Annotated in this window: 56 protein-coding genes (2 of these 56 only partly in view); 24 read left to right on the top strand and 32 right to left on the bottom strand. The window is 65.1% G+C overall.

Features of this window, described 5'->3' with window-relative positions; translation table 11 throughout:
* The 4 genes from BM118_RS22830 to BM118_RS22815 all read right to left on the bottom strand — a co-directional run.
* A protein-coding gene (locus tag BM118_RS22830; protein ID WP_092187741.1) for a hypothetical protein crosses the window boundary here: on the bottom strand, positions 1-1,472 show its 5' portion. 592 nt of this gene lie to the left of the window's left edge; the window shows 1,472 of its 2,064 coding nt (coding positions 1-1,472); the start codon lies at positions 1,470-1,472; its stop codon lies beyond the left edge, outside the window.
* 151 nt (positions 1,473-1,623) lie between these two features.
* Positions 1,624-4,437, bottom strand: coding sequence for a DUF4159 domain-containing protein (locus tag BM118_RS22825; RefSeq protein WP_092187740.1), 2,814 nt, complete (start codon positions 4,435-4,437; stop codon positions 1,624-1,626).
* Entirely contained in the window at positions 4,434-5,378 is a 945-nt protein-coding gene (locus BM118_RS22820) for a DUF58 domain-containing protein (RefSeq protein WP_092187739.1), read from the bottom strand. The genes BM118_RS22825 and BM118_RS22820 overlap by 4 nt, the downstream gene beginning before the upstream one ends.
* Positions 5,378-6,376: an AAA family ATPase gene (locus tag BM118_RS22815; protein ID WP_092187738.1), complete on the bottom strand. Its 999-nt coding sequence runs from the start codon at positions 6,374-6,376 to the stop codon at positions 5,378-5,380. Before BM118_RS22815 ends, BM118_RS22820 begins: the two co-directional genes overlap by 1 nt.
* Before the next feature lie 274 nt (positions 6,377-6,650).
* Here BM118_RS22815 and BM118_RS22810 point away from each other — a divergent pair, with 274 nt between their 5' ends.
* Genes BM118_RS22810 through BM118_RS22790 form a run of 5 tightly spaced genes read left to right on the top strand, consistent with a single transcriptional unit; the run spans position 6,651 to position 10,224 of the window.
* Positions 6,651-7,262, top strand: coding sequence for a DUF1285 domain-containing protein (locus BM118_RS22810; RefSeq protein ID WP_092187737.1), 612 nt, complete (start codon positions 6,651-6,653; stop codon positions 7,260-7,262).
* Positions 7,259-7,930: a CoA pyrophosphatase gene (locus BM118_RS22805; protein ID WP_092187736.1), complete on the top strand. Its 672-nt coding sequence runs from the start codon at positions 7,259-7,261 to the stop codon at positions 7,928-7,930. The genes BM118_RS22810 and BM118_RS22805 overlap by 4 nt, the downstream gene beginning before the upstream one ends.
* Positions 7,927-8,190 (top strand): DUF6111 family protein, encoded by a 264-nt coding sequence (locus BM118_RS22800; RefSeq protein ID WP_092187735.1) that lies wholly within the window; start codon positions 7,927-7,929, stop codon positions 8,188-8,190. Before BM118_RS22805 ends, BM118_RS22800 begins: the two co-directional genes overlap by 4 nt.
* 10 nt (positions 8,191-8,200) lie before the next feature.
* On the top strand, positions 8,201-9,457 hold the full coding sequence (locus BM118_RS22795; RefSeq protein ID WP_092187734.1) for a CCA tRNA nucleotidyltransferase: 1,257 nt from the start codon (positions 8,201-8,203) through the stop codon (positions 9,455-9,457).
* Positions 9,454-10,224, top strand: coding sequence for a sulfite exporter TauE/SafE family protein (locus BM118_RS22790; RefSeq protein WP_092187733.1), 771 nt, complete (start codon positions 9,454-9,456; stop codon positions 10,222-10,224). Before BM118_RS22795 ends, BM118_RS22790 begins: the two co-directional genes overlap by 4 nt.
* A 59-nt stretch (positions 10,225-10,283) precedes the next feature.
* Here the strand turns inward: BM118_RS22790 and BM118_RS40635 are convergent, their stop codons facing one another.
* From BM118_RS40635 to BM118_RS22780, 3 genes are all read right to left on the bottom strand, one after another.
* The gene (locus tag BM118_RS40635) at positions 10,284-10,559 is read right to left on the bottom strand and encodes a hypothetical protein (RefSeq protein ID WP_143099506.1); all 276 of its coding nucleotides are present in this window, start codon (positions 10,557-10,559) and stop codon (positions 10,284-10,286) included.
* A 414-nt stretch (positions 10,560-10,973) separates the two neighbouring features.
* Positions 10,974-11,195 (bottom strand): hypothetical protein, encoded by a 222-nt coding sequence (locus BM118_RS22785; RefSeq protein WP_092187732.1) that lies wholly within the window; start codon positions 11,193-11,195, stop codon positions 10,974-10,976.
* A gap of 203 nt (positions 11,196-11,398) precedes the next feature.
* Complete coding sequence (locus BM118_RS22780; RefSeq protein ID WP_092187731.1) at positions 11,399-11,962, bottom strand: hemerythrin domain-containing protein; 564 nt, start codon at positions 11,960-11,962, stop codon at positions 11,399-11,401.
* 140 nt (positions 11,963-12,102) lie between these two features.
* Here BM118_RS22780 and BM118_RS22775 point away from each other — a divergent pair, with 140 nt between their 5' ends.
* Entirely contained in the window at positions 12,103-12,726 is a 624-nt protein-coding gene (locus BM118_RS22775) for a class I SAM-dependent methyltransferase (protein WP_092187730.1), read from the top strand.
* A 111-nt stretch (positions 12,727-12,837) separates the two neighbouring features.
* Here the strand turns inward: BM118_RS22775 and BM118_RS22770 are convergent, their stop codons facing one another.
* The gene (locus BM118_RS22770; protein ID WP_092187729.1) at positions 12,838-13,758 is read right to left on the bottom strand and encodes a LysR family transcriptional regulator; all 921 of its coding nucleotides are present in this window, start codon (positions 13,756-13,758) and stop codon (positions 12,838-12,840) included.
* Positions 13,759-13,918: 160 nt separating this feature from the next.
* Between BM118_RS22770 and BM118_RS22765 the strand changes: the two genes are divergently transcribed.
* From BM118_RS22765 to BM118_RS22750, 3 genes are all read left to right on the top strand, one after another.
* On the top strand, positions 13,919-14,620 hold the full coding sequence (locus BM118_RS22765) for an alpha/beta fold hydrolase (protein WP_092187728.1): 702 nt from the start codon (positions 13,919-13,921) through the stop codon (positions 14,618-14,620).
* A 795-nt stretch (positions 14,621-15,415) separates the two neighbouring features.
* The gene (locus tag BM118_RS42670; RefSeq protein WP_349529016.1) at positions 15,416-15,916 is read left to right on the top strand and encodes an alpha/beta fold hydrolase; all 501 of its coding nucleotides are present in this window, start codon (positions 15,416-15,418) and stop codon (positions 15,914-15,916) included.
* 138 nt (positions 15,917-16,054) lie between these two features.
* Entirely contained in the window at positions 16,055-17,110 is a 1,056-nt protein-coding gene (locus tag BM118_RS22750) for an ABC transporter substrate-binding protein (RefSeq protein WP_092187727.1), read from the top strand.
* Positions 17,111-17,244: 134 nt separating this feature from the next.
* Here BM118_RS22750 and BM118_RS22745 read toward each other — a convergent pair whose 3' ends face one another.
* The 6 genes from BM118_RS22745 to BM118_RS22720 form a co-directional block, all read right to left on the bottom strand.
* Positions 17,245-17,457 (bottom strand): YodC family protein, encoded by a 213-nt coding sequence (locus BM118_RS22745; RefSeq protein ID WP_092187726.1) that lies wholly within the window; start codon positions 17,455-17,457, stop codon positions 17,245-17,247.
* A 349-nt stretch (positions 17,458-17,806) separates the two neighbouring features.
* Entirely contained in the window at positions 17,807-18,559 is a 753-nt protein-coding gene (locus BM118_RS22740; protein WP_441299762.1) for an HAD family hydrolase, read from the bottom strand.
* Positions 18,556-19,443 carry an oxygen-dependent coproporphyrinogen oxidase gene (gene hemF / locus BM118_RS22735; protein WP_092187724.1) on the bottom strand — a complete coding sequence of 296 codons (888 nt, stop codon included), beginning with the start codon at positions 19,441-19,443 and terminating at the stop codon, positions 18,556-18,558. The genes BM118_RS22740 and hemF overlap by 4 nt, the downstream gene beginning before the upstream one ends.
* 128 nt (positions 19,444-19,571) lie before the next feature.
* Complete coding sequence (locus tag BM118_RS22730) at positions 19,572-19,937, bottom strand: 6-pyruvoyl trahydropterin synthase family protein (RefSeq protein WP_092187977.1); 366 nt, start codon at positions 19,935-19,937, stop codon at positions 19,572-19,574.
* A 17-nt stretch (positions 19,938-19,954) separates the two neighbouring features.
* A complete protein-coding gene (gene queE, locus BM118_RS22725) occupies positions 19,955-20,587 on the bottom strand; it encodes a 7-carboxy-7-deazaguanine synthase (protein ID WP_092187723.1) in 633 nt (210 codons plus the stop codon).
* Between the two features lie 18 nt (positions 20,588-20,605).
* A complete protein-coding gene (locus tag BM118_RS22720; protein ID WP_092187722.1) occupies positions 20,606-21,064 on the bottom strand; it encodes a tRNA (cytidine(34)-2'-O)-methyltransferase in 459 nt (152 codons plus the stop codon).
* 277 nt (positions 21,065-21,341) lie between these two features.
* Here BM118_RS22720 and petA point away from each other — a divergent pair, with 277 nt between their 5' ends.
* From petA to BM118_RS22695, 5 genes are all read left to right on the top strand, one after another.
* The gene (gene petA / locus BM118_RS22715) at positions 21,342-21,872 is read left to right on the top strand and encodes a ubiquinol-cytochrome c reductase iron-sulfur subunit (protein ID WP_026232845.1); all 531 of its coding nucleotides are present in this window, start codon (positions 21,342-21,344) and stop codon (positions 21,870-21,872) included.
* 62 nt (positions 21,873-21,934) lie between these two features.
* A complete protein-coding gene (fbcH, locus tag BM118_RS22710) occupies positions 21,935-23,998 on the top strand; it encodes a cytochrome b/c1 (RefSeq protein ID WP_092187721.1) in 2,064 nt (687 codons plus the stop codon).
* Positions 23,999-24,236: 238 nt separating this feature from the next.
* Positions 24,237-24,911, top strand: coding sequence for a dienelactone hydrolase family protein (locus BM118_RS22705; RefSeq protein WP_092187720.1), 675 nt, complete (start codon positions 24,237-24,239; stop codon positions 24,909-24,911).
* Positions 24,912-25,320: 409 nt separating this feature from the next.
* Positions 25,321-27,486, top strand: coding sequence for an anthranilate synthase component I (locus BM118_RS22700; protein WP_092187719.1), 2,166 nt, complete (start codon positions 25,321-25,323; stop codon positions 27,484-27,486).
* Positions 27,487-27,624: 138 nt separating this feature from the next.
* Positions 27,625-28,164 carry an adenine phosphoribosyltransferase gene (locus BM118_RS22695; protein WP_011085277.1) on the top strand — a complete coding sequence of 180 codons (540 nt, stop codon included), beginning with the start codon at positions 27,625-27,627 and terminating at the stop codon, positions 28,162-28,164.
* Positions 28,165-28,169: 5 nt separating this feature from the next.
* Here the strand turns inward: BM118_RS22695 and BM118_RS22690 are convergent, their stop codons facing one another.
* From BM118_RS22690 to BM118_RS22645, 10 genes are all read right to left on the bottom strand, one after another.
* Complete coding sequence (locus BM118_RS22690; protein ID WP_092187718.1) at positions 28,170-28,502, bottom strand: GIY-YIG nuclease family protein; 333 nt, start codon at positions 28,500-28,502, stop codon at positions 28,170-28,172.
* 82 nt (positions 28,503-28,584) lie between these two features.
* Entirely contained in the window at positions 28,585-29,253 is a 669-nt protein-coding gene (locus tag BM118_RS22685; RefSeq protein ID WP_177234583.1) for a hypothetical protein, read from the bottom strand.
* 62 nt (positions 29,254-29,315) lie between these two features.
* Positions 29,316-30,068: a P-loop NTPase family protein gene (locus BM118_RS22680; RefSeq protein ID WP_092187716.1), complete on the bottom strand. Its 753-nt coding sequence runs from the start codon at positions 30,066-30,068 to the stop codon at positions 29,316-29,318.
* A gap of 186 nt (positions 30,069-30,254) precedes the next feature.
* Positions 30,255-31,472: a M48 family metallopeptidase gene (locus tag BM118_RS22675; RefSeq protein ID WP_092187715.1), complete on the bottom strand. Its 1,218-nt coding sequence runs from the start codon at positions 31,470-31,472 to the stop codon at positions 30,255-30,257.
* 145 nt (positions 31,473-31,617) lie between these two features.
* Positions 31,618-32,178, bottom strand: coding sequence for a LemA family protein (locus BM118_RS22670; protein WP_011085281.1), 561 nt, complete (start codon positions 32,176-32,178; stop codon positions 31,618-31,620).
* A gap of 174 nt (positions 32,179-32,352) precedes the next feature.
* Entirely contained in the window at positions 32,353-32,733 is a 381-nt protein-coding gene (locus BM118_RS22665) for a hypothetical protein (RefSeq protein ID WP_143099505.1), read from the bottom strand.
* Between the two features lie 211 nt (positions 32,734-32,944).
* The gene (locus BM118_RS22660) at positions 32,945-33,913 is read right to left on the bottom strand and encodes a small ribosomal subunit Rsm22 family protein (RefSeq protein ID WP_177234582.1); all 969 of its coding nucleotides are present in this window, start codon (positions 33,911-33,913) and stop codon (positions 32,945-32,947) included.
* Between the two features lie 110 nt (positions 33,914-34,023).
* On the bottom strand, positions 34,024-37,488 hold the full coding sequence (gene smc / locus BM118_RS22655; protein WP_092187712.1) for a chromosome segregation protein SMC: 3,465 nt from the start codon (positions 37,486-37,488) through the stop codon (positions 34,024-34,026).
* A gap of 217 nt (positions 37,489-37,705) precedes the next feature.
* Positions 37,706-38,377: a DsbA family protein gene (locus BM118_RS22650; protein WP_092187711.1), complete on the bottom strand. Its 672-nt coding sequence runs from the start codon at positions 38,375-38,377 to the stop codon at positions 37,706-37,708.
* Positions 38,378-38,517: 140 nt separating this feature from the next.
* Positions 38,518-39,009: a DUF721 domain-containing protein gene (locus BM118_RS22645; RefSeq protein ID WP_092187710.1), complete on the bottom strand. Its 492-nt coding sequence runs from the start codon at positions 39,007-39,009 to the stop codon at positions 38,518-38,520.
* 198 nt (positions 39,010-39,207) lie between these two features.
* Here BM118_RS22645 and mutY point away from each other — a divergent pair, with 198 nt between their 5' ends.
* The 3 genes from mutY (at position 39,208) to BM118_RS22630 (ending at position 41,645) form a co-directional block, all read left to right on the top strand.
* A complete protein-coding gene (mutY, locus tag BM118_RS22640) occupies positions 39,208-40,347 on the top strand; it encodes an A/G-specific adenine glycosylase (RefSeq protein WP_092187709.1) in 1,140 nt (379 codons plus the stop codon).
* A 52-nt stretch (positions 40,348-40,399) separates the two neighbouring features.
* A complete protein-coding gene (locus BM118_RS22635; protein WP_092187708.1) occupies positions 40,400-40,819 on the top strand; it encodes a PaaI family thioesterase in 420 nt (139 codons plus the stop codon).
* 388 nt (positions 40,820-41,207) lie between these two features.
* Entirely contained in the window at positions 41,208-41,645 is a 438-nt protein-coding gene (locus tag BM118_RS22630; protein WP_092187707.1) for a cupin domain-containing protein, read from the top strand.
* 41 nt (positions 41,646-41,686) lie between these two features.
* On the opposite strand, the gene BM118_RS22625 is transcribed toward BM118_RS22630, so the two are convergent.
* Complete coding sequence (locus BM118_RS22625) at positions 41,687-42,973, bottom strand: flavin-dependent oxidoreductase (protein WP_092187706.1); 1,287 nt, start codon at positions 42,971-42,973, stop codon at positions 41,687-41,689.
* Positions 42,974-43,101: 128 nt separating this feature from the next.
* Between BM118_RS22625 and BM118_RS22620 the strand changes: the two genes are divergently transcribed.
* Positions 43,102-43,722 carry a glutathione S-transferase family protein gene (locus BM118_RS22620; RefSeq protein ID WP_092187976.1) on the top strand — a complete coding sequence of 207 codons (621 nt, stop codon included), beginning with the start codon at positions 43,102-43,104 and terminating at the stop codon, positions 43,720-43,722.
* A gap of 197 nt (positions 43,723-43,919) precedes the next feature.
* On the opposite strand, the gene BM118_RS22610 is transcribed toward BM118_RS22620, so the two are convergent.
* Positions 43,920-44,837 (bottom strand): LysR family transcriptional regulator, encoded by a 918-nt coding sequence (locus tag BM118_RS22610; RefSeq protein ID WP_092187704.1) that lies wholly within the window; start codon positions 44,835-44,837, stop codon positions 43,920-43,922.
* 91 nt (positions 44,838-44,928) lie between these two features.
* On the opposite strand from BM118_RS22610, the gene BM118_RS22605 reads away from it, so the two are divergent.
* From BM118_RS22605 to BM118_RS22595, 3 genes are all read left to right on the top strand, one after another.
* A complete protein-coding gene (locus tag BM118_RS22605; RefSeq protein WP_177234581.1) occupies positions 44,929-45,372 on the top strand; it encodes a nuclear transport factor 2 family protein in 444 nt (147 codons plus the stop codon).
* A 53-nt stretch (positions 45,373-45,425) separates the two neighbouring features.
* Positions 45,426-45,593: a YjiS-like domain-containing protein gene (locus tag BM118_RS22600; RefSeq protein WP_092187702.1), complete on the top strand. Its 168-nt coding sequence runs from the start codon at positions 45,426-45,428 to the stop codon at positions 45,591-45,593.
* A 349-nt stretch (positions 45,594-45,942) separates the two neighbouring features.
* Positions 45,943-47,952 (top strand): HAMP domain-containing methyl-accepting chemotaxis protein, encoded by a 2,010-nt coding sequence (locus tag BM118_RS22595; RefSeq protein ID WP_177234580.1) that lies wholly within the window; start codon positions 45,943-45,945, stop codon positions 47,950-47,952.
* A 70-nt stretch (positions 47,953-48,022) separates the two neighbouring features.
* Here BM118_RS22595 and BM118_RS22590 read toward each other — a convergent pair whose 3' ends face one another.
* From BM118_RS22590 to BM118_RS22580, 3 genes are all read right to left on the bottom strand, one after another.
* Positions 48,023-48,709: a glutathione S-transferase family protein gene (locus tag BM118_RS22590; protein WP_177234579.1), complete on the bottom strand. Its 687-nt coding sequence runs from the start codon at positions 48,707-48,709 to the stop codon at positions 48,023-48,025.
* A 132-nt stretch (positions 48,710-48,841) separates the two neighbouring features.
* Positions 48,842-49,168: a hypothetical protein gene (locus tag BM118_RS22585; RefSeq protein WP_092187699.1), complete on the bottom strand. Its 327-nt coding sequence runs from the start codon at positions 49,166-49,168 to the stop codon at positions 48,842-48,844.
* Positions 49,169-49,354: 186 nt separating this feature from the next.
* Positions 49,355-50,485 (bottom strand): site-specific DNA-methyltransferase, encoded by a 1,131-nt coding sequence (locus BM118_RS22580; protein WP_092187698.1) that lies wholly within the window; start codon positions 50,483-50,485, stop codon positions 49,355-49,357.
* Positions 50,486-50,898: 413 nt separating this feature from the next.
* Here BM118_RS22580 and ypfJ point away from each other — a divergent pair, with 413 nt between their 5' ends.
* Together ypfJ and moaB are read left to right on the top strand one after the other, a co-directional pair.
* Positions 50,899-51,837, top strand: a complete 939-nt coding sequence (gene ypfJ / locus BM118_RS22575; RefSeq protein WP_092187697.1) for a KPN_02809 family neutral zinc metallopeptidase — start codon at positions 50,899-50,901, stop codon at positions 51,835-51,837.
* Positions 51,838-52,073: 236 nt separating this feature from the next.
* The gene (moaB, locus tag BM118_RS22570) at positions 52,074-52,637 is read left to right on the top strand and encodes a molybdenum cofactor biosynthesis protein B (RefSeq protein ID WP_092187696.1); all 564 of its coding nucleotides are present in this window, start codon (positions 52,074-52,076) and stop codon (positions 52,635-52,637) included.
* A 217-nt stretch (positions 52,638-52,854) separates the two neighbouring features.
* Here moaB and BM118_RS22565 read toward each other — a convergent pair whose 3' ends face one another.
* Complete coding sequence (locus BM118_RS22565; protein WP_092187695.1) at positions 52,855-53,784, bottom strand: bifunctional helix-turn-helix transcriptional regulator/GNAT family N-acetyltransferase; 930 nt, start codon at positions 53,782-53,784, stop codon at positions 52,855-52,857.
* Positions 53,785-53,846: 62 nt separating this feature from the next.
* Positions 53,847-54,422, bottom strand: coding sequence for a glycosyltransferase family protein (locus BM118_RS22560; RefSeq protein ID WP_092187694.1), 576 nt, complete (start codon positions 54,420-54,422; stop codon positions 53,847-53,849).
* Positions 54,423-54,753: 331 nt separating this feature from the next.
* On the opposite strand from BM118_RS22560, the gene BM118_RS22555 reads away from it, so the two are divergent.
* The gene (locus tag BM118_RS22555; protein WP_092187693.1) at positions 54,754-55,593 is read left to right on the top strand and encodes an RMD1 family protein; all 840 of its coding nucleotides are present in this window, start codon (positions 54,754-54,756) and stop codon (positions 55,591-55,593) included.
* Here BM118_RS22555 and BM118_RS22550 read toward each other — a convergent pair.
* Positions 55,587-55,790, bottom strand: the end of a protein-coding gene (locus BM118_RS22550) for a PEP/pyruvate-binding domain-containing protein (protein ID WP_092187692.1). Its footprint extends 1,413 nt past the window's final position; 204 of the gene's 1,617 nt are visible here — the last part of the coding sequence; its start codon lies beyond the right edge, outside the window; it ends in the stop codon at positions 55,587-55,589. The two genes, BM118_RS22555 and BM118_RS22550, sit on opposite strands and share 7 nt — an antisense overlap.

Below are 55,790 nucleotides of genomic sequence, written 5' to 3'. Positions count from 1 at the left end.
TCATAGCCGCGCGCCCACAACCAGATGTGGTCGGACAGCAGCAGCGCGACGCGTCCCTCGCCGAAGCGCGACAGGAACAAGAGCGGCTTGCCGTCGACGCCCGTCATCACAGGCGGGTTGACGGAATTGCGGGTGTCGACGGTGCGGAAGAAGCGGCTCCAGCGCGGCGGCTCGCTTGCCGAGCCCTCCAGCCCGCGCGTGACGGGATGACGTTTGCCGACGTCGGACAGGTGCGCATAGAACGGCTTCTCGGTCACGCCGACCGGCTCGGCCGGCAGCACCGAATCCAGCGGCGTGCGCCAGATGCTGGTGTTGGAGGCGTAGTCGGGGCCGGCCGAGACCAGCACCGCGCCGCCCGCGCGCACATAGCGCGCGATGTTGTCGAAATAGGCGATCGGCAGCACGCCCTGGCGGGCGTAGCGGTCGAAGATGATCAGCTGGAATTCGTTGATCTTCTGCTGGAACAGCTCGCGGGTCGGAAACGCGATCAGCGACAATTCGTTGATCGGCGTGCCGTCCTGTTTCTCCGGCGGGCGCAGAATGGTGAAGTGCACGAGATCGACGCTGGCATCTGACTTCAGGAGGTTGCGCCAGGTGCGCTCGCCGGAATGCGGCTCGCCCGAGACCAGCAGCACGCGCAGCTTGTCGCGCACGCCGTCGATGGCGACGACGGCGCGGTTGTTGACCGGCGTCAGCTCTCGCTCGAGCGGCGAGGCCTCGATCTCGACGATGTTCGGACCGGCATGCTTGATGTCGACGTCGACGCTCGCGCTCTGGCCGCTTCCCAGCGTGCGCTCGTTGATGACTTCGCCGTCGCGGCGAACCGTGACCTTGGCGCGCTCGCCGGAGACGCCCTGGTCGTCGAGGCGGTAGGTGATGGTCTGGACCTGCCCGACGATGCCGAAGCGCGGCGCCGCCGTGATCGCGATGCGGCGGTCGCGCTCGTCCTTCTGCCCGGTGATCAGCGCGTGCACCGGGGCCTGGAAGCCGAGCGCGGCGGCGTTCGCGGGAATGTCGTGGACGCGGCCGTCGGTGATCAGGAACGCGCCGGCAACGCGGTCGACCGGCACGTCCGACAAGGCCGAGGCGAGGGCGCCGAACAGTCTTGTGCCGTCGGTCTCGCCATCGGCCTGTCCGGCGTCGACGACGCGGACCTCGAGGCCCTTGATCTTCTTCAGGCCGTCGACCAGCGCTTCCTGCGCCTGGGCCGCCTCGCGATTGCGGTTGCCGAAATTCTGGCTCGGGCTCTTGTCGACGACGACCGCGGCGACGGAGGTGAGGGGATCGCGGTCCTCGCGGGTGAAGGAGGGATTGGCAAGCGCCAGCAGGAACAGCACCAGCGCGGCCACGCGCACGGCAGCGCCGCGCGCACGCGCCAGCAGCAGCACGAGCGCAATGACGACGATTGCGGCCAGCGCGAGCCACAGGACGATCGCGGGAACAAGCGGTGTGAACGCAATGCCGTAATTCATCAGACAGACCTATCAACGTCATTCCGGGGCGATGCGAAGCATCGAACTCCGGTGCGCAATTGCGCGCCTGAGAATCTCGAGATTCCGGGTCTGGTCCTTCGGACCATCCCGGAATGACGGGGCGTGTGGCTCAAGCTCGTCACGCGCATCTCTATTGCCCCAGCCGTTCGATCAGGGCCGGTGCGTGCACCTGGTCGGCCTTGTAGTTGCCGGTCAGCGTGTACATCACGATGTTGGCGCCGGCGCGGTAGGCGAATTCGCGCTGGCGTGGGTCGCCGCCGGTCACCGGCAGCATGTACTGGCCGTCGGGGCGCACGGCCCAGGCGCCGGCAAGATCGTTCGAGGTGATGATGATCGGCGAGACGCCGTCGCCGCCGCGCGCCGGACGCTGCGCGCTCTCGTCGTCGTCCTCGCGCGGCAGGGTCTCGACCCAGGTCTGGCCGCTGTTGAAGCGGCCGGGGAAGTCGCGCAGCAGGTAGAAGGTCTTGGTCAGCACGTGCTCGCGCGGCACCGGCTCGAGCTCGGGCACGTCGAGCGAGGACAGGATGTCGCGCAACGCCCGCATGCCCGGCGTCTGCGAGGCGCCGTTGTCGCCGGCCGGCGCTTCGATCGCGTCGCGGGTGTCGAACAGCACGGTGCCGCCCTGCTTCATGTAGGCGTCGATCTTGTTGATGGCGTCCTGCGGCGGCTTGGGCGCGCCGGGCACGATCGGCCAGTAGATCAGCGGGAAGAAGGCAAGCTCGTCGCGCGCGGGATCGATGCCGACGGGATCGCCGGCCTCGAGCGCGGTGCGCTGCGCCAGGAACAGCGTCAGTCCCGATAGCCCGGCCTTGACGATGGAATCGACGTCGGCATTGCCTGTCACGACATAGGCGAGGCGGGTCTGCGATACCGCCTTCATCGCGAATTCGTCCGTAGCGCCGTCGGCGCGCACGGGCGTCGGCGACAGTGCCGGGAGGCCCGCAAGCACGAGGCCGAGCAGGATCACGGCAGGCGCGGCGCGGCGGCGCAGCAGCGCGGCGAGGCCGCCGCCGAGCACCGCGACGATGATGGCGTCGATCAGGAACAAAGCGAGCGCCGTCGACAGCAGCCAGCCGCGCAAGTCACGCGGCTCGGCATTGGTGTAGGTGGCGTGCCGGGCGCGCAGGCTCGCGGTGTTCAGGGCTGCGATGCGGTCGGCGGCGGCAAGCGTGTTCACGGCGAGCGGTCCTTCTGCCGGACCGTAGAAGCCCGGCGGATGATCGGGTGTGGCGCGGTCGCGATAGTCTGCGGGCAGCGGCTTTGCCGTGGCCGGCGGCGGACCGAAGGCGCCGAAGCCGTCGAGCATGTGCAGCGGCGCCACCGTCTCGGTGGTCGCCTCGCTGGCCACGCCGGCGCCGGGCTTGGCGGTGTAGCCGGACATGTCGACGACCCGCCGCAGCATTTCGACGAAGATGCCCGACATCGGCAGATCCGACCAGCGCATGTCGGCGCTGACGTGGAACAGGCTGACGATGCCCTTGCCGCGATGCTCGCCGGTCACCAGCGGCGTGCCGTCTTCCAGCGATGCCCAGCTCTTGGTGGCGAGCACGGCATCGGGCTCGGCCAGGACCTGGCGGCTCACGGTGACGTCCTTGGGGACGACGACGCCGGCAAACGGACCGTCGGCCGCGAACGCGGCGAGGTGCTGCGGCTTTTCCCAGGTCAGGCTGCCGCCGAGCGTGCGGCCGCCCTTGCGCAGCTTGACCGGCACGAGATCGTCTTCGGCCTGCGCCAGGCGGGGCCCTGCGAACCGCACCAGCACGCCGCCCTGGTCGATCCAGGCACTGAGGCGCTCGCGGATTTCAGGCGCGATGGTGCCGACATCGGCCAGGATGATCATCGGCAGCTTCTGGTCGAGGAACTGGGTGATGCCCTGCTGCGGCGAGCCCTTGTCGGCGAGCCGGACATCGGCGAACGGCGCCAGCGCGCGGGTGAGGTAGAAGGTCGGCGCCAGCAACGGCTGCGCGGTTTCGCTGGTCGCGCCCGAGACGATGCCGATGGCGCGGCGGCGCCAGCGCTTGTCGAGCAGCTGCACCGCGCCGGCGGAGCGCTCGCCGGATATTTCGAGCCGCGTGATGTCGTTGCGCAGCTCGACCGGCAGGTCGAACGAGGCCTCGGTCTCCTTGTCCTGCGGGCCGAACGAATAGCGCGCTTCGCCGATCGGCGATGCCTTCTGGTCCAGCGCGCGCACGGTGCCGACGGCAATGCCGCTGTCGGTGCGCAGCACCTTCACCGTCATCCTGGCGGCGGCGTTCTCGGCCGCGACCAGTGCCAGCGGCGAGGAGGTGCCGCCTTCGAACACGGTCAGGCTGCGATCGCCGATGGTCTTGCCGAGGCCTTGCACGAAGTCCTCGCCGCGGCCGGTGTCGACGCCATCCGACAGCCAGGCGATCTCGCAGTCACCGGTGGCCTTGAGGAAGCGATCGACCGCTGCGAGCGTTTCGACGCGCTCGATCGAATAGGGCTTTGGCACCAGCTGGCGCAGCGCGACGCGCGCCGCCCCTGCCGGCATCAGGGTGATGTCGCGGTTCGGCTCGGACAGCGGCACCAGCGCGATGGCGCGGCGGTCGTTGTCGGCGTTGGCGATCAGCTCGTCGGCGGCCCTGATCCTGATGTCCCAGTTCGAGGCCGCGCTCCAGCCGTCGTCGAACATGATCATCAGCGGCGCCTTGCTGCCGGCAAGTCCGGTCTGCGGATTCCAGATCGGGCCGGCGGCGGCGAAAATGACGAGCGCCGCTGCCAGGAGGCGCAGCGCCGTCAGCCACCACGGCGTCCGCGACGGCGTCTCTTCCCTTGGCGCGATGTCGAACAACAGGCGCGTCGGCGGAAACTCGATCCGGCGCGGCCGCGGCGGCATCACGCGCAGCAGCCACCACAGCACCGGGAGGCTGACGAGGCCGATCAGGAGCAGCGGTTCGGTGAAGGCGAGCGGCAATCCCATCATGCGGCCGGCCCCGCCTTGATGGTCGTGGTGCGGGCGCCCGACTTGCTCACCTGCATGCCGGCATGCAGGAACAGCAGCAATTCGGCGGCGGAGCGGTCGGTCGCATGGGTCGTGAACAGCCAGTCGAGCCTTGAGGTCTCGGCGCGGATCTGGTCGCGGTGCAGCGCGAGCCGCGCGGTGTAATCCTGCGCCCAGCTCTCGGCGCGGCCGGCGGTGATCACGCCAAAACCTTCCGGCTCGACGAACTCGATGCGGCCGGAATAGGGGAACGACTCCTCGGCGGGATCGACGACCTGCACCATCGTACCATGCGCGCCGGAGCCGGAGAGCCCTGCGAGCGTCGTCGTGATCTCCGCGATCGGCGACCAGAAATCCGACAGCACGATGATCTCGGCGAGCGCGGAAGGCACGAAGGACGGCGGCAGGCTCGGCCGGTCGGCATCGTCATGCAGCATCGCCTGCGCCATCTTGTCGATGACGCTGCGGCTCGCGGTCGGTGTCATCAGTCCGGGAATGCCGACGCGTTCGCCGCCGGAGACCAGCAGCTCGGCCAGCGCGAAGGCGACGATCAGGGTGCGTTCGAGCTTGGACTCGCGCGCGGTCTTCGAGGCAAAGGCCATCGACGGCGAGCGGTCGGGCCAGATCCAGACCGTGTGCGAGGCTTCCCATTCGAGCTCGCGGACATAGAGATGGTCGTCGCGCGCCGAGCGCCGCCAGTCGACGTTCTGCGACGGCTCGCCGGAGACGAAGCGGCGGTATTGCCAGAAATTTTCGCCGGAGCCGGCGCGGCGCCTTCCGTGTAGGCCGTGGATGACGTTGGCGGCGACGCGGCGGGCCTCGAGCACCAGGCGCGGCAAGGAAGCTGCGAGCGTGCGGCTTTCGCCATCGGCACGTCGGATCGCGATGATCTCCTTCGCCGTGTGCCCGTTCTCCGCGGCCATCAACCGATCCGTGTTTTCAACTGCCGGATCACGTCCGGAATCGTGCGGCCTTCGGCGCGCGCCTGGAAGGTCAGCGCCATGCGGTGCTTCAAGATGGGTTCGGCGAGGTCGAGCACGTCGTCGACCGAGGGCGCGAGCCGTCCGTCGATCAGCGCGCGGGCGCGCACCGCGAGCATCAGGGATTGGCTGGCGCGCGGGCCGGGGCCCCAGGCGATGAACTTGCCGGTCTCGCCGCTGTCCGGACCCGGACGGGCCGAGCGGACCAGCGACAGGATCGCCTCGACCACGGAATCGCCGACCGGCAGGCGGCGGATCAGCCGCTGCGCGGTGATCAGCGCGTCCGCGGTCATCGAGCCCCTCGCCAGCGTCTCCTCGGCGCCGGTGGTCTCGAACAGGATGCGGCGCTCGGCCTCGCGATCGGGATAGTCGACGTCGATCTCCATCAGGAAGCGGTCGAGCTGCGCTTCGGGCAACGGATAGGTGCCTTCCTGCTCCAGCGGGTTCTGGGTCGCGAGCACGTGGAACGGCTTCGGCAGGTCGTGACGCGCGCCGGCAACGGTGATGTGCTGCTCCTGCATTGCCTGAAGCAGCGCCGACTGCGTGCGCGGGCTGGCGCGGTTGATCTCGTCGGCCATCAGGAGCTGCGCGAACACCGGACCTGCGATGAAGCGGAAGGCCCGCCTGCCCGCGGTGCTCTCGTCGAGCACCTCGGCGCCGAGGATGTCCGACGGCATCAGGTCGGGCGTGAACTGGATGCGCTTGGCGTCGAGACCGAGCGTGACGCCGAGCGTCTCGACCAGCTTGGTCTTGGCAAGGCCGGGCACGCCGATCAGCAGCGCATGGCCGCCGGAGAGGATGGTGACCAGCGTGTTCTCGATCACGCGGTCCTGGCCGAAGATGACGGACCCGATCGCCTCCTTCGCCGCGCGAACCTGGCTCGATACCTGCTCGGCCGAGCGGACCATTCCATCCTCGAGTTTCTCGACACTCTCCGCCATCCGTTAGCTCCTTCAGCCTGCCGCGCGGCTTGCTCGCGTCGTCATGTCATTGCATCACGTCAGATGCATCAAATCATCACATGGGCCCTATGCTAGACTTGCAGGAAGGCCATGTATTCGTTGAATTAACCTATCCCCACCTTATCGGCTTAAGGGTATGTAGGGCATCACGAAGTGGCGACCTCCACACCGGACTATTCCGGGATGGAACCGTGCACCCGAGTCCAACGTAGACCTGCACCAATCGTGCCAAAGGACAAAGTCAGGGCAAACCATGGCGAACCAAGGGCAGAGCGCCGATCGCGGTCTTGAGGGGCTGACTGCCGCCGCCAAGAGTGCCGCCGGTGCCGAAGGCGCCAAAAAGGGCCTGCCTCCGGTGCATCTGTGGAATCCGCCGTTTTGCGGCGATCTCGATATCCGAATCGCCTCCGACGGTACTTGGTTCTACATGGGGACGCCAATCGGGCGCCACGCGCTGGTCCGGCTGTTCTCGACCATCCTGAAGCGCGAGGGCGACAAGCATTTCCTCGTGACGCCGGTGGAGAAGGTCGGCATTCGCGTCGACGACGCGCCGTTCATGGCGGTCGAAATGCAAGAGGACGGCGAGGACAACCATCGCGTGCTGCGCTTCCGCACCAATGTCGACGACTGGGTCACCTGCGACGCCGCGCACCGGCTGCGCTTCGAGCCGGCAAAGGACGGCGGGCTGACGCCCTATCTGCACGTCCGTGCCGATCTCTGGGCCAAGGTGACCCGCGCGCTCTATTACGATCTTGTTGACATGGGCGAGGAGCGGATGGTCGATGGCCAGCCGATGTTCGGCGTCGAGTCGGCCGGCGAATTCTTCGCCATGGCCGATGCGGAGCAGGTGAGGGCCGCGCTTTGAACAAGCCTATCCCCAGGAGCGAACCTGTCGCGTTTCGAGCGGCGGATTTCTTTGCCCGTTCCAGGGCGAAGCTCGGCTTCGACGTTCCGCCCGGCCTCTACGATCCGAACGTCATTCCGGCCTCGGGCGATCCCGGGACCGACAAGATGCTCGAGATCGTCGCGCGCGAGCAGCCGGTGCGGCCGGCGGCGGTGCTGATCGCGGTGGTCGACCATCCCGAGCCGACCATCCTGCTGACGCAGCGCTCGGCGCATCTGAACGACCACGCCGGCCAGATCGCCTTTCCGGGCGGCAAGATCGACGCGACCGACGCCTCGCCGGTCGATGCGGCGCTGCGCGAGGCCGAGGAGGAGGTCGGGCTGTCGCGCGACTTCATCGAGCCGATCGGCTATCTCGATCTCTACGGCACCGCCTTCGGCTTCCGCATCCTGCCGACGGTCGCGAGGGTCCGGCCCGGCTTTGCGCTCACGATCAACCATTCCGAGGTTGATGATGCGTTCGAGGTGCCGCTATCCTTCCTGATGAATCCGGCGAACCACCAGGTGCACAGCAAGGAATTCCGCGGCATGGAGCGCTTCTACTATGCGATGCCGTTCGCGGAACGTTACATCTGGGGTGCCACGGCCGGGATGCTGCGTGTGCTTTATGAGCGGATCTACTCATCATGATCCGGACGGTTCTGACCGAGATCGGAATCTTCCTCGTTCCCTTTGTCGTCTATGCGCTGTTCCTGGCCGCCAGCCGGTCCGGCCTGTTCGTGCAATCGTCCTGGCCGGTCACCATCGTCGCCCGCCTGGCCCTCGTGGCGATCGTGCTGGTGATCGCGGGTCTGATCGGCCTGGCGCAGTTCTCCGGCGCCGGCCCGGATTCGACCTACGTTCCCGCCCATATCGAGAACGGCAAGTTCGTGCCGGGCACGGAAAAATAGGGGCCTGCCGATGAGCGCGGAGCCGATCCTCGCCGATGCGCCATGGCTGATCGCCGGCGGGACCGCGCGGGTCCTGGAATTGCTGGGCGCCGATGGCGAGGAGGCGCGGGTGGTCGGCGGCGCGGTGCGCAACGCGCTGCTCGATCTTACGCCCGGCGACATCGACATCGCGACCACGGCGTTGCCGGAGGAGGTGGTGCGGCGCGCCAAAGCCGCCGGCATCAAGAGCGTGCCGACCGGCATCGACCACGGCACGATCACGCTGGTCATCGACGGCCATCCCTATGAGGTCACGACGCTGCGCGAGGACACCGAGACCTTCGGCCGCAAGGCCAAGGTCGCGTTCGGCCGCGACTGGGTGAAGGACGCCGAGCGGCGCGACTTCACCATGAACGGCCTGTCGGTCGACGCGACAGGTGTCGTGTACGACTATGTCGGCGGGATCGCGGATGCCAGAGCGCGCCGCGTGCGCTTCATCGGCGACCCCGACCAGCGCATCGCCGAGGATTATTTGCGCATCCTGCGCTTCTTCCGCATCCACGCCGCCTTCGGCGCCGGCGAGCCCGACCGCGACGGCTACCTCGCCTGCATCCGGGGACGCGCGGGCCTTGCCAACCTGTCGGCCGAGCGGGTGCGCATGGAGATGCTGAAGCTGCTGGTGGCCGGCGGTGCATCCGCCGCCGTGCTGGCCATGGCCGAGGGCGGGTTGCTGCAGGCGCTGACCGGCGGCGTCGTCTATACCGGGCCGCTGGCGACGATGGTCGCGATCGAGCGCGCGCTCGGCCTGCCGGCAAGCAGCACTAGGCGCCTGGCCGCGCTGACGGTCGCCGTGACGGAAGACGCCAAGCGCGTCGCCGCACGCCTCCGCCTCTCCAATACTGAGGCCAAGGCGCTGGATTCGATGGGGCACCGCTGGTGGCGGTTCGCCGCCAAGGACGAGGCCAATGCGCGGCGCCTGCTCTACCGGCTCGGTGCCGAGCGCTATCACGATCGCGTGTTGCTCGGCTGGGCGCGGGCGGCGGGCGACGTGCATTCGTCGCGCTGGCGCGCGCTCGCCGAGTTGCCGCAGCGCTGGACTGCGCCGAAATTTCCGCTTCGCGCCGCCGACTTCATCGCACGCGGGATGGCGGAAGGACCTGCGCTCGGACATGTGTTGACACTCGCCGAGGACGCTTGGCTTGCGGCGGATTTTCCACTAGAGGAAGCCGCGCTCGCTTCCATCGCAGATCAAGCTGCGGCCCGCGTCAGCCGCGAACGGAAAATGTGACCATCGTCTCGGGCTTCGCCGACATCTCGATTTTTCAGCTCCTGCTGGTCGCGTTGATGGCGTTGTTTGCTTCGATCATCGGTGGTCTCGCCGGCTACGGCACCGGCGCGCTGATGCCGCTGGTGCTGGTGCCGCTGGTCGGCGCCGAGCCCGTGGTGCCGATCATCGCGATCTCCGCGATCTTCACCAATTCGAGCCGTGCGCTCGCCTATGTCCGCTATGCCGACCGCCGCCGCGCGCTGATCGTGCTCGCCTGCGCGGCGTTGACGACCGCGCTCGGCGCCTACGGCTACACGCGCCTCACCAATGCGGGCGCCGCGCTCGTGATCGGCTCCATGCTGATCCTGAGCGTGCCGCTGCGCCGGGTGCTGCGCCGCCGCCAGGTCAGGATCGGCGACACCGGCCTTGCCGCCGGCTCCGTCGGCTACGGCGTGCTGGTCGGCGGAACCTCCGGCTCCGGCGTGATCCTGCTCTCGCTGCTGATGGCTGCAGGCCTCGAAGGCGCCGCCGTGATCGCGACCGACGCGATGATCTCGCTCGGCACCGGCCTCATCAAGATCTCGGTGTTCGGCCTTGCCGGCGCGGTGAATGCACAGGTGCTCGCCTTTGCGCTGCTGATCGGGGCGATCGCGATCCCCGGCGCGTTCCTCGCCAAAGCCTTCGTCGAGCGGATGCCGGTGCACATCCACACTGCGATCCTCGACGTCGCGGTGATCACGGGCGGGATGGTGATGATCTCGGCTGCGGCGAGGCAACTGATCGCTTAGAGCATTCGTGCCTGGACCGCAGATTCCGCGATTGGCCGTGATTTGCTGGCCCCAAGCATTTACGGGCCGAACAAGCTGTGGAGAAAACGCTCCTTTTCGCCAGGCGCATAACCCTGAGACGCGCCGAAATACGGTTCATTGTCGCCATAGGAGGGGGCGGAACGGTATTCGGTCGCCGGCCGGGGTGGCACGTAGGCAAAGCTCGAAGCGGAACTTGGTGCGAACACGCCCTGATGGGAGCGAACAACAGCGTGCCGGTGGGAGTGATGCACCGGCTCGGCGTTCGCAACGCCGTACAGGGGGATCAATAGGCTCAACGCCAGAATGAAACGCATCGCTTTTTCTCCAGCTGCCCCCCGGCTCGCTATTTAACGCTCGGCCGCAGAGCCCCAATAGACATCGGCTTCACGACTGATCACATCCCCGCCATCACGGACCCGCATCGGCGAGCGGTCGGGTCATTTGGCAGGTGCAACCTGGCGACATCGCAGGACGTGGAATTACAAGGAATTACGGTGACAGTGCACTTAATCATCACCGTCGTCAGACAGCGCAGGCTTCGGTCGGCGCTTGCCGAGCTTGAAGCGAGCCGGGTCAATGGAGTGCAATGTCACCGTAATTCGAGCCTGGGCGCGCACTCATAGGCGTCGGCTTCCGGGCCCAAGCCGGAAGCCGCCCGGCTTGGCCGTCATTGGCGGCCTATCACCCAACTCAGGCATTGGCGCGAGCTTCTGTCTCGCGTTTTGCGTCTAGGACCATGGCGGCTCTTCGCCCGCCCTGGCTGCCTCGTGGTTGATCGTGACACCCGCCGTACGCAACCCGGTCAGCAATACGGTTCTTACAGAGGCAGGATCAAATCCAATATCCTTGGCGTTCGGTGGATGTGCCTCGCTGTCCTTCAATCGGAGCGCCAGGTGCATTTGATCGCAAAGGTGCTGAACGACGAGATTGACTTGATCGTCAGTCATCATTGGCCTCTCCTGCTACCTCTTTTGTCCAACTAGGTAGCACAGATGAAAATAGGGCGGTACGCGATTGGACTGCCCCAAGCCCAACGCCACGCGCATGGGCGGGGCCGGCCCGTCTGGCACACTGGAAGTGACCGACGCGATTAGAGCAACGCTTCTGACCTTTCGGACATTGAGTCCGATCAGCGCAATGCGGAGGAGCTTGACTAGTGCCGTTCGGCTTCGGCTTCTTGTTCCAACTGCAAGATGCGCACCCGTAGCGCGTCGAACGTCTCTTCGGCTGCCTCGCTGAACAGCGGATCCTCAGGATTGGTCATGGCCGAAGCGATCTCCGTCCAATCTTGAGGCTCGAGAGCCTTCAGGGCGGCGGGAAAGAAATCGCGATCTTCCTTCATGATGTGGCGCCGCTCGTGCTCTATGAAATCGCGCACGATGGCATGCACATCTTCCCGAAGGAGTTCGCGACCCGCAAGAACATTGTCGACCGCATGCGCGAGCCGGCGCAAGAGTTCGGCCCCTTTCTGGTGTTCGCGAGCGAGGTCACCGACCTTCGCAGCCGCAACGGGATCGCGAATTTTCAACTTGGCGAAGACCAGGTCTTCCTGAGGGTGGTGGTAAACCTCCGGGTAGAGTTCGAAATAGCTGAGAACCGCGCCAATCACCTCATAGTCGGGGCTGTCGCCCTGGTCGAAAACCTGAAGTTCCCGCTCGAGGATGGTGAGCAGTTTCTCGATATTGCGGTGCTCTTGGCTTAAGCGCTCAATGATCATTGCCGCGATCCACAAGGTGACCGATTGAGAAGCTTCGAAAGCTTAGCCCCAAGTCGCCTCAGCTCTTTTGCGCTAAATCAACGATTGAGGAATTGCCATGTTCGGAACTAACCGCGGACCTTTGGGTGGAGGAACACGCAATGGAGAGTGAGAGCCGTCAAGCCCATTGGGAAGGCGTTTACACCAAGAAGGGCGAGAACGAAGTAAGTTGGTTTCAGGAAAGTCCGGCTCCTTCGCTGGAGTTGATTGCTTGGGTCGGTGCGATCCACGCTTCGGCGATCATCGACATCGGTGGGGGTGCTTCACGCCTGGTCGACAATCTCCTTGATCGGGGCTTCGAGGATGTAACCGTCCTCGATTTGTCCGCGGCGGCACTTGAGGCGGCGAAAGCCCGCCTTGGGGGCCGCGCCGCACAGGTTCATTGGATCGTCGCGGATGCAACAGCCTGGGAGCCGCTGAAGGCTTACGACGTCTGGCACGATCGGGCGGCGTTTCATTTCCTCACCGAGGAGCGTGACCGTGCTGCGTATGTCGCGCGCCTCGGACGGGCCTTGAAGGTCGGAGGGCACGCAATCATTGCCACCTTTGCGCTCGACGGACCTGAACGATGCAGCGGCCTTCCCGTCGTGAGGTACGATGCTGCGAGCCTCGGTCAGACCCTTGGTCGCGCGTTCCAACTCGTTGAGACCCGGCGGCACGCTCATGCGACGCCCTGGGGTACCAATCAATCGTTCCAATTCAGTGTGTTCCGCCGTTGCTCCTGATCCGCAACGCCGCGCGAACATCTGTTGTGGGCCCAAAGGCGGCCGCACCGATCTTGTCGTTCGCCCCCGAGGGAACGTCACCCTCGAGCAGCTTAAGCTATTCGGCGACGGTCAGCGGCTGGCCAGTACCGAAAGTTCAGAGTTACGCGACACGCCCAGGGCCTCGACGAGAAAATCGATGAACAAGCGCGCCCGCAGCGGGAGTTGCCGTCCGAACGCGTGCAGGACATAGACCGGCGTGGTGAACATCGGTATCTCCGGCAGCACGACATTCAGTCGTCCAGCGGCAAGCTCCTCCTCGATTGCGATGCGCATGAACTGCGTGATGCCAACGCCTTTTACGACTGCCTCGATCAACGACTGAGCATCGTCGCTATCGAAGGGGCCATTGGGGATGACCCGGGTGCCGTCCGCGAAAGTGAATGCTTGCGGCCGGCCGCCGAGCAGGTGGCGAAGGCAGGCATGCTGCCTGAGATCGTCGATCGACCGCGGAATTCCCCGGCGCTGAAGGTATTCCGGCGATGCGCCCAGAACATACTGCAGCACGCCCAACGAGCGACCGATCAGGTTCGTGTCTTCCAATTCTCCAATTCTTACCGCGAGGTCGAAACCCTCGCGAATGAGATCGACACGGCGGTCCGTGACGCTGAGGTCGAGCTTGATGTCTGGATAGCGTTCCAGGAACGAGCCCGCCCATGCAGAGATCAATGGACGTCCGAACGTACTCGGCACGGTGACCCGAAGCACGCCACGTACGTTGCCCGGAGCCTGCACGATGTCATCGGCTTCCTCGATCGCGCGCAAATGGGGGGCAACATGCTCATAGTAAGCGGCGCCTTCGGACGTCGGGCTGAGCGTGCGCGTCGAACGCTGCAGCAGGCGCACGCCGAGACGTTGTTCGAGGCGCGCGACGCTTTTGGATACGGCTGAAGGACTGGCGCCGATGAGCCGCGCGGCGCCCGCGAAAGAACCCGTATCAACCGTTCGCACGAAGGCCAGCAGACCAGCTGTTCTTTCCAAAATCGTCGTCATTTCGGACTTCTAATCATGAAAGAACCGAACGAAACACAGCTATTCGGACATTTATGACCGAATAGGTTGGGCCTCGCAATGGGGGATCCCTGGCAGCCGCGTTCTAAGCCTTCCAACATGCCTCCATCGCTCAAACTCATGCAAGAAAAGGGAATGCAGCATGCCTGCACAAACCAAACCAACGATCGTTTTCTGCCACGGCATCTGGGCCGATGGTTCTTGTTTCAGCAAAGTCATTCCTGCGTTGCAGGCTGATGGTTACGAGGTCATCGCCGTTCAATATGGCCTGGACTCCTACGAAGAGGATCTTGCGACGGTTAAGCGCACGCTTAATCGTGTCGGCAGCCCGGTCCTCCTCGTCGGTCATTCGTATGGCGGAGCCACCATCACGGGCGCGGGGACCGATGAGCGCGTGGTTGGCCTCGTCTACATAGCAGCGGTCGCTCCGGATGCCGGCGAGACCGTACAGGATCAGCTCGACAAGTATCCGTCGGATATCTTTTCTCGCGTCGAGGTCGCCGATGGGCGTGCCTGGATGCTTCCGAATGGCACCGAATTCTTCGCAGGAGACCTCTCCGAGGAAGACCAGAAGCTGGTTTGGGCCACCCATTATGCGCCCGTCTACAATCTGTTCCAGCAGCAGAAGCTCAGCGCCGACAAAATCGCGTGGAGGTCGAAGCCAAGCTGGTACATTCTGGCCACGCAAGACCACACTGTGCATCCCGATCTGCAACGCTGGGTCTCGAAGCGCATGGGAGCGACCGTCACCGAGGTGGCGAGCAGCCACGTGCCGATGCTCTCCCAGCCAAAGGTCGTTATCGACGTAATTCGCAAGGCTGCGGCCGCCGTTCAAAAAAGCTGATCGCAACAGGCGTAGATTGCCGGACAAAGGAGAGGTCGTTCGCAAGGCGACCTCTCTTATTGGTGGGTTGGGTGCGACGACCGCTTTTGGCACTTGGCTGACGTCTTCGGTGGCTTGCGGCATGGACCGCTTCTGGACCCGAAGCGGACGTTCGGCAAACTGCCTGTTTTAGCTTTCTACGGCCGCAATGGACGCAATGCGCAGACCTGGGTCGGCTGCCAAGTGCACCTCCCTCAGTTCGCAAATCGGTGGCGTTACTTCGGTGGCTGCAAGCCGGGCGACTTCAGCCATTCGTCAATATTTTCGACTGTAATGTCTGCCGTTCGGGCCTTCCTCAAAAGGTCCTCACGTTCTGCGCCCGGGGGCAACTGCACTGCCTTTTCCCGTGCTCGCCTAGCTTCCTCGATGAGGCGTTCGCCTAGCGTCCTATCCTGTTTGAACCGGTGGCGTTTCATGACGTCCTCCCGCCGTGAAATCCGCTCCTGAAAACTGGCTAGTGGCTCCAACGTTCTATGGGAAACCATACACCTTGGGTTTCCCTCGCAGAAGGCGCGTTCCTTGACCGAATAAGACGATTCCAGAACGTTGCCATGTAGATTCAGCTCTCCGTCTTTGTCTTCGGACGTTCAATAAGTTCGTAACTGGGAACGTGGGTGCTTTCCTGCCACGATTCCAGAGCAGCTCCGCAGATTGCGCAGACCGGGTCACCTGTGTGCGGCACCAAGAACTTATCTTCGGTGCGTCTGTACTCAGCACCACAAGTGCATTGCACAATTGTCACCATCCTAAAAATATGTGCTTCGAACCCCGGAATTTCCAGTCCGGGCAACTCAGACTCGTTGTCTCGCGAGTTGGGCGTCGCTTTGTTGCATCGCAGGGCGCGGTCAGTCCCGAGGGCGATCAGGATGGTTCTCACAGACCCAGCCGACGTCTTCGCAAACTGCGCACTTCATGCCAAGGATTTGTCGAAGGCACGAAGAGCGTACATCGACGCGAAGGTCCATCCGGACAGCCGCACCTCACTCGGACTTCGCCGGAATACGGCCCTTGCCGCCGCAGCAGAAGCTCAGCGCCGACAAAATCGCGTGGAGGTCGAAGCCAAGCTGGTACATTCTGGCCACGCAAGACCAACCTGTGCATCCCGATCTGCAACGCTGGGTCTCGAAGCGCATGGGAGCGATCGTCACCGAGGTGGCGAGCAGCCACGTGCCGATGCTCTCCCAGCCAAATGTCGTTATCGACGTAATTCGCAGGGCTGCGGCCGCCGTTCAAAAAAGCCGATCGCAACAGGCGTAGATTGCCGGACAAAGGAGAGATCGTTCGCAAGGCGACCTCTCTTAGTTGATGGGTTGGGTGCGATGACCGCTTCTGGGCCCCGACATTGCCGCGCTCGAACCCGATGCGATCCTGCGCCGGCTTCAGGCCATCCCAATCATGTCCGTCCAGAACAGCCGTGACCACAACCTCGGTTCCGCTTTCATGCTATTGTTTTGCAGGGAGCGGGCTTTTGCGGGGTCGAGCATGAGACGGCGGGAATTCATTTCGGCCTTTGGGAGTGCGGCGATCACATTTCCATTGGCGGCTCATGCTCAGAAATTGGCTGCTCCGGTGATTGGCTCTCTAAACCGTCCGGCCCCCGGGCTGGAGACGTTTAGCGACGCGTTTCGCCGCGGTCTCAAGCAAATGGGATTTGTTGTAGGACAAAACGTCTTGATCGAAGGACGTTGGCCTAACGCCAATGAAGGGTTGCGAGACGCCGCAGCCGAGTTGGTGCGGAAGCGGGTCGCTCTCATCTTCACCGCCGACAACGGCGGAGCGTTGGCTGCCAAAGCGACCACATCGGAAATGCCGATCGTGTTTGTAGTGGGTCTCGATCCAGTTGCCATGGGTCTCGCAGCATCGATCAACCGTCCGGGTGGTAACGCGACCGGGGTTTCATTCCGAGTGAGCGCATTGGAGCCGAAGCGGTTTGAATTGCTGCACGCTCTATTGCCAAAGGCGTCTTTGGTGGGCGTGCTCATCAATCCGGACAATCCAAATGCGGATGCTAGCGCTCTGCGCGCAGCAGCATCTTCATCGGGGCTGCAATTGATTGTTTTGGATGCCCGAAGCATTGCCGAGGTGGAAACCGCATTCTCAATATTGACCCAGCGTCGGGCGAATGCGCTGCTTGTGACCTCGGACCGTCTTTTCAATCTCGAGCGTCGTCAGCTTGTTGATTTTGCGGCACGCACTGGCATCCCCGCGATCTATCCTTGGCGGGAATTTGCTGATGCTGGCGGATTGATGAGCTACGGCAACAGCCTCACCGACGCCTTTCGGCAAGGCGGGCTTTATGTTGGCCGCATCCTCAAGGGTGACAAACCGGCCGATTTGCCGATCTGGCAACCCACCAGGTTCGAGTTCGTAATCAACCTCAAAGTGGCGAAGTCGCTGGGTCTCGAAATCCCTGCTGCGCTGTTGGCGTTTGCAGACGAGGTGATCGAATGAATCCAACTTCCGTTCCCGGCCCACCTGCGCCATACAGCGATGTCCGCCCTTGCGGCATTATTGGCGGAAAAGCGGACATCACGCGCGACGGAGCGAGGCGCTCCGATCTGATTAGGGCGCGGCCTTGGCCGTGCCTACTCCTCGTCTTCGTCGTCCTCGTCTTCCTCTTCCTCATCCTCGTCCACCTCTTCCAGGTGTTCGAGCACGGCGAGCGGCAGCGTCTCGCGAAACAGGTCGCCTTCGACGCCCATCCAGAGACAGATCACGTCGTCGCCCTTTACTTCTGCGACGGTCAGCGGCTGGCCGCCGGATTTCAGCATGACGATATCGCCGGCTTTCAGTTCCATGGATGGTCCTTTCGGGTTGATTGACTTAAGAAGCTAGCAAGCCGGCATGACACGCCGATCACGGGCTGTTGGATCAGTGGATGTGCTGCGGCAGCGCGCATCCGCTACCAGGCTGTTGAAACGCCGATGACGGAGCTTCAGGCCGGAAGCGGGACCATGACGGAGGCAAGGGCGCCTGCTCGATGGGTTGCGCAGGGGCTTTTCCGTCCCATGCGCCGCGATGATGGCATCATGCGCCTGTTTTGCCCGACGGGTCAAACGATTTCGTAAAATCCGTAAGCATTTGATTTTGCAGCAGCTGGCTACTGTGCATGGGGTTGTTTTTCGAGTTTTTGTTTCGCGCCCGTGGTTACGATTGGCCCGGCACCAGTTCGGTCAGCGAGCGGATGATGCGGTCCGGCTTGACGGTCGAGCCTTCGGGCAGGCCGTCGCCATGCACGTCGATCCAGATCGAATAGATGCCGAGGCGCTGCGGCGTCACGACTTCCCATTCGAGGTTGTCGCCGATCATCCAGGTGTCATCAGCGGTGACGCCCAGCGCCTCCATCGCATGCAGATAGGCGCGCTCCTCGGGCTTGCCGAAACCGTGCTCGCCCTCGATCTGGATGTGATGGAAGCGGTGCGCCAGCTCGAAGCGCTCGACCTTGGCGCGCTGCGTGTCGGCGGCGCCGTTGGTCACCAGCGCGAGCTTGATGCCGAGCGCCTTCAACTTGTCGATCGCCTCATGCGCGCCGGGGAAGACGAACATCTCCTCCTCGCGATAGGCGGTGAAGCGATCGGCGAGGCGAATGGCGAGATCGTCTGACAGTGCGCGGTGGCCGGCGGCCGCGAGCGCCGCGAACCCGCCCTTGACCGTGAGGTGCCGCGCCTCGGCGAGCTTCATCCGCCATGCGGCTTCCGCATTGGCCCAGAAGTTTCGCGCGAAAGCCAGCACCGCGGTTGCGACCTGCTCTGGCGGCAGCGGCGCGAGCTCGTCGGCAAACTCGTTCGCGATCGTGTTCCAGGCGATCTCGGGCCGGCCATAGGCCGACAGGATGGTGTCGTCCATGTCGATCAGCATGGCGTGGGGCAGCGGCCTCACAGCGGGCTTCAACGTCGTCATGGCCATTTCACCTCCGGCGGCAGCGACGACAGGATCGAGTCCACATTGCCGCCGGTCCTGAGCCCGAAGATGGTGCCGCGGTCGTAGAGCAGGTTGAACTCGACATAGCGGCCGCGGCGGATCAGCTGCTCCTCGCGGTCTTCGGCGGTCCACGCGCTCGCGAAATTGCGCCGCACGATGTCGGGATAGATCTTCAGGAAGGCGCGGCCGACGTCCTGCGTGAAGGCGAGGTCGGCGTCCCAGTCGCCGCTGTCGTGCCAGTCGTAGAAGATGCCGCCGATGCCGCGCGCCTCTTTCCGGTGCGGCAGGTAGAAATACTCGTCGCACCATGTCTTGTACTTGTCGTAATCGGCAACGCCGTTCGGCTGCGCGCAGGCCTCTTTCATCGCGGCATGGAAGGCGATGCTGTCGGCGTCGTCCTGCGTGCGCCGGCGATCCAGCACCGGCGTCAGATCGGCGCCGCCGCCGAACCAGGCCTTGGTGGTGACGACGAAACGCGTGTTCATGTGCACGGCAGGCACGTGCGGATTGCGCATGTGTGCGATCAGCGAGATGCCGGAGGCCCAGAACCGCGGATCGTCCGCCGCGCCCGGAATCTGCGCGCGAAACTCGGGGGCGAATTCGCCGTGCACGGTCGAGCAGTGCACGCCGACCTTCTCGAACAGGCGGCCGGACATCATCGACATCACGCCGCCGCCGCCGGCGGCGCCGCTATGATCGGTGCGCTGCCAGGGCGTGCGGTTGAAGCGGCCGGCTTCGCCCGGATAGAGGCTTTGCGGCGCGTCGTCCTCCAGCCGCTCGAAGCTCGCGCAGATGTCGTCGCGCAAAGCTTCGAACCAGGCGCGGGCGCGCGTCTTGCGGTCTTCGATTGTCGAAACGTCCATCTGCATTCCCGTCGCTAACCAAGCGGAGCGTCGCGTAGGGCGGGCAAAGGCGCCCTCGCGCCGTGCCCACCATTTTTCATCGTCGTCTCGATTGGTGGGCACGCTGCGCTTTGCCCACTCTACGAAGTCTAACCCTGCGGACCGTAATAGGTGCAGCTCTCGTTGCAACTGTCGCGATGGATGCTGACGCGGGTGAGGTTGCCGATATGCGCTAGCCGCTCCCAGACGAAACGCGACAGGTTTTCCAGCGTCGGCTTGCCCAGCGCCTCGATCCTGTTGAGAAACTTGTGGTCCAGCGTCAACCTGACGTCCTCGATGGCGCGCTGGAGGAGGCCGAGATCGACCACCATGCCGGTCGCAGGGTCCGGCGTGCCGCGCACCGTCACCTCGGCGCGGAAGGAGTGGCCGTGGATCTCTTCGCTCGCCGCGCCGAACGTCGTTCCCGACAGTGAATGCGCCGCCTCGAAGCGGAACGATTTCGTCAATTCCCACATCTGTTCGAAAACCAATCCTATCTGATGCCGAGCGATTTATGCGTCTGCACGCTGAGCCGCCATTGCGGATGGCGCAGGCAGTAGTCGATCGCGCGCGCGGTGTTTTCGGCCACCTCGGGCCCGTCCATCGGCTGCAGCGAGAAGCGCTCGAAGGCGAGGTCCTCGAAGGCCTCCGGCGCGGCGAGGGCCTGCGGATAGACCAGCTTCAACTCGTGGCCGCGGCGCAGCACGAGCTCGCTGCCGCCCTTGGGGCTGACGCAGATCCAGTCGAGCCCATCAGGTGCGGCGATCGTGCCGTTGGTCTCGACGCCGATCTCGAAGCCTCGCGCATGGAGCGCATCGATCAGCGCCTCGTCGACCTGGAGCAGCGGCTCGCCGCCGGTGAGCACCACGTAGCGGTTGGCGGCCGTTGCCGTCCATTGCGCCGCGATGGTGTCGGCGAGCTCCGCAGCCGCAGCGTAGCGGCCGCCGAGCGTGCCGTCGGTGCCGACGAAGTCCGTGTCGCAGAATTTGCAGGTCGCTGACTGCCGGTCAGCCTCGCGGCCGCTCCAGAGATTGCAGCCGGCAAAGCGGCAGAACACGGACGCGCGCCCGGCATGGGCGCCTTCGCCTTGCAGGGTCAGGAAGATTTCCTTGACCGCGTAACTCAATGGTCTCTCCTCAACATATCAACCTTGCGGGTTCCGGATCTGCCGCAGCGCCTCGCCTGCGGCCATCGCCGCGGTCATGGCCACATTGAGCGACCGCAGTCCCGGGGCGATCGGGATCACCAGCCGCGCATCCGCGGCCTCGACCACCGCGTCGGTGACGCCGGCGCTCTCGCGCCCGAATAGCAGGATGTCCGACGTCTGGTAACGGAAATCGCGGTAGTCGGTGGCGGCCCCGGTGGTGAACAGCAGCAGCCGGCAGCCCTGCGCCGCGCGCCACTCCTCGAATTTCGGCCAGGAGACGTGGCGCGTGATGCTGACATGGTCGAGGTAATCCATTCCCGCCCGGCGGAAATGCCGGTCGGAGACAGGGAACCCCGCCGGTTCGATGATATGGGCAGCCAGCCCCAGGCAGGCGCAGAGCCTGAGAATCGTGCCGGTGTTCTGGGGAATGTCGGGCTGGAAAAGCGCTATCTGCATGGGCGGCGGCGGGTTGGTTGTGGGGCGGAAATGTCTCAATAAAACATCGCCGGCGCGGGAATTCGTGCATTGCACGCTTCCCCGCCGTTAGCGGGCTTGCGCTCGCCCGGCAAGGGTGCCAATAGAACGATTCTGGACTGCTGTTTTCGCTTGTTTTGGCGGGGACAAGCGAAGTTCTGCCGCCGCGGGGGGCCGCGGGCGCCGGCAGCCAGTTCTGGGGACCTTGGGGGCCCCTGGAGCGGTTCCACCGGTAGCATAAGAAGAAAGGGTTGGAATCGTGACGACAGCGTCTTCGGCGGACCATCCGACACGCCGTGATTTCTTATTCGTTGCAACGGGGGCAGCTGCAGCAGTAGGGGGCGCAGCTGCGCTCTGGCCCTTCATCTCCCAAATGAATCCTGATGCCTCGACCATCGCGGCCGGTGCGCCGATCGAGGTCGATCTCAGCCCGGTCGCCGAGGGCCAGGACATCAAGGTATTCTGGCGCGGCAAGCCGATCTACATCAGCCACCGCACCAAGAAGCAGATCGACGAGGCGCGCGCCGTCAACGTGGCGAGCCTGCCCGATCCGCAGTCCGACGAGGCCCGGGTCAAGTCCGGCCATGAGCAGTGGCTGGTCGTGATCGGCATCTGCACCCATCTCGGCTGCATCCCGATCGCTCATGAGGGCAATTACGACGGGTTCTTCTGCCCCTGCCATGGTTCGCAGTACGATTCGTCCGGCCGCATCCGTCAGGGGCCCGCGCCCGCGAACCTGCCGGTGCCGCCGTACCAGTTCGTTTCCGACACCAAAATCCAGATCGGCTGAGCTTCGGACCCTCGTCCGAAGCTTCGCGCCGTCTCGTCGTATTATTTCCTCAGGATCGCATCATGAGCGGACCATCCGACTACCAGCCGAGCAATCCGGCCCTGCAATGGATCGAGCGGCGCCTGCCGATCCTCGGCCTCATGCACTCCTCCTTCGTCGCCTATCCCACCCCGCGCAATCTGAACTATTGGTGGACCTTCGGCGCCATCCTCTCCTTCATGCTGGGGATGCAGATCCTGACCGGCGTGATCCTGGCGATGCACTACACGCCGCATGCCGATCTCGCCTTCAAGTCGGTCGAGCTGCTCGTCCGTGACGTCAATTACGGCTGGCTGCTGCGCAACATGCATGCCTGCGGCGCGTCGATGTTCTTCTTCGCGGTCTACGTCCACATGCTGCGCGGCCTCTATTACGGTTCCTACAAGGAGCCGCGCGAGGTGCTCTGGATCCTCGGCGTCATCATCTATCTCCTGATGATGGCGACCGGCTTCATGGGCTACGTGCTGCCGTGGGGCCAGATGAGCTTCTGGGGCGCCACCGTCATCACCAATCTGTTCTCCGCCATTCCCTATGTCGGCGAAAGCATCGTGACGCTGCTGTGGGGCGGCTATTCGGTCGGCAACCCGACGCTGAACCGCTTCTTCTCGCTGCACTACCTGCTGCCGTTCCTGATCGCGGGGGTCGTCGTGCTCCACGTCTGGGCGCTGCATGTCGCCGGCCAGAACAATCCTGACGGCGTCGAGCCGAAGGCGGAAAAGGACACGGTGCCGTTCACGCCGCACGCGACCATCAAGGACGGGTTCGGCGTCGCCTGCTTCCTGCTGCTCTACGCCTGGTTCATCTTCTACATGCCGAATTATCTCGGCGACGCCGACAACTACATCCCGGCGAATCCGGGCGTGACCCCGCCGCACATCGTGCCGGAATGGTATTACCTGCCGTTCTACGCGATCCTGCGCTCGATCCCGAACAAGCTTGCGGGCGTCATCGGGATGTTCTCGGCGATCATCGTGCTTGTCTTCCTGCCCTGGCTCGATGCCGCCAAGACCAGGTCGTCGAAGTACCGTCCGCTGGCCAAGCAGTTCTTCTGGATTTTCGTCGTGGTCTGCATCCTGCTCGGCTATCTCGGCGCGCAGCCGCCGGAAGGCATCTACGTGATCGCCGGCCGGGTCCTGACGGTCTGCTACTTCGCCTACTTCCTGATCGTGCTGCCGCTGCTCTCGCGCATCGAGACGCCGCGGCCGGTGCCGAACTCGATCTCGGAAGCGATCCTGACCAAGAGCGGCAAGGCCGTGGCCTCCGTCGCGGTCATGCTCGTTGCCGCCGGCGCGCTGTTCCTCGGCAGCCTCCAGGATGCGCGCGCTTCCGAGGGCAGCGACAGGCCGCCGGGCAACAAATGGTCGTTCGCCGGCCCTTTCGGTAAGTACGACCGCGGCGCGCTCCAGCGCGGCCTGAAGGTCTACAAGGAAGTCTGCGCCAGCTGCCATGGCCTGTCCTACATCGCCTTCCGCAACCTCGCGGAAGACGGCGGCCCCGGCTATTCCGTGGCGCAGGCGTCGGCCTTCGCCTCGGAGTACAAGGTCAAGGACGGCCCGAACGATGCCGGTGACATGTTCGAGCGCCCGGGCCGGCCGGCCGACTACTTCCCCTCGCCATTCGCGAACGAGCAGGCAGCTCGTGCAGCGAACGGCGGTGCGGCGCCGCCCGACCTGTCGCTGATCACCAAGGCGCGCTCCTACGGCCGCGGCTTCCCCTGGTTCATCTTCGACTTCTTCACCCAGTACCAGGAGCAGGGCCCGGACTACGTCTCGGCGGTGCTCCAGGGGTTTGAGGAGAAGGTGCCGGAGGGTGTGACCATCCCGGAGGGCTCCTACTACAACAAGTACTTCCCGGGCCACGCCATCAAGATGCCGAAGCCGCTCAGCGACGGCCAGGTGACCTATGACGACGGCTCGCCGACGACGGTTGCGCAATACGCCAAGGACGTCACCACGTTCCTGATGTGGACCGCCGAGCCGCACATGGAAGCGCGTAAACGCCTTGGCTTCCAGGTGTTCGTCTTCCTGATCATCTTCGCGGGCCTGATGTACTTCACCAAGAAGAAGGTCTGGGCCGACTCCCACTGAGCGGCGCGAGGCGAGATATAAAGAAGCCCCCGAAAGGGGGCTTTTTTGTTGCCGTCATTCCGGGGCGATGCGCCAGCATCGAGCCCGGAATCCATTCATCCACCAACTCTGCGGCCAGATGGATTCCGGGCTCGCGCTGTCGCATCGCCCCGGAATGACAAGAGTGTGGATTGCGCCGCGCGCGCCCAGCGGCCAAAATGCCGCCAACCGCTCCCCCAGAAACTCATCGGAGGACACCATGGGAACCGCCATCACCTTCAAGCGCCCGGACGGCAAGGACGCATCGGGCTATCTCGCCAATGCCGCGCGCGGCAACGCGCCGGGCGTGGTCGTGATCCAGGAATGGTGGGGCCTGTCGGACCAGATCAGGGGCCTGTGCGACCGCTTCGCGCTCGCCGGCTTCGATGCGCTCGCGCCCGATCTCTACAAGGGCAAGGTGGTGCCGTATCACGACACGGATGCGGCCGGCAAAGAGATGAACTCACTCGACTTCATGGACGCCACCACGCAGACGGTGCGCGGCGCCACGCAATATCTGTCGCGCAACGGCGCCAAGGTCGGGCTGACCGGCTTCTGCCTCGGCGGCGCCGTCACCATCATCGGCGCCACGAAAATCCCGGAGGTCGCGGCCGGCGTCGTGTTCTACGGCATCCCGCCGGAGCAGGCCGCCAAGCCCGCTGACGTCAAGATCCCGCTCCAGGCCCATTTCGCCAACAAGGACGATTGGTGCACGCCGGAGCTGGTCAGCGGCTTCGAGAAGGCCATGAAGGCCGCCGGCAAGTCGCTGGAGCTGTTCCGCTATGACGCCGAGCACGCCTTCGTCAACGAGCAGCGCCAGGCCGTGCACGACCGCGAAGCCGCCGAGCTTGCCTGGGGCAGGGCGACGGAGTTTTTCCGGAAGCATTTGGGGTAAGTGTGGCGCGCCAGTCGCGCTGCAATTTCAGTGTCGTCCCGGCCTGGTGCGCAATTGCGCACGGGGGACCACAGGGTTTGTGGTTGGGGCGAGCTTCCACTTCGAGTCTTCGCCAAGCTCAATTTTGTGGCTATTTGTCCCGGCCTGCGCCGGGACGACGGCGGAGATTGGCGTCGTCCCACGGACGACCAGCAGCCGCCGGGGCCACCCTTGACGCCGCCGCCGCGCCATGGTGAGTATCCGCCCATGAGCACCGCCGTCCGCCCAGCCCGTCTTTGGTGGCGCACCTCCTAAGAGGTGGCCGGTGCGATTTCTTTTCCCAAAATCGTCGAAGGTCGCCCACGCAGTGCGGCGGCCTGATCGTTTGTCCTGTGTGGCGTTCCCTCGGCAAGTCTCGTAAGAGGACCACATGAACAGGACAGTCTTTGCCCTCCCGGCCCGAAGCGATTACGTGACCCGCGCAGGTCTCGCGATCACGCGCGTGGCGGAGCAGTTTACCGGTGGCGCCAACCGGCTCGACGATCTCGTCAGCCTGCTCGACCGCCGCCGCGGCGTGGTGCTGTCCTCGGGCACGACCGTGCCTGGCCGCTACGAGAGCTTCGACCTCGGCTTCTCCGATCCGCCGCTCAAGCTCGAAACCACAGGCGTCAATTTCAAGCTGGAAGCGCTGAACGAGCGCGGCCAGGTGCTGATCGCCTTCCTCACTGAGGTCCTGCGCGAACCCTGCGTGGTGATCTCCGAGACAACCGCTTCGCGCCTTGCCGGCCACATCCTTCGCGGCGATGCGCCGGTCGAGGAAGACCAGCGCACCCGGCGCGCCAGCGTGATGTCGCTGGTGCGCGACCTCGTCGCCGCCTTCTCGGCCAACGACGACGGGCTGCTCGGCCTGTTCGGCGCCTTCGCCTACGACCTCGTGTTCCAGATCGAGGACCTCGTGCAGAAGCGCACGCGCGAGCAGGACCAGCGCGACATCGTGCTCTACGTCCCCGATCGTCTGCTGGCCTATGACCGCGCCACCGGCCGCGGCGTGGTGCTCTCCTACGACTTCGCGTGGAAGGGCAAGTCCACCGAGGGCCTGCCGCGCGAGACCGCCGACAGCCCGTACCTGAAGACACCGCGCCAGGGCTTTGCCGATCACGCGCCCGGCGAATACCAGGCCACCGTCGAGACAGCACGCGCGGCCTTTGCCCGCGGTGATCTCTTTGAAGCCGTGCCGGGCCAGCTGTTCGCCGAGCCCTGCGACCGCTCGCCGGCCGAAGTGTTCCAGCGCCTCTGCGTCATCAACCCCTCGCCCTACGGCGCGCTGATGAATCTCGGCGACGGCGAGTTTCTCGTCTCTGCCTCGCCCGAGATGTTCGTGCGCTCGGACGGCCGCCGCGTCGAGACCTGCCCGATCTCGGGCACGATCGCGCGCGGCACCGATGCGATCGGCGATGCCGAGCAGATCCGCCAGCTCCTGAACTCGGAGAAGGACGAGTTCGAGCTCAACATGTGCACCGACGTCGATCGCAACGACAAGGCGCGCGTCTGCGTCCCCGGCACCATCAAGGTGCTGGCCAGGCGGCAGATCGAGACCTACTCAAAACTGTTCCACACCGTCGACCATGTCGAGGGCATGCTGCGTCCCGGCTTCGACGCGCTCGACGCCTTCCTCACCCACGCCTGGGCGGTCACCGTGACCGGTGCGCCAAAGCTGTGGGCGATGCAGTTCGTCGAGGATCACGAGCGGTCGCCGCGGCGCTGGTATGCCGGCGCGATCGGCGCAGTGAATTTCGACGGCAGCATCAACACCGGCCTCACCATCCGCACCATCCGCATGAAGGATGGCCTCGCCGAGGTGCGCGTCGGCGCCACCTGCCTGTTCGATTCTGATCCCGCGGCCGAAGACCGCGAATGCCAGGTCAAGGCCGCGGCGCTGTTCCAGGCCCTGCGCGGCGATCCGCCGAAACCGCTGTCGACCTTCGCGCCCGATGCGACCGGAAGCGGCAAGCGGGTGCTGCTGATCGACCACGACGACAGCTTCGTGCACATGCTCGCCGACTATTTCCGCCAGGTCGGCGCCAGCGTCACCGTGGTCCGCTATGTGCATGCGCTCGACATGCTCAAGCAGAAGAGGTGGGATTTGCTGGTGCTGTCGCCCGGCCCGGGCAGGCCCGAAGATTTCGGGATCAAGAAGACGATCGACGCGGCGCTGGAGAACAAGCTGCCGGTGTTCGGCGTCTGCCTCGGCGTGCAGGCGATCGGCGAATATTTTGGCGGCGAGCTCGGCCAGCTCACCCATCCCGCCCACGGCCGGCCCTCGCGGGTGCAGGTGCGCGGCGGACGCCTGATGCGAAACCTGCCGAACGAGATCGTCATCGGCCGCTATCACTCGCTCTATGTCGAGCGCGACAGCATGCCGGAGGTGCTGAACGTGACCGCCAGCACCGAGGATGGCGTCGCCATGGCGCTGGAGCACAAGACCCTGCCGGTCGCCGGCGTGCAATTCCACCCGGAATCGCTGATGTCACTCGGCGGCGAGGTGGGCTTGCGTATTGTCGAGAATGCGTTCCGGCTGGATGCTGGGGCGAATTGAGTGCATGTTTCATGCTCGTCATTCCGGGATGGTGCGCAAGCACCAGACCCGGAATCTCGAGATTCCCCGGTGCGCAATTGCGCACCTGAGGTTCGGCTCTTCGAGCCGCCCCGGAATGACAGCTAACATGGGATACAAATGACCTTTGATCACGACCTGAAGGCGAGCGTCCGCACCATCCCCGACTATCCCAAGCCGGGGATCATGTTCCGCGACATCACGACCTTGCTCGCGGATGCGCGCGCGTTCCGCCGCGCGGTGGACGAGCTCGTCAACCCCTGGGCCGGCAACAAGATCGACAAGGTCGCCGGTATGGAAGCGCGCGGCTTCATCATCGGCGGCGCGGTGGCGCATCAGCTCTCCGCCGGCTTCGTGCCGATCCGCAAGAAAGGCAAGCTGCCGCACACCACCGTGCGCATCGCTTACTCTCTCGAATACGGCATCGACGAGATGGAGATGCATGTCGATGCGATCCAGCCCGGCGAACGCGTCATCCTGGTCGATGACCTCATCGCAACCGGCGGCACCGCGGAAGGCGCGGTGAAGCTGCTGCGCCAGATCGGCGCCAATGTCGTGGCGGCCTGCTTCATCATCGACCTGCCCGAGCTCGGCGGCGCCGCCAAGCTGCGCGCCATGGACGTGCCGGTGCGCACGCTGATGACGTTCGAAGGGCACTGAGCGCGTTAAATCGCCTCGGCCTTGAGCTCCGCCCGCCAGTGCAGCATGCGCTCCTTCAGGAGCGCATTCCTGACATAGGCAGTCTCCTCGTCCTCCAGACGCTCGCATTCGCCAAACGTCAGGCTGGCCTCGCCATGCGCGTTCCACGCAGCCTGAAGGCTGCGGCACATATGATTGCCCTGGCGGAGCGAGAACCAGATGCGGTTTTGGATGGTCTCCAGGTTCGGCGCCTGGCCGACCCAGGCCTCGCCCGACGCCGTACAGCGGACGACGAAGATGCCTGCAATGGTCTTCCGCTCCTTGTAGGCGGCGATGGCTGCTTTCCGGTCGATGCTCACGGGATAGGACCTTATTGAGGCGTGCGCTTTCAATAAGCGGGGTCCGCTCCGCAGTCAATATTATCCGGGTAAAATAATTGCCCTAGGACCGTTGCAGGATCAGGCTGAGCTCCAGCTCCCGGAAGGCGAGGTAATTGCGCCGGGTCCACTGGTGCAGCTCGGTCGAGGCGTCCTTCTCCTGGCGCAGATAGCCGGTGAAGGAGAAGTTCAGCCGGTCGATATAGGTCTTGAGGAAGCCCGGCAGCGCCGGCAGGCGGAACAGCCGGCCGGTTGCCATTGCGGCCGGCAATTCGCCGCGCACGACGTGCTCATTGTCCACCGTGATCAGGTTCATCCGCGGGATCTGCTCGCGCAGCATCTCATGAGCGCGGGCCGAGACGCGGTCGGTGTCGGCAACGAACAGGATCTGTGGTGCGACATGGCGGCGGGCCGCCTCCTTCAACAGGCCGATCTCGTCGGCCATCTTGAAGAACTCGTCGAAGGCGTGGAAGCCGAGGTCGATGACCTTGGCAAGACCGTCATCGACGATGACGCGGTCCATCAGCTGCATCTTGCCGTAGGTGTCGATCACGTCGGCGGTCTCGGTGACCTTCGGCAGGTAGTCGAGCAGCGACGGCTCCTTCAGGTTGACGTCGAAGGCCGCGACGTTGCCGTTCTTGAGCAGCAGGAACTCGCTCAATAGCCGCGCCAGCAGGGTCTTGCCGACCTGCGGGCGGGGCGAGCAGATGATGTAGACGGGTGTCGCGGGCATCACGAACTATTATCTGAGCGAACTCGCCGCCCAATCCAGCCGTATCAGCCCCGGCTCCGCAACTATTTTTCGCTGCTGCGGGCGCCGGGCTTCGAACCGACGATGTCGGTCAGGCGGATGCGGTCGAACTCGCTCCAGACATTGGCCAGCCAGTGCCGGACATAGCCGCGCAGCACGAAGGAGTAGTTGGCGGCCTCGTCGCTCATACCCTTGTTGGCGACGAATTTCAGGAACGGGACGGAGGAGACCTCGACCTGCTCATAGGCCATTTCGTTGAGCTTGGGGATGGTCAGCTCGGTGGCGTCCTTGATGCGGTGGAAGTAGGAGTTGTAGGTCGCCTGGTCCCACTGGAAGAACTGGGTGTCGTTGATGAAGTTCTTCACCAGGAAATATTTTGCGCCGGTCATGAAATTCGCGGTCTCGGCGATTTCGTCGAGCGAGGCGATCGAGGGGCCCAGGATGTGGAACACCGCGAAGGTGATCTGCCCGGCCTTGGCGGCGTCGAGGAAACCAATGTCGCGCAGCGAGGCGAGCGCCGGCGAGAGCAGGCCGGCTCGGACGTCGATCACGGTGACCGACGGGCTGGTCGCGTTGAGCGTATCGAAGATCTTCATCTGATCGGCCGTCGTCGTCATATCGACGATCTCGGTGATGTCAGGATGGAAGCGCTTCAGCGTTCCGCGCGGGGATTCCGTGTCGAAGGCGCGCGTGGGCACGTTGTTGGCGGAAAAATAATCGAGCAAGGTGCGCGATACCGTGGTCTTGCCGACCCCGCCCTTGTCCGCGCCCACCACAACCACTGCCGGCTTTGCCATTGCTGTCCCCTAACGCGCGCCCCCGATCGCGAGGTCGCAATCGGCCGGGCCCCAAATCGATGTCCCGAGTCTGCTGTTGGGCGCGAACATGGCAGAAACAAGGGAGAATTCAATTCCGCAGGCCCGGCTTGCGGCAATTCCTGAGGTTTTTCCAGATTGCCGTGAAACTGGCCACACGGGGCGAGCTCAGTGGCGGCCCCAGGGACCCATCGGATTGCCGATCGGGTTGCCCGCCGCGGTTCCGGAGGGGCCGGGCGCGGGCACGGGCGGCGGATTGGCCGCGCTGCCTGCATCGCTCCATGGTCCCTGCGACAGCGGTGGCGGGGCGTCCTGCGGGGCGGCCTGCGCCTCGGGCTGTTCCGTCTCGTCAGTCGGATCCGGCAGCGGACCTGGATCGTGGCCGCCGGCGAACTTGACCAGCGCATCGACCCGGGACTGCACCGACGGGTGGGTCGCGAACAGATCGGCAAAGCCCTCGCGCGGATTGTCGACGCAGAGCTCCATCACCGCCGAGGTCGCGCCCGGCAGCTCGCCGCGGTTCTCGATCTTGCGCAGCGCCGAGATCATGGCATCGGGGTCTTTCGTCAGCTCGACGGAGCCGGCGTCGGCGAGGTATTCGCGCGAGCGCGACAGCGCGAGCTTCACGACCTGCGACATCAGCCAGGCCACCACGATCAGCACGACCGCGATGATGATGACGATCACCGCGCCGCCGCCGGAGCTCTTGCTGTCGCTCGACGAGGAGGACGACCGCGACGACGAGGAGGAACCCGACGACCACGAGCCGCCGGAGCTCCAGCGGAAATTCGTGAACACGCGGAAGAACAGTTCGCCGAAGAAGCCGACCACGCCGGCGATGATGACGGCGACCACCATGAGCTGCACGTCGCCGTTCTTGATGTGGGTCAGCTCGTGGCCCAGCACCGCCTCGATCTCCTTGTCGTTCAGCGCGTTGAGGAGGCCGGTGGTGACGGTGATCGAATATTGCCGCGGGTTGAGGCCGGTCGCGAACGCGTTCAGCGCCGGGCTCTCCATGATCTTCAGCTTCGGCATGGTGATGCCGCGCGAGATGCAGAGATTTTCGAGCAGATTGTAGAGCCGCGGCTCCTCCTGCCGGGTGACGTCGTGGCCGCCGGTCACCGCGTCGATCATCGACTGGTGAAAGAAATAGGCGATCACGACCCAGACGGCCGCGGCGATCGTCGCGAAGGGCGCGGCCTTGAGCAGGTCGTAGAAGGCGCGGTTCAGATAATAGGCGACGGTCTCATTGCCGTTGATGACGACTTCGGCGACCAGCGCGCCGGCATAGACCAGCACATAGACCAGCGCGAACAGGCCGGCGAGCAGCAGCATCGAACGAACCTTGTTCGAGGCGATGTGCGTGTAGAGACCATACGCGGCCATGGCTGCTTCCGTTAGCTCCCGTCATTCCGGGGCAGGCCGCAGGCCTGAACCCGGAATCCAGAGCTTAGTGTCTCGGTCGAGATTCCGGGTTCGCGTCTTCGACGCGCCCCGGAATGACGAAGGTGAGAGGTCGCTCACGCCGCAATCAGAACTTCACCTGAGGCGCGGCCTCGACCTCGGTGCGGCTGGCGCCGAGATCGAAGAAGTCCTTTTTGGTGAAGCCGAACATGCCGGCGAACAACGCGGCCGGCATCTGCTGGATACCGGTGTTGTATTCCTGGACCGCGCTGTTGAAGAAGCGGCGGCTCGCCGCGATCTTGTTTTCGAGGTCGGAGAGCTCGCTGGCGAGTTGCTGGAAGTTGGCGTTGGCCTTCAGGTCGGGATAGGCCTCCGACAGCGCGATCAGCCGGCCGAGCGCGCCGGAGAGCTGGTTCTCGGCCGCGGACACCTGCGCCGGGCCCTGCGCCGACATCGCCGAATTGCGCGCCTTGATGACGTCGTCGAGCGTGCCGCGCTCATGCGAGGCGTAGCCCTTCACCGTCTCGACCAGGTTCGGGACGAGGTCATGGCGCTGCTTGAGCTGCACGTCGATATCGGCAAAGGCCTGGCCCACGCGCTGGCCCAGCGCCACCAGGCGGTTGTAGGCGCTGAAGGCCAAGAACACGAGAACGACGATGACGCCGAGAACGATCCAGCCGGTCGACATGGAGAACTCCTGAAGGGGATTTAAGGCGGGCGCAGCCTAGACCAAAATGGCGCAGGGCGAGAGCCCCGGCGCGGAGGGGAGGTAAGACTTGGTCGGATCTGGAACCATCCGAGTTCAAGGCAAAAGCGGGTGACGAGGTTAACTTTCGGCAATGACGGCCGGGTCGGACTGGCGTCAGAACTTGGTGTCGAGCCTGGGTATTCCGGTGGCTTCGGAGAGTCGGGCCGCGACCCTGCCGGCTTCCTGAACGGTTTTTCCTTTGACCGGGATGTCGTGACGCCTCCCGCTGAGTAGTTCGACATAAACGCCATACGAGGCATGACCGTCGGTCTCGTATTCGATACGACCGAGCGCACGGCATTGGTCGAACGGGCAATCCAAAAAGACTTTGTTGGGACGCCTGAACCGGCTGTGTGACATCGTCAATTTTCGGGTGACCAGATCGAACTCCACGATCCGACGGCGCATAGCTGTCAGAAGAAGAAAGATTGCGAGGAATACGAGGACGATGACGCCAGCGGCGGCGCCAGCACGTGCCACGACTGTTTCAGGCACGCTGTTTCCGAGAACGAATACCAAGCCGACGGCGATGAATATCCCAAGGAAGGGCGCGCCCGATCTGGGCTCAGACGTAACATATCTAAGCTTGCCGTCGAGGGTAGCTGAAGGATACTCGACCATCGTGAAGCGATCTGAACTGAATTCAGGCAATGATAGCGGATGGTCGGCGAGAGTTGTAGATCGCACGAGTATCAATCTTTGATCATCAGTGCGTTGTATCACCCCAGCGCCAACGCCTTGCGTCCGCATAGGACAGCTTGTCGCGCCGCGGTACCTTCGTGATGGCGACACCACCCTCAGTGCAGAGCTTCGCCGTGATCTCGGCCTTGCCGACGTCCGGCGGCGCCAGCACGCGCGCGGCACGCGTCGCGGGCGGCGTGCGGGTCAGGGCGACGTAGATGAAGCGTTCGTCCTCGAACGGCACTTCGGCGCCCTTGATCTGGCGGTGCGCCTGGGAGCGCGGCAGGCGCTGGCTGAAATGGCACCAGTCGGGCGCAGTGAGCGGGCAGGGCTTTTCGTGCGGGCAGGGCGCGGCGACAAAGGCACCAGCTGCGATCAGCTGCTGGCGCAGCGCGAGGATGCGGGCGTAGCCGGCCGGCGTGCCGGGCTCGATCACGACCAGCGCATGGCGCGCTTTCGCCCACATCGCCTCGGCGAGTTTACGCTGATCGGCTTCGCTGAGTTCGCCGATGATGTAGCTCGCGACGACGAGATCGGCTTGCGAGACCTCGGCGAGGTTGCCGCCGGCATCGCCGGGCAAATAGCGGCAGTCCGCCAGACGCGTGCTGTCATGCGCGAGTTCGAGCGCAAGCCGGCTCAGCGTCGCGTTGGCGTCGAGCAGGGTGAAGTCCTGCAGCGAGGGAAACGCCTCCGCGGCGGCCCAGCTTGCGGTGCCCGGACCTGCGCCGACGTCGAGCAGCGTTTCCGGCGCGAGGTCCGGCGCGATCTCGGTCAGCGCATTCAGGCTGGCGGCCACGGCCGCGTACGTGGCCGGCATGCGTGCGAGCGCGTAAGCGAGCGCATCGGCCTCCGACCTGATCGTGCCGGAGCCGCCGCCGGCGCGATAGGTGTTCGAGATCTTCTGCGATCGCTGCGCGGCGTCGGTACGGGAGAAGCCTTGAAGCTTCGCGTCGAGTGCGGCCTTCAGCTCAGCGGGGAGGGTGGGCGAGACCATTTTCATTCGCCGTCATTCCGGGGCGCGCGTAGCGCGAACCCGGAATCCAGAGATTGTGGCGCGAGATTCCGGGTTCTCGCTTCGCGAGCCCCGGAATGACGCCAGAGACCTCACGCCACGTTCTGATCGAGAATGTCCACCGCCTCGGCCAGGCTCACCGACACGAGTTGCGAGACGCCGCGCTCGGCCATGGTGACGCCGAACAGGCGGTTCATCCGCGCCATCGTGATCGGGTTGTGCGTGATGATGATGAAGCGCGTGTCGGTCGAGCCGGTCATCTCGTGCAACAGGTTGCAGTACCGTTCGACGTTGTGGTCGTCGAGCGGCGCGTCGACTTCGTCCAGCACGCAGATCGGCGAAGGATTGGTGAGGAACACCGCGAAGATCAGCGCCATCGCGGTCAGCGCCTGCTCGCCGCCCGAGAGCAGCGACAGCGTCTGCGGCTTCTTGCCCGGCGGCTTGGCGATGATTTCGAGACCGGCCTCCAGCGGGTCGTCGCTCTCGATCAGGTGCAGCGCGGCCTCGCCGCCGCCGAACAGCTCGACGAACAGGCGCTTGAAGTGGTTGTTGACGACCTCGAACGAGGTCAGCAGCCGCTCGCGGGCCTCCTTGTTGAGGCTCTGGATGCCCTGGCGCAGCCGCTTGATGGCTTCGACGAGGTCATCGCGCTCGGTGACGAGGCCGTTGTGCTGGGTCTCGACCTCGCGCAGCTCTTCCTCGGCGCGCAGGTTGACTGCGCCAAGGCGCTCGCGGTCGCGGCGCATCTTTTCGAGGTCTTCCTCGATGTCGTGCAACGGCGGCAGCTCCGCGCCGGGCTCGATCTCGGCAAGGCCGGCGACGGCCTGCGGCTCGACCTCCAGCATGTCGCGGATCTCGCGCTCGATGTCCTCGAGCCGGCGCCGCGCGCCTTCCATGCGCTCCTCGGCGCGGGCGGTGGCCTCGCGGGAGCTGGAGAGCGCCTCCAGCGTCAGCTTGGCGACGCGATCGGTCTCCGCCATCGCGCTTTCCGCGGTGGCGAGCGCGTCGGCGGCCATGCGGCGATCGTTTTCCGCGTATTCGATCTCGGTGATCAGCGCGCTGCGCTTCTCCGCGAACACGGCCGGCGCGTTTTCGAGCTCGCTGCGTTCGATCGTGAGTTCGGCGATGCGGGCCTGGATGGTGTCGATATGGGAGGCCGCGCTCTCCTTGCGGTTCTGCCACTCGGTGCGCTCTGCGAGGATCGCCTGAACGCGGCGGTCGGCAAGCTCGGCCTCGCGCGCCAGCGCCTGCGCCTCGGCGCGGACCTGGGCGGCCATGCGGCGATGGCCTTCGATGTCGCTGCGGACCGCGGCGAGACGGGTCTCGGTGTCCTCGCTCGACGGCAGTTCGGAGATGCCGGCCTCGGCATATTCGTATGCGGCCTCGGCTTCGGCGCGGTCGGCGGCGAGACGGCTGTGCGCTTCCGACAGCGTCGCCTTGCGCGCGGCGTGGCGGCCGATCTCGCGCTCGGCCGTGGCATGGCGCTCACGCGCGGTGTTGAGCTCGCGCTGCGCGGCGCGCCAGGCTTCGCGGCTCGCGCCTTCGGTGCTGGCCGCCATCTGCAATTCGGACTCGGCATTCTCCAGCGCCTGGCGCTTGATCTGCGCGTCGATGCGGGCCTGCTCCAGCTCGTTCTCGATGTCGACGAGGCGGGCGCGCTCGGCAAGGCGGCGCGCGGCGCCGGTCGGGGCGTGAGCCGCCGCGACGAAGCCGTCCCAGCGCCAGACGTCGCCTTCGGGCGAGACCAGCCGCTGGCCGGTCTTGAGCTGCGAGACCAGCTCGGCGCCGCGCTCGCGCGGCACCACGCCGATCTGCGCCAATCGGCGGGCCAGCTCGGCCGGGGCCTGCACGTGGTTCGCGAGCGGTACGACGCCTTCGGGCAGCTCCGGATCGCCGTCGGTCTCGCCGACATTGGTCCAGCGCATCGGCGCCGACGGGTCGATCGGCGCATCGAGATCGTCGCCGAGCGCGGCGCCGATGGCCTTTTCAAAACCCTTGTCGACGGTGATGCCGTCGATGATCGGCGGCCACAGATTCTTGGTCTCGCCGTTGACGATCTTGGAGATCGTGCGGGCCTCGGTCTCGAGCCGCTGCACGCGCTTGTCGGCCTCGTTGAGCGGCGAGCGGGAGGATTCCAGCGTCTGGCGCGCAGCGACGTGCGCGGCTTCGCTCGCCTGGGCCGCGGCCTCCGAGGCCGCCAGCGTCTGCTCGGCGTTCTCGACCGTGGCGGTCAGCTCGTCGAGGTCGCCGAAGCCGCCCGTTTCATCGGCAAGCTTCTGCTCCTCGGCCGTAACGTTCGCGATCTCCTGGTCGAGCCGGGCCAGCTTGTCGCGGTGGGTGCGGACATTGGCTTCGAGTTGATTGCGCTTGGCGGTGAGGTCGGCGAGCGCGGTGGTGAGCTCGGCGAACTGCTGCTCGGTCTCGGTCAGCACCGCCTCGGCTTCCGCGACGCGCTCGTCGACGCCGGAGCGCTTCTCGACGCGCGACTTGATCTCTTCCTTCAGCTCGGCGTCTTCGCTGTCGAGGCGCTGGAGCGCGACGTCGGCGTCCATGGTCTGCTGCTGGGCGCGGGAGATGTCGCCCTCGAACTGGGCGAGGCGGCGTTCGAGCTCGGCGACGCGCTCCTTGGCGCGCTCTTCCTCGCGGTCGAGCAGCTCGCGGGCATTGGTCAGGCGCTGCAGCCCGGCCGCGGCGCGCGCCTCGGCATCGCGCAGCGCCGGCATCTCGGCGGCGCGGATGGCCTGGATGCGGGCGGCTTCGGCCTGGTGCTGGGTGCGCTCGGCCATCTCGCGGACGGCGAGATCGTGGGTCTGGCCGGATTCGTTGACGTCGGCATGGGCGCCGATCCAGCGCAGATGGAACAGCGTGGCTTCGGCCTTGCGGACCTTGGCCGCGACCTCGCGGTAGCGCACGGCCTGGCGGGCCTGCTTCTTCAGGCCTTCCATCTGGCCGGAGAGCTGGCCGATCACGTCCTCGACGCGGGTGAGGTTGGTTTCGGCCGCCTTCAGCCGCAGCTCGGCCTCGTGGCGGCGGGCATGGAGACCTGCGACACCGGCGGCGTCTTCCAGCACGCGGCGGCGCTGCTCGGGCTTGGCCTGGATGATCTCGCCGATCTTGCCCTGGTGGACGAGGGCGGGCGAGCGCGCGCCTGTGGCGGCGTCCGCGAACAGGATCTGCACGTCGCGGGCGCGCACGTCGCGGCCGTTGATGCGATAGACCGAGCCGGCCTCGCGCTCGATGCGGCGGGAGATTTCCAGAAGCTGGCTGTCGTTCATCGCCGCCGGCGCGGTGCGATCGGCGTTGTCGATCGTCATCGTCACTTCGGCGTGGTTGCGCGCGGGACGGTTGCCGGAGCCGGCGAAGATCACCGCGTCCATGTCGGCGGCGCGCAACGATTTGTACGAGGTCTCGCCCATCGCCCAGCGCAGCGCTTCGACGAGATTCGACTTGCCGCAACCGTTGGGTCCGACCACGCCGGTCAGGCCGGGCTCGATGACGAAGTCCGTGGGCTCAACGAAGGACTTGAAGCCGTGAAGGCGCAGGCGGGTGATTTTCATAAGCACGCATCTCTGTTGGCAGGCGCGAATCCCCCTGCCGGGACAATACCATGGAAGGCAATGTCACTATCCGGGCGAGTCGCGCGAGGCGCCTCATGCGGCTGGACAATGGCCGCGGTGCGCCGCGAGGGCAACCGGCGAAAGCCGCTTTTCCCAAGGGATTTATGCCGGGAATGATACGGCGTTCGAGATGCGAATCAGGCGTGATGCGGGAAAATCAGCTCTTCAGCAGCGGATTGATCTTCTTGGCGAATTCCTCGAACGAGGTCTCGCCCTTGATCTTCTCGCCGTTGATAAAGAAGGTCGGCGTCGAATCGACCTTGAGAATGTCGCTGGCGTATTTCTGGTCGGCGGCGATCTTGTCGAGCAGCGCCTGGTCCTTCAGGCAGGCTTCGACCTGCTGCTGGGTGAGGCCGGCCTGCTTGCCGATCCGCGTCAAGGTCTCGGTGGTGTTCTTCATCACCCAGTCGCTCTGCTGGCGGAACAGCATGTCGGTGACGGCGAAGTATTTCGGCGCATCGCCATTGGCGATGCAGCGCGACAGCATCGAGCCGGCTGCGGCTTTGATGTCGAGCGGGAACTCGCGGAAGATGTAACGCACCTTGCCGGTGTCGATGTATTCGGACTTGATCTTGGGGAACACCTGCTCGTTGAAGGCCGCGCAGTGCGGGCAGGTCATCGAAGCATATTCGGTGATGGTGACGGCGGCGTCCTTCGGGCCGAGCGCCATGTCGGGCAGCGACACGGGCTTTGCCACATCGCCGGCGGCCTGCGCCATGGCTTCAGGGATCATGGCGTCGGAGATGAACCGCAAGGGGGAGAACCCGGCGACCGCGGCAAGCCCGGTCAGCGACAGCATCGTGGTGAAGGCGCGGCGGGTGATGATCAAGGTCGGCTCCCGAATTGGCGTGGTCTTGCCCCAAGGTCCTTATCAAGGTTCCCGTTTGGGCGGCCTGTCGCTAGCTTGAAACGTGGTTTGAGGCAATGGCGGGCCGCAGGAACGGGTCCAGATTGGCCGCGAAATGAGGCTCAATTTCGCTTGATGGCGGCCCCGAGCCGCGCCAGTGCCGACTTGAGCTGTTCATCTTCGATGTCACCGAGGGTCTCCTCCACCTTGGCGACACTCTTGGGGTCCGGCGGGCCCGGCCGGACCGGCCGCCGGACGCGCGACAGGGGGGCCTGGCGGAAGGCGAGCTTGCCGACCGCGCTCCAGCCGAAGAAGCGGTTCACCCGCTCCAGGATCACATCCGCGGAATGCTGGATCTCCAGCGCCATCGGCCCCTCGACCCGCAGCACCAGCGTCGCCGGCTCCTGCGGCTGGCCCTCCACCGGCCGCGGCCATTGCATCTTGAGCGGCTCGGCATGGGCCGCGATCTCCGGCCCGGCAATCTGCGCCCACCGCGTCACCAGCTCGCGCGCGGCAAAGCCCTGCTTGGCATAGGCCTCGGCAAAGACGTCGTTGAGCAGCAGCGAAAGCGGCTTGGCGCTGATGGGGCCGGGCTTTGGGGGGAATTTGGACATTGGGCCTTATACCATCTCGAAGCGCGAGCCACAGGCGCTTCGCCGTCATGGCCGGGCATAGCCGTCCGAAGGACGGCGTCGCTTCCGCTCGCCCATGTCCCGGCCATCCACGTTCTTCGAGGAAGAAAGACGTGGATGCCCGCGACGAGCGCGGGCATGACGTGGAGAGATTGGCGTGACGTCGGTTACACTGAGAGGATGAGCCCCAGATCTGCCCTTAAGGCCAAGTCGGAACCCTGTCAGGCGGAGACCTCGTCGGGTCCGACGCTGCTCCTCCAATGGTACGACCGCCACCGCCGCCGATTGCCCTGGCGGGCCGGGCCCGGCGAGGCGTCGGACCCCTACCGGGTCTGGCTGTCGGAGATCATGCTCCAGCAGACCACGGTGAAGGCGGTCGGGCCCTATTTCGAAAAATTCGTCGCGCGCTGGCCTGACGTCACCGCGCTGGGGCGGGCCTCGCAGGATGACGTGCTGCGCATGTGGGCCGGGCTCGGCTATTACTCCCGCGCGCGCAATCTCCATGCCTGCGCGGTCGCGGTGACGCGCGAGCATGGCGGCGTGTTTCCCGACACCGAGGAGGGGCTGCGCGCGCTGCCGGGCGTCGGGCCTTACACGGCCGCGGCGATTGCGGCGATTGCGTTCGACCGCCACACCATGCCGGTCGACGGCAATATCGAGCGCGTGGTGTCGCGCCTGTTTGCGGTGGAGGAGGAACTGCCGCAGGCCAAGCCGCTGATCCAGCAACTGGCGGCGACGCTCCTTGCCGACTCCCGCGCGGGCGGCGAGAAGTCTCGCGCGGGCGACAGCGCGCAGGCGCTGATGGATCTGGGCGCCTCGATCTGCACGCCGAAGAAGCCGGCCTGTTCGCTGTGTCCGCTCAACGAGGATTGCCTGGCGCGGGCACAGGGAACGCAGGAGACGTTTCCGCGCAAGGCGCCGAAGAAGAGCGGGACGTTGCGGCGGGGCGCTGCCTTCGTCGTGACGCGCGGCGAGGAGCTGCTGGTCCGCAGCCGGCCCGAAAAGGGCCTGCTGGGGGGCATGACGGAAGTGCCGGGCTCGGACTGGCTCGCCGGTCAGGAGGACGCGACGGCGAAGCAGCAGGCGCCCGCGCTGAAGGGACTGTCGCGCTGGCAGCGCAGGGTGGGCGTCGTCACCCACGTCTTCACGCATTTTCCGCTGGAACTGGTGGTCTATACCGCCAAGGCTGAAGCTCGTACGCGGGCACCCGCGGGCATGCGCTGGGTGCCGATCGCGACGCTGGCCGGGGAAGCACTGCCCAACGTCATGCGCAAGGTGATCGCGCACGGATTGGACCTCCCGCCGACCGCATCCTCCTGACACCATGCTGGCAGCAGGGCCGCGTTAACAGGAGCGACACGGAGGCTCCCCGATGGTCAAGACCGCGCTCGACAACTTTCCCAGGCCGCCCTGTGCCGAGCTGCTGGGCTGGCGCCTGCTCGACGCCCGTCCGGAGGAGGGCTGGATCAAGCTCGGCTTCGAGGGCAAGCCCGAATTCTGCAATCCGGCGGGCTTCATCCAGGGCGGCATGCTCTCGGCCATGCTCGACGACACCATGGGCCCGGCCGTGCTGGTGATGAGCGAGGGCCGGCTCTACACCACCACGATCAGCATGACCGTGAATTTCCTCAGCCCCGCCAAGCCCGGTCCAATCATCGCCGAGGCCAGGGTGACACAGCTCGGCAAGACCGTCGCCTTCGTCGAGGCCAGGCTGATGACCGAGGATGGCACCGTGCTTGCCACCGCGACCGCGAGCGAGCGGCTGCTGGAAGCGGCGAGGGTGGTTCGCTGATACCGGTGCGGTGGGCCTTCTTCATGCTGCTCGCATAAAGGAAAATGCCTTGCGTCAGCATGGAAGCGGATAGGTATCTACCAGCGCGTGTAATTACGGATTTGCTCGCGAATTCATTGTGCACGCAATGAGCGCGCCGATCGACCGTGTCTAGCAATGCGGGCATTGGACTCGCGCATATTGTCGCAGTCGGAAAAGAAACAGGGTGGATGCGCGCAATCCGCGGGCGAATCGCGATGTTCGACGCATGATCGACCTGACTTGCGGCAAATTGGCCAATTCAAATTTTCTGCGGAAGCTTTGAATGTAGTTGGCCCGAAAGAAAATTTACAAATTTGAACGGGATGATTTTTCAAGTCGCGCTTTATTTGAGGCCTTGAGGTGAGTCATGGCGCTTGCGCTTATTGAGACCGGCCACTGCAACGTCGATCTCGAACCGTCCCCGATTGAGCCATCCTGGATCATTGAAGGAAAGCCCGAAGCGCGCTCGCACCTGCTGTCGACCAGCGCGTGCGGCACCGCCACGACCCTGATCTGGTCCTGCACCAAGGGCAAGTTCAACTGGTACTACGACCTGGACGAGACGATCATGATCCTTGAAGGATCAGCGGTGATCGAGAGCGATGGCATGCCACCGAAACCCTACGGTGTCGGCGACGTTGTCTTTTTCCGCGACGGTGCGCACGCCAAATGGCACGTCGAAAACTATGTGAGGAAGGTCGCCTTCTTGCGCCAGACCAATCCCGTCGGGTTCGGTTACGCTATCCGCGCCATCAATAAGCTCAAGCGGATGTCGTCGACGTTGGGCGGTCGTCGCTCCGCGTAACTCGCGCGCGTCAACGGCATCGCGAAGTGTGGGGCAACGACCTAGGTGCTCGCGCGTCTCGCATCGGCGTGCCGCGGCACGATCGCCGGTTTCGCATTCAGCGCTTCCACCTGAAACCCCGCGACGCGCTTGTAGTTGGCGGCGATGTCTTCCAGCTCCTGCTGCGACAGCACGTCGGTGACGACCTCAAAGCCGTCGGGCGCGCGCTCCTCGACCAGCTGCATCACCTGCTCGGGGCCGTTCTTGCGGTTGAGCAGGACGAGGTCGGTGGTCGCGGGCCTCCGCTCGGCTTCATAGGCGAGCAGCGCCGCGGTCGTCGGGCCATGCGCCAGGATCTCGCGGGTGATGACGCGGGCATCGAGGATCGCCTGCGAGGCGCCGTTCGATCCGATCGGGTACATCGGGTGCGCGGCATCGCCCATCAGCGTGACGCGGCCGAACGTCCATCGCGACACCGGATCGCGGTCGACCAGCGGATATTCGTAGGCGTGCGGGCAGTTCCGGATCAGGCCGGGCACGTCGAGCCAGTCGAACTGCCAGCTCTCGAACCACGGCAAGAACTCCTCCAGCCGCGCGGTGCGGTTATAGTCCTCGCGCCGCCACTGATAGGTCGGCGGCATGTGGCGCTCGGCGACCCAGTTGATCAGATGGTTGCCCGCCGCATCCGGCACCTTGCTGATCGGATAGCAGACGAATTTCAGGATCTCGTGCCCGGCCATGATCATGGTGCGGCCGGTGAGGAACGCCTTTGCCGGCGTCACGCCGCGCCAGAGGATGCGGCCGTTCCAGATCGGCGGACCCTCATCGGGATAGAGCTTTTCTCGTGCGGCGGAATGGATGCCGTCGGCGGCGATCATGATCGCGCCTTCGTAAGTGCCTGCGGCCTTGCCGGTCGCCTTGTCGATGAAATCGGCGCGGACGCCATCAGCTGTTTCGCTCCAGCCGGTCAGATGGTGGCTGGTCAGGATGTTGTCGCGGCCGAGCCGCTCGATCGCAGTGTCGAGCAGGATCTGCTGCAGCGTGCCGCGATGGATCGAGAATTGCGGCCATTTGTAGCCGGCCTCCAGCCCGCGCGGCTCGCTCCAGATCGGCTTGCCGTGCTTGGAGAAGTAGGCGAGCTCGCTTGTGCGCACGCCACTGGCATCGAGCTTGTCCATCAGCCCGAGCTCGATCAGCTCGCGCACCGCATGCGGCAGCACGTTGATGCCGACGCCGAGCGGTCTTAGCTCCGCGACGCTCTCGAACACTTTTACGGGAACGCCGATTCCGTGCAGGCTGAGCGCAAGCGTCAACCCGCCGATGCCGCCACCGGCGATGAGTACGGTCATGACAAAACCCCTCCAATTGCGGGCGTCTTGGCACAGACGGGCGGATGTGGGCAACTGCGAAGAGGATGTCGTGCTATGGACCTCGGGGCCGACAGCCGTTACTTTCCGATTTTCCCATGAGGTCCGACATGCTCAAGCTCTACTACGCCACCGGCACCTGCGCGCTCGCCACCTACATCACCCTGGAAGAGGCCGGCGCCGACTACGCGGCCGAGCGGCTGAGCTTCAAGGACAATCAGCAGAACAGCCCGGACTATCTCGCCATCAACCCGAAGGGCCGCGTGCCCGCGCTGGTGACCGACCGCGGCGTCCTCACCGAGACGCCGGCGATGCTGGCCTACATCGCGCAGACCTTTCCCAAGGCGAAGCTCGCGCCGCTCGACGATCCCTTCGACTTCGCCCAGGTGCAGTCGTTCAACTCCTATCTCTGCTCGACCGTGCACATCAACCATGCGCACAAGATGCGCGGTGCGCGCTGGGCGACACAGGAGAGCTCGTTCGCCGACATGAAGCAGATGGTCCCGAAGACCATGGGCGCCTGCTTCAACCTGATCGAACAGAAGATGTTCAGGGGACCGTGGGTGATGGGCGATCAGTTCACGATCTGCGATCCCTATCTTTACACCCTGTCGACTTGGCTCGAAGGCGACAACGTCGACATCAACGCCACGCCGAAGATCGCCGATCACTTCAAGCGGATGTCGGACCGGCCTGCGGTGCGCAAGGTGATGGACGCGCAGAAGGCGTAACAAACCCGGTGTCGTCCCGGGCAAGCGTAAGCGTGGCCACGAATTCCGCTGTCGTCCCGGCGAACGCCGGGACGACAGCGGAATCTATCGACCGCGTTCGGTAGGAGTACCGAACGACGGGTCTTCGCCAAACTACACCCTGTGGCTATGGGTCCCGGCGTTCGCCGGGACGACACCGAATGTTTTGAAGCTGCATCCTAACCAGCCTTCCGCTTCTCCAGCTCCCGTCCCGTCTCCAGCATCAGCCGCCGCAGCCAGATCGAGCCCGGGTCCATCTGCGCGCGAGTCGGATAGAACATGAACTGCTCGTCGATGCCGGGGTCGAGCGGGGGTGTCACCGCGACGAGGCCGAGCTGTTTCGATAGCGCCGCGATCAGCCGGCGCGGCACGAAGGCGACGAGGTCGGTGCGGGCGGCGACGTGCAGCGCCTCGAGATAGCCTGACACCACCAGCGAAATATGTCGCTCGATGCCCTTGGCTCGCAGCCAGGTGTCGATCAGATCCTCGCTATTGCCGCGGATGATCACGCCGACATGACGCGCGGCCAGGAACGTCTCGCGCCGCTTCAGCTTGGCTCCCACGGGATGGCCGCGCCGCACCGCCAGCGCGTCGCTGTCGGTGTAGAGCAGCTGGCGGTGAAAGCCCTTGAAGGCGTTGCCGATCGAGATCACGAGGTCGATGGTGCGGGCGAATTCGGCGTGGAAGATCGCAGGTCCCCGCCACGGCACGACGTCGACGCGGACGTTGGGCGCGGCCCGGGTCACCTTCTCCATCAACGGCGGCATCAACAGCTCGACCGCGAGATCCGGCATCATCAGGCGGAATTGCCGCTCGCTGCGCGCGGCGTCGAATTCATCCGGCACGAACAGCCCGCGCACCTGGTCGAGCGCCTGTGCCAGCGGCGCGCGCAGGGCCTGCGCCCGCGGCGTCAGCTCCATCCGCGCGCCGGTCCGCACCAGCAGCGGGTCGCCCAGGATGTCGCGCAGGCGCTGCAGCGCATGGCTCGCGGCCGGTTGCGACAGCCCGATGCGCAAGGCGGCGCGGCTGACGCTGGCCTCGCGCAGCAGCGCGTCGAGTGCGGTGAGAAGATTGAGGTCAAGCGAATTCAAATTCATGAAGTGAATAGATATCATATTGGCTATCGATTTGAAGAATTCTCATCCAGCGGGAATGATCTCCGTGATGTCACCAAACGGAGATGCCGCCATGAACGCGAGCGCCAACAAGAAACTGATGCAGGATATTTTCGCCGCCGCCGCGAACCCCGATCCCGCCGTGCGCGACCGTGCGCTGTTCACCGCCAGCCTTGCCGACGACGCCAAATGGGTCGTAACCGGCCAGTATTCCTGGTCGCGCACCTTCACCGGTAAGGAGGCGATCCTCAACGATTTGCACGGCTATGTGCGCACCCGCCTGCGCGACCGCACGCGTACCGTTGCCCACCGCTTCATCGCCGATGGCGACATCGTCGTGGTCGAAGCCAAGGGCGACAACGTCACGCCGGAAGGCGTGCGCTACGACAACGATTACTGCCTGGTGTTTCGCCTGGAGGGCGGCAAGATCAAGGAGATCCGGGAATATTGCGACTCGATCCTGACCGAGAGGGCGCTCGGCCCATTTCCGCAAGCACCCGTGAGGGCTGCGAGCTGACCGGAGCGAACGACGTCGCGTCCACCGACCGACCTGGTCCGTCACGGCCGTCGATGGTCGTGCGGGCCTGGCGGACGCTGGTGGAGATCATGCGGGTCCGGCGGGAGCGGTCCCGGGCCCGGTGTCAGCTCGCTGCCATGACCGAACGGGAGCTTCAGGACTGCGGGATATCCCGGTCGGAGATTGCGTACGAGCTGCATAAGCCCCGCCGGCGAAAATAGGATCGGAAGGGATGCGGCGCGTTGCCTCGGCCCCGCTGGAAGCGGTCGAGAGCGCGCTTGGCAAGATGACGCAGGGGCGAACGTCCATCGGGGCGCCCATGCAGCGATCTGCATGCGCCTGCGGGCCTTGCGCCAAAACCATGCGCAACTGCCGATAAAATCGGCAGGTTTTGTGCCGGCCCGTGCGCGCAGGCGCGAAGAATCAGAAGGTTCAATTAACGAGTGTCCCCCATTGTGTCGCGGTGCAGCGTGGGTCGCCGAGAAGCGACTCGCGGCTGCCAGGGTGGCCGGTGACGATCGCCGGACGTTCGGCCGCTCGAATTCACATGCATCTGGGTGGACAGTGGGAATGCCGAAATTTCGTTTGCGGATCAGGGGACGCCTGTACGCAGGCTTCATGGCCTTGGTGGCGGTCGGTCTCGTGATGGCGGTGGTCGCCATCTGGAATTTACGGGCCGTGCAGGATCAGGTCGCAAAACTCTCGGCGTTCTCGGACAGCACGGCGCGGGTTCTGGAGATCTCGACCCATCTCCAGGCGATCCAGCGGGCCAATCTGCGCTACATTTACGACGCCAGCGAACCTGCGATGAAGGAAGCTTCGGAACGGGAGACCGCGGCGACCGAACTGTTGCAGGTCGGGGCGAAGGGGACGGCCTCCGAGGAGCGGCGCAAGCTCTACAACGATCTGATCGCCGACATCGCCAGGATGCGAAGCCTGCGTGACAATCTCGGGGACGCCGTCAACGAGGCGAGAACGGGCAAGGCGACGCTGCTGCCGAGCGGCGACGAGCTGACCGTCAAGATGGGCAAGCTGGTCGACGCGGCGCGCGCAGCCGTTGACGAAGACACCGCGGCCCTCGTTGCGGACCTCGAATCCAGGCTCCTGCTCGTCCAAATCGCAAACTGGCGCTTCCTTGCCCTGCGCGACACCAAGGGGCCCGCCAACTTCAGGACGAATGTGGACAGGGCAATGCAGCGGCTCACGGCGCTGGAAAAGAGCCCGCAGGCGACGGAATTGCGCGCCACGCTCGCGCCGGTGAAGACCTCGCTCGGAATCTACAAATCTGCGTTCGAGACGACGTCGGCCGCGATGCTCCAGGCCGACGAGATCTACCACAAGAACCTTGCCCCGCTCATCGTCGAGAGCATCGGCAAGCTCAAGGTCGCGGAAACCGCCCTGAAGAAGGATTACAAGGATTCGCGCACCACCGCCGAAGCCGTGATCGAGGGCACGACGTCGGTGCAGGCCATCGCGGGCGGCCTCGCCGTCCTGTTCGGATTGATCGTCGCCTTCCTGATCGCCCGCAGCATCGTGGGTCCCCTGACCTCGATGACGCGCGCGATGGGGCTGCTCGCCGGCGGCAATCTCGCGGTCGAGATTCCCGGCCGCGGCAAGGCCGACGAGATCGGCGACATGGCCAAGGCGATCGAGGTGTTCAAGAACAACATGGTCGACACCGAGCGCCTGCGCGCGGAGCAGGTCGAGGTGGAGGCGCGGCAGGCCGAGAGCCGCAAGGCCGACATGGTCCGGCTCGCCGACCAGTTCGAGCAGGCGGTCGGCGAGATCGTCGACACCGTGTCGTCGGCGTCGAACGAGTTGGAGGCCTCGGCCGGCACGTTGACCACGACCGCCTCGCGGGCCCAGGACCTGTCCACTGAGGTTGCCAGCGCCTCTCAAGAGGCCTCGGCCAACGTGCAGGCGGTTGCCTCTGCGACCGAAGAACTCTCGTCCTCTGTCAGCGAGATCGCCCGCCAGGTGCAGGAATCGGCGCGGATTGCCAACGAGGCCGTGGGGCAGGCGAGCAGGACCAACGACCGGGTCGGCGAGCTCTCCAAGGCCGCCGCCCGCATCGGCGACGTGGTCGAGCTGATCAGCACCATCGCCGGCCAGACCAATCTGCTGGCGCTGAACGCCACCATCGAAGCGGCGCGCGCGGGCGAAGCCGGGCGCGGCTTTGCCGTGGTTGCCTCCGAGGTCAAGGCGCTGGCCGAGCAGACCGCGAAGGCCACCGGCGAGATCGCCCTGCAGGTCTCCGGCATCCAGGCCGCGACGGAGGAGTCGGTCGGCTCGATCAAGGAGATCAGCGGCACCATCGAGCGGCTGTCGGAGATCTCCTCGACGGTCACGGCTGCGGTGGAACAGCAGGGCGCGGCGACGCAGGAAATCTCCCGCAACGTCCAGCAGGCGGCCCACGGCACCCAGCGCGTCTCGACCAACATTGGCGACGTGCAGCGCGGCGCTTCCGAGACCGGTTCGGCCTCCTCGCAGGTGCTCTCCGCGGCGCGCTCGCTGTCGGCCGACAGCAACCGGCTGAAGCAGGAGGTCGCCAGGTTCCTGAACTCGGTCCACGCCGCCTGATCGGCGCGGGCGTTTCAAAAGCAAAGGCCCACGCGCATGCGCGTGGGCCCGAGCTGAAGGCGTAGCGCGATCAGGCGACCTTGGTCGTCATGTGCTTGAACATGTTGCCTCTCGCCTCGTCGTCCATCTCGGCCTTGAAGGTGAACTTGTCCTTCAACGCGATCGCGCGCGCCGCCGCGGGGCGCGCCGAGATCTCGTCCACCAGCCGCTTCACGTTCGGGTATCGCGCAAAGGCGTCGTCGCCGAGCTTGAACGGCACCATCCGCGCCCAGCCCCACAGCGCCATGTCGACGATCGAATAGCTGTCGCCGACCATGTAGCGGCGGCCCTTGAGGTGGCCGTCGAGAATCTTGTAGTGGCGATCGGTCTCGTACTGATAGCGGTTATGGGCGTAGTCGTGGTTCAGGTCCTTCGGCGCGAAATGCTTGAAGTGCACGGCCTGGCCCGAATACGGGCCGACGCCGGTGGCGATGAACATCAGCCATGACAGCGTCTCGCCGCGCAACGAGGCGGCGGGCAGGAATTTTCCGGTCTTCTCGGCGAGATAGAGCAGGATGGCGTTCGAGTCGAACACGATCGTGCCGCCATCGTCGATCGCCGGCACCTTGCCGTTCGGATTGATCTTGAGGAATTCCGGCGTGAACTGCTCGCCCTTGCGCGTGTCGATCTTCACCGGCTCGAAGGGCAGGCCGGACTCTTCGAGATAAAGCGCGACCTTGGTCGGGTTCGGCGAACCGTTGAAATAGAATTTGAGCATCACACATCTCCCCAATCTCTGTTGCCGCGCGCGAACGCAGCGTCATTGCCGCCAGGCCGCCTTTTCTTGCCTGAACCTGGTCCGGGGGAGCAACCGGCGAGTTTGCCGGGCGGTACCTGCGCGCCGCGCAGATCAGCCGGGGTAACAAAGGCCGATCGCCGCCGTAATGACCATGGCCGCGCCCACGGCCTCCAGCCGCAGGGCCAGCCGCGTCGCCGTGTGCATGTTCGACGCTTGCGTGGCGCGCTCCGATCCGCGCGCATAGCCGTGAACGATGACGTCGTGATTGAAGTCGTCATGGGCTTCGTTGCTGCTGGCGAGCCCGACGCAGACCACGAGCATGCCGAACAGAGCGAGGCCGAAAAATCCCAGCAGCGCGATCAGGAACATCGGAAACATGCCGACCAGGAAGATCGGCAGCAGCGGCACCAGCAGCAAGGTCTCGGACTGTCGTCGCATGGGGCCCACCGGTCAGGACGGGGCTGATCGGACGAATCTAGTCCTGGTTCCGCTGGCTTTCAACCACTGCCGCCGTCATTCCGGGGCGCGCCACTGGGCGCGAGCCCGGAATCCATTGGGCGGCGTGTGCTGTGGTTCGATGGATTCCGGGTTCCCGCTTCGCGCGCCCCGGAATGACGGAGCAAACTACTCCGCCGCCATGCCGGCGCGGATTTCGGCGCGGAGCTCGTCGATTAGCTTGAGACCCTTCTTGGTCTCGACGTGCCAGAAGGTCCAGCCGTTGCAAGCCTGCGCGCCCTGCGCCACGGCGCCGATGCGGTGGATCGAGCCGACCTTGTCGCCCAGCATGATGGCGCCGTCGGCGCGAACCAGTGCGCCGAGCTTCTTCTTGGCGTCGAACAGCTTGGTGCCGGGCATGATCATGCCGCGCTCGATCAGTTCGGAGAACGCGACCCGCGGCGCCTCGCGCGCGGTCATGAACGGGGCGAGGCTTGCTTCCGGCAGCGGCTCGATGGCGGCGATGCGGGCCTCGGCGGCCTTGGCGTAAGTCTTGTCGCGCTCGAAGCCGATATAGGAGCGGCCGAGGCGCTTGGCGACGGCGCCGGTGGTGCCGGTGCCGTTGAAGGGATCGATCACGAGGTCGCCGGGTTTTGACGACGACAGCAGCACGCGCGCGAGCAGGCCTTCCGGCTTCTGCGTCGGGTGCACTTTCTTGCCGTCGGCGCCCTTGAGGCGCTCCTCGCCGGTGCAGAGCGGGATCAGCCAGTCGGAACGTGCCTGCACGTCCTCGTTCGCGGCCTTCAGCGCTTCGTAGTTGAAGGTGTAGCCCTTGGCCTTCTCGTCGCGCGCAGCCCAGATCATGGTCTCGTGCGCGTTGGTGAAGCGGCGGCCGCGGAAATTCGGCATCGGGTTGGTCTTGCGCCAGACGATGTCGTTCAGGAGCCAGAAGCCGAGGTCCTGCATGATCGCGCCGACGCGGAAGATGTTGTGATAGGAGCCGATCACCCAGATCGTCGCCGACGGCTTCATCGCGCGGCGGGCGGCAAGCAGCCAGGCGCGGGTGAAATCGTCATAGGCGGAGAATGAATCGAACTTGTCCCAGTCGTCGTTGACGGCATCGACATGGGATTCGTCGGGGCGCTTGAGATCGCCCTTGAGCTGGAGATTGTACGGCGGATCTGCGAACACCAGATCGACCGAACCAGCCTGAAGCTTCGACATCTCGGCGACGCAATCACCGAGGATGATGCGATGCGACGAAGACTCAAAGTTTGTGCGGGGCGCCCTTGCAGACGCCCCGCGACGCGACTCTACCATGACTCAAGAACTCTGACTCAGGCGACGCTGTCGGCGACGCGGGACCAAACAACCGACTGACCGTTACATTGAAGGCGCAAAGTAAAAATCGACTTAATCCGCCGCTTTCGTGTGCAGGCCTCGCATCGCGCGTCGTGCGTGGTTCGCTATTCGCATTCGCCGAGTTTTACAGTGTATTTCGCGTTTCTTCGCGTTGCGGGAGCAGCCGGAGCTGCAAAACGACTCCGAATTTCTCTCGGAAAAAATTGCACGACCCCCGGAAAAAATTGCTGGCATCGGCATGCTGCCGCACTAGGCAATAATTGCCGAGCGGGATATTGATAAAGGCAACGGAAATTTTACGTATGTGGCGCGTTGAGCTTTGGCGCATTTGCGCCCAATTGACGCCATCAAGGACTTGAGGGAAGCCCGCCATGCGCTACGATGATTTCCGCCGCAGCGACGACATCGAGGATCGTCGCGACGAAGGCGGCGGCGGGTTGGGCGGCGGCGGAGGCGGCGGGTTCGGCCTGCCCATGGGCGGCGGCGGGCTCGGCATCGGCACCATCATCGTGCTCGGCCTGATCGGCTATGCCTTCGGCATCGATCCGCGCATCCTGATCGGCGGCGCCGAGATCCTCACCGGCGGCGGCCAGGCGCCGAGCTACCAGACCGATCGGCAGTCGACGTCGGCCAAGCGCGGCGCGCCGACCGACGAGATGGGCAGCATGATCTCCGGCATCCTCGGCGAGATCGACGACCGCTGGAGCGAGATCTTCCAGGCCAGCGGCCAGTCCTACACCGGTCCGAAGATCGTGCTGTTCCGCAACGCCACCAACGGCGGCCGCTGCGGCATGGCGCAGTCGGCGATGGGCCCGTTCTACTGTCCGCCGGATCGCACCATCTTCCTCGACACCGGCTTCTTCCGCGAGGTCGAGACGCGCTTCCGCGGCTGCTCCGGCAAGTCGGCTTGCAACTTCACCACCGCCTACATCATCGCGCATGAAGCCGGCCACCACATCCAGAACCTGCTCGGCATCATTCCGCGCGTGACGCGGCTTCAGCAGGCCGGCAGCAAGGCCGAGGCCAACGCGCTCCAGGTCAAGGTGGAGTTGCAGGCGGACTGCCTGTCCGGCGTCTGGGTCAACCGCGAGGCGAAGAAGCGTCCGAACTTCCTGGAAGCCGGCGACATCGACGCCGCGCTGAGCACGGCCAGCGCGATCGGCGATGACACGCTGCAGCGCCAGGCCACGGGACGCGTCGTGCCCGATTCCTTTACCCACGGCTCGGCCGCGCAGCGCAAGCAATGGTTCATGACCGGCTACCAGCAGGGCACGGTGCAGGCCTGCAACACGTTCGGCGGCGGGTCGTAGTACACTGGACTTCGTGCCCCCGGACGTAGCGTAGCACGAACTATGATGCGCAATTGCGCATCCGGGAATGCAGTAGTAGTGGCGTCATCCTGAGGTGCTCGCCTCTTCGGCGAGCCTCGAAGGATGACGTCCCCCGGCCCATCCTTCGAGGCGCGCAAGGGCGCGCACCTCCCGAGCGAACGCAAATGCGTTCGTCCGGGGATGACGGCGGTGGCTGGGGAAACAGGAGTGAAGTCGTGGCCTCCATCGACGAAGCAAAACAGTTCATCCCGCTCAACATCGCGGTGCTCACCGTCTCCGACACGCGCGCGCTCGCCGACGACAAGTCCGGCCAGACGCTCGCCGACCGCCTCACCGGCGCCGGCCATCATCTTGCGGCGCGCGAGATCGTCACCGACGACGTCGAGGCGATCCGCGCCGTCATCCGCCGCTGGATTGCGGATGCCGGCGTCGACGTCGTCATCACCACCGGCGGCACCGGCTTCACCGGGCGCGACGTCACGCCGGAGGCGATCGAGCCCTTGTTCGAGAAGCGCATGGACGGTTTCTCGATCGCATTCCACCTGCTGAGCCACGCCAAGATCGGCACCTCGACGATCCAGAGCCGCGCCACCGCGGGCGTTGCCGGCGCGACCTACATCTTCTGCCTGCCGGGTTCGCCCGGCGCCTGCCGCGACGGCTGGGACGGCATCCTCGCCGCCCAGCTCGACTACCGCACGCGCCCCTGCAATTTCGTCGAGATCATGCCACGCCTCGACGAGCATCTGCGAAGGCCGAAGGCGCAGGGCGCGACGGTGTAGCTTTATCTTTCTTCTCCCCTCATGTCCGCCGAAGCCTTGGCGAAGGCGGATGCGGGAGAAGGTGGCGCGAAGCGCCGGATGAGGGGTATCTATCCGCGTACACGGATGCTCGCGGAGGCAGACCCCTCACCCAAGTGAATGTGTGTCTGCCAGCGTCGCTGCCCTCTCCCGCAAGGGGCGAGGGCACATTCATGCTCATCTCGCTCGTTGCGAATGATCAGAGATCCCGCTCCCAGGTCTCGCCCACCAGATCTACCCCGAAGCTGTGGTGCTTCTCTTCCTTCACGAGCTTGAAGCCGGCATTCTGGTAGATGCCGCGCGCGGCGAGCAGGATGCTCTGCGTCCACAGTGTCATCTTGCTGTAGCCCCTCTCGCGTGCGCCCTGGATGCACTGCTCGACCAGCGCGCGGCCGACACCGAGCCCGCGCGCCTTCTTCTCCACCTGCAACAGGCGCAGCTTGGCGATCTCGTCCGTGGCCTTGACCAGAAAGATCGAGCCGATCGGCTCTCCACCGGCTTCCGCGATCCAGCAATGTTCGCGCGCGGCGTCGTAGTTCTTGATGAACTGCGCGCAGATCTCGGCGACCAGCGCCTCGTAGCTGATGTCCCAGTTGTAGTCGGCGGCATAGGCGGCGGCTTGCCTGGAGATGACCCAGCCCATGTCGCCGACGCGATGGCTGCGCAGCATGAAAGCCGCAGGCTGGCTTCGACGTTGATCCAGCACAGCCTCGATGGTCGCCATGGCCTGCGTGAGCCGCGTTGCATCGCTGGCCGAAAGCCGAGCCAGCATTGCGGCGACCTCGTTTTGCGAGCTCAGGTTCAGCTTGGCGAAGGTCTGGCGGCCCTTGGCGGTGAGGCTGAGCTGGTATTGCCTGCGATCTGCGGGCAGGGGCCTTCGCGTGATCAGCCCCTTTTCGTCGAAGCTCTGGACGATGCGGCTGAGATAGCCGGGGTCGAGACCAAGCTCGATTCCGATCTCTTTCGCCGCCAGATCGTCGCGGTGCGCGAGTTCATAGAGCACCCGGGCCTCGCTGAGCGAAAACGGGCTTTTTCCAAGGTGCTGGTCGAGCACGCCGAGCTCGCGGGTATAGAAGCGGTTGAAGGCGCGGACCGCCGCGATGTGGTCGTCTGTTCCGTCAAATGGCATGGGTCACCTCGATACTTGCCATTGTCAAATAGTTATTTGACTTTGGCAAGTATTTGGTGACGTCAACCGACCATGACGATCCGGCTGCGCAGCATGGTCCGGGACGAGCGGCCGAGCCGCCGGAGCAGCCGCGCCTCGGAGCGGCGGGCCTGGGGCGGGTAGCCGCCGATCCGGTCGTAATGGTCGCGCGCGATCAAAAGTCCCTGATCGCCGAGCGGGCCGACCAGCTTGCGGGCCACGGCGCGGAGCAAATCGCGGAATCCGGTGTCGGTGTAGGGCGAGCGGGCGTAGCGGAACACCGCCGCCCGGTCCCGGCCGCTGCTCGCGACGGCCTGGATGAACTGGGTGGTCTCCTCGATCCAGCCGGTTTCCAGCACGGCGCCCGCGGGCAGGAACATCAGCCAGGGCGAGCGGGCCTGGAGCGCACCGGCGGCGAGCGCCGCGCCCTGCGAGGATCCCTCGTAGCCGATGAAACGGCAGCCGGCGACGTCGGCCACGCGCTCGATGACGCCGTTGCGGGTGCCGTCGACCAGGAGCACTTCGCGGATGACGCCCGCGGCGGCGCCGGGGACCAGCGCGGCCAGAGTTGCAACCGCCGTCTGCTCGACGCCCTCGGTCGGAATGATGACGCTCAGCATGATTGAGGCTTCGATGTCCGCACTTCGGGAGAAGCGTAACTTGTTATGATGTTGTCATAAACACGCGGCATTGCCGAGTGCAACTTTTCGGCGGGGCTTCGCTGTTCGATGGTAAACTGCCAGCGCCATCGGATCCAAAGATGTTCCGCGCGAGGTGGCAATATTGCCGAATTTTTCGGCGCAACTTCGCCTTGACCGTATTAACCCGGAGTTTCGTACCGATACTGGGCGCGACGCAGGCGGATCGCAATCCTGCAACAGGAGGATGCGAGCGGGACGACGTCCGGGAACGGGAAAAGCAGGCAATCCATGTTGCTGAAGAGAGCTTCGCATGACCGCCGATCAACTTGCCGTTAGCGCGCCGTCAACATCTCCCCGGCCGGCCGCCGCGCCGACCTTGCGGATCCGGGCGCTGATGCTGGGCGACCGCATCAATGCCTCGGGCCTCGAGCTCGGCGCGCTGGTGTCGTCGACGCCGGCCGCCTTCCGCGTCCATGCCGGCCTTGCCGTGATCTTCCGCTACGGTGTCGTGGTGCTGATCGGCCTGTTGCCTTCGGAGGAGAAGGTGCTGATCGACGGCCTGAAGCCGCGTGTGATCGGCGAGTTCAGCCCCTATGAGGAGGAGACCGCGCAGGCGCAGCTCTGCAACGACGAGAACGCCGAGGTGATCCAGCCGGGCGGGCCGATCTGCCTCGCCAAATTCTCCGACGACCGGTTGCTTCTGGTCGCCGACGCGCTCGCCAAGAGCACGTCGCTGGCACGCGACGAACGGCGTGTCGCGGCGGTGTTCGACGTCATCGAGCCGTTCGCGCGCGAGCTCGCCGAGCGCGGCCGCACGCCGCGCCGGCGCAGGGCCATTCTGCAACTGATCGGCAACGCGCTGCTGGTGCAGCAACGCGTCGCCGGCCGCGTCGCCGTTGCCGAGAAGCCCGACGTGCTCTGGGAGAAGCCCGAGCTCGACCGCCTCTATGCCCGCCTGGAAGACGAGTACGAATTGAAGGAGCGTCTGGACACGCTCGAGCGCAAGCTCACCGCCGTATCCGAGACCGCCAACGCGCTGACCGACATCATCGACACCCAGCGCTCGCTGCGTCTCGAGATCGCCGTGGTGGTGCTGATCCTGATCGAGGTCGCAATCGGGTGTATCCAGATCTTCGCCGGCATTCACTGAGCCGCGGCGGCGCGTGCCGGCGGATCGAGGTCGCCGGCCTGCGATTGCCATGTCGCGATCTCGGCGAGTTCGGCGTCGGGGCGCGTCTCCACCGTCCGGCAGCGCCCGAGATAGAGTTGTCCCGCATCGCCCTCGATCGTGATCCAGTCGCCCTCCGACAATGTCGCGTCGGCAAGCCGGGCCTGCCGCGCCACAGG

It is taken from the genome of Bradyrhizobium sp. cf659, assembly GCF_900113725.1.
Taxonomy (GTDB): Bacteria; Pseudomonadota; Alphaproteobacteria; order Rhizobiales; family Xanthobacteraceae; genus Bradyrhizobium.
This window is presented reverse-complemented; position numbering and strand designations above follow the sequence as displayed.

Excerpts from the sequence above, each read along its gene's own strand:
- BM118_RS22825 (WP_092187740.1), bottom strand. The coding sequence starts at position 4,437 with ATGATGGGATTGCCGCTCGCCTTCACCGAACCGCTGCTCCTGATCGGC.
- BM118_RS22820 (WP_092187739.1), bottom strand. The coding sequence starts at position 5,378 with ATGGCCGCGGAGAACGGGCACACGGCGAAGGAGATCATCGCGATCCGA.
- BM118_RS22815 (WP_092187738.1), bottom strand. The coding sequence starts at position 6,376 with ATGGCGGAGAGTGTCGAGAAACTCGAGGATGGAATGGTCCGCTCGGCC.
- BM118_RS22810 (WP_092187737.1), top strand. The coding sequence starts at position 6,651 with ATGGCGAACCAAGGGCAGAGCGCCGATCGCGGTCTTGAGGGGCTGACT.
- BM118_RS22800 (WP_092187735.1), top strand. The coding sequence starts at position 7,927 with ATGATCCGGACGGTTCTGACCGAGATCGGAATCTTCCTCGTTCCCTTT.
- BM118_RS22795 (WP_092187734.1), top strand. The coding sequence starts at position 8,201 with ATGAGCGCGGAGCCGATCCTCGCCGATGCGCCATGGCTGATCGCCGGC.
- BM118_RS40635 (WP_143099506.1), bottom strand. The coding sequence starts at position 10,559 with ATGCGTTTCATTCTGGCGTTGAGCCTATTGATCCCCCTGTACGGCGTT.
- BM118_RS22785 (WP_092187732.1), bottom strand. The coding sequence starts at position 11,195 with ATGATGACTGACGATCAAGTCAATCTCGTCGTTCAGCACCTTTGCGAT.
- BM118_RS22780 (WP_092187731.1), bottom strand. The coding sequence starts at position 11,962 with ATGATCATTGAGCGCTTAAGCCAAGAGCACCGCAATATCGAGAAACTG.
- BM118_RS22775 (WP_092187730.1), top strand. The coding sequence starts at position 12,103 with ATGGAGAGTGAGAGCCGTCAAGCCCATTGGGAAGGCGTTTACACCAAG.
- BM118_RS22770 (WP_092187729.1), bottom strand. The coding sequence starts at position 13,758 with ATGACGACGATTTTGGAAAGAACAGCTGGTCTGCTGGCCTTCGTGCGA.
- BM118_RS22765 (WP_092187728.1), top strand. The coding sequence starts at position 13,919 with ATGCCTGCACAAACCAAACCAACGATCGTTTTCTGCCACGGCATCTGG.
- BM118_RS22750 (WP_092187727.1), top strand. The coding sequence starts at position 16,055 with ATGTCCGTCCAGAACAGCCGTGACCACAACCTCGGTTCCGCTTTCATG.
- BM118_RS22745 (WP_092187726.1), bottom strand. The coding sequence starts at position 17,457 with ATGGAACTGAAAGCCGGCGATATCGTCATGCTGAAATCCGGCGGCCAG.
- BM118_RS22740 (WP_441299762.1), bottom strand. The coding sequence starts at position 18,559 with ATGACGACGTTGAAGCCCGCTGTGAGGCCGCTGCCCCACGCCATGCTG.
- hemF (WP_092187724.1), bottom strand. The coding sequence starts at position 19,443 with ATGGACGTTTCGACAATCGAAGACCGCAAGACGCGCGCCCGCGCCTGG.
- BM118_RS22730 (WP_092187977.1), bottom strand. The coding sequence starts at position 19,937 with ATGTGGGAATTGACGAAATCGTTCCGCTTCGAGGCGGCGCATTCACTG.
- BM118_RS22720 (WP_092187722.1), bottom strand. The coding sequence starts at position 21,064 with ATGCAGATAGCGCTTTTCCAGCCCGACATTCCCCAGAACACCGGCACG.
- fbcH (WP_092187721.1), top strand. The coding sequence starts at position 21,935 with ATGAGCGGACCATCCGACTACCAGCCGAGCAATCCGGCCCTGCAATGG.
- BM118_RS22705 (WP_092187720.1), top strand. The coding sequence starts at position 24,237 with ATGGGAACCGCCATCACCTTCAAGCGCCCGGACGGCAAGGACGCATCG.
- BM118_RS22700 (WP_092187719.1), top strand. The coding sequence starts at position 25,321 with ATGAACAGGACAGTCTTTGCCCTCCCGGCCCGAAGCGATTACGTGACC.
- BM118_RS22695 (WP_011085277.1), top strand. The coding sequence starts at position 27,625 with ATGACCTTTGATCACGACCTGAAGGCGAGCGTCCGCACCATCCCCGAC.
- BM118_RS22685 (WP_177234583.1), bottom strand. The coding sequence starts at position 29,253 with ATGCCCGCGACACCCGTCTACATCATCTGCTCGCCCCGCCCGCAGGTC.
- BM118_RS22680 (WP_092187716.1), bottom strand. The coding sequence starts at position 30,068 with ATGGCAAAGCCGGCAGTGGTTGTGGTGGGCGCGGACAAGGGCGGGGTC.
- BM118_RS22675 (WP_092187715.1), bottom strand. The coding sequence starts at position 31,472 with ATGGCCGCGTATGGTCTCTACACGCACATCGCCTCGAACAAGGTTCGT.
- BM118_RS22670 (WP_011085281.1), bottom strand. The coding sequence starts at position 32,178 with ATGTCGACCGGCTGGATCGTTCTCGGCGTCATCGTCGTTCTCGTGTTC.
- BM118_RS22660 (WP_177234582.1), bottom strand. The coding sequence starts at position 33,913 with ATGGTCTCGCCCACCCTCCCCGCTGAGCTGAAGGCCGCACTCGACGCG.
- smc (WP_092187712.1), bottom strand. The coding sequence starts at position 37,488 with ATGAAAATCACCCGCCTGCGCCTTCACGGCTTCAAGTCCTTCGTTGAG.
- BM118_RS22645 (WP_092187710.1), bottom strand. The coding sequence starts at position 39,009 with ATGTCCAAATTCCCCCCAAAGCCCGGCCCCATCAGCGCCAAGCCGCTT.
- mutY (WP_092187709.1), top strand. The coding sequence starts at position 39,208 with ATGAGCCCCAGATCTGCCCTTAAGGCCAAGTCGGAACCCTGTCAGGCG.
- BM118_RS22635 (WP_092187708.1), top strand. The coding sequence starts at position 40,400 with ATGGTCAAGACCGCGCTCGACAACTTTCCCAGGCCGCCCTGTGCCGAG.
- BM118_RS22630 (WP_092187707.1), top strand. The coding sequence starts at position 41,208 with ATGGCGCTTGCGCTTATTGAGACCGGCCACTGCAACGTCGATCTCGAA.
- BM118_RS22625 (WP_092187706.1), bottom strand. The coding sequence starts at position 42,973 with ATGACCGTACTCATCGCCGGTGGCGGCATCGGCGGGTTGACGCTTGCG.
- BM118_RS22620 (WP_092187976.1), top strand. The coding sequence starts at position 43,102 with ATGCTCAAGCTCTACTACGCCACCGGCACCTGCGCGCTCGCCACCTAC.
- BM118_RS22610 (WP_092187704.1), bottom strand. The coding sequence starts at position 44,837 with ATGAATTTGAATTCGCTTGACCTCAATCTTCTCACCGCACTCGACGCG.
- BM118_RS22605 (WP_177234581.1), top strand. The coding sequence starts at position 44,929 with ATGAACGCGAGCGCCAACAAGAAACTGATGCAGGATATTTTCGCCGCC.
- BM118_RS22600 (WP_092187702.1), top strand. The coding sequence starts at position 45,426 with ATGGTCGTGCGGGCCTGGCGGACGCTGGTGGAGATCATGCGGGTCCGG.
- BM118_RS22595 (WP_177234580.1), top strand. The coding sequence starts at position 45,943 with ATGCCGAAATTTCGTTTGCGGATCAGGGGACGCCTGTACGCAGGCTTC.
- BM118_RS22590 (WP_177234579.1), bottom strand. The coding sequence starts at position 48,709 with ATGCTCAAATTCTATTTCAACGGTTCGCCGAACCCGACCAAGGTCGCG.
- BM118_RS22585 (WP_092187699.1), bottom strand. The coding sequence starts at position 49,168 with ATGCGACGACAGTCCGAGACCTTGCTGCTGGTGCCGCTGCTGCCGATC.
- BM118_RS22580 (WP_092187698.1), bottom strand. The coding sequence starts at position 50,485 with ATGGTAGAGTCGCGTCGCGGGGCGTCTGCAAGGGCGCCCCGCACAAAC.
- ypfJ (WP_092187697.1), top strand. The coding sequence starts at position 50,899 with ATGCGCTACGATGATTTCCGCCGCAGCGACGACATCGAGGATCGTCGC.
- BM118_RS22565 (WP_092187695.1), bottom strand. The coding sequence starts at position 53,784 with ATGCCATTTGACGGAACAGACGACCACATCGCGGCGGTCCGCGCCTTC.
- BM118_RS22560 (WP_092187694.1), bottom strand. The coding sequence starts at position 54,422 with ATGCTGAGCGTCATCATTCCGACCGAGGGCGTCGAGCAGACGGCGGTT.
- BM118_RS22555 (WP_092187693.1), top strand. The coding sequence starts at position 54,754 with ATGACCGCCGATCAACTTGCCGTTAGCGCGCCGTCAACATCTCCCCGG.